This is a genomic window from Streptomyces sp. NPDC090022 (genome assembly GCF_044748145.1).
Taxonomy (GTDB): domain Bacteria; phylum Actinomycetota; class Actinomycetes; order Streptomycetales; family Streptomycetaceae; genus Streptomyces.
Genome location: NZ_JBIVFN010000003.1, coordinates 388986 through 430220 on the forward strand (window position 1 = coordinate 388986; position 41235 = coordinate 430220).

A 41235-nucleotide genomic window follows, 5' to 3' on the forward strand; every position below is an offset into this window, starting at 1 on the left:
CCGGCGGTGTCGAACAGCGCCTCCAGCTCGGCCTCGCGGCGCCGGTGCTGGCCCAGCGCGCGGTGCACGCCGAGCGCCACGTCGGTGGCCCTCGCCAGCAACGCCAGCTCCTCGGCCGGGGCGCCGGCGGCGCGGGCCTCGGCGGCGGGCCGGGCGAACTCCTCGGTGCCGCCGCCCTGGGCGAGCAGGTCCAGCAGCCGCAGCAGCCGCCCGGCCACCGCCGGGTCGGCGCCGCCGCCACCGCCGTACGGGATGACCACCAGTGTTCTCCTTCGCGACGGGACCGGACCGGGGATTCAGGCCCGGTCGCCCACGGGTGCCGCCTCGACGCTAGCCGACGACCCGGACACCGGGGAGGCGGCGGCGAGGTCGCGGCCCCTGGTCTCGCGGGCGAGGTACACGGTGAGGGTGGTGACCAGCGCGGCGAAGCACAGGTACACGGACACCGGCAGCGAGGAGTCGTAGTCCTTCAGCAGCTCGACGGCGATGATCGGGGCGAGCGCCCCGGCGACGACCGAGGCCAGCTGGGAGCCCATGGAGGCGCCCGAGTAGCGGACCTTGGTGTCGAACATCTCCGAGATGAAGGCCGCCTGGGGGCCGTACATCGCGCCGTGCAGCAGCAGCCCCGTGGTGACGGCGAGGGTGATGACCGCGAAGGACCTGGTGTCCAGCAGCGCGAAGAAGACGAAGGCCCACACGGCCATGCCGCCCGAGCCGATCAGGGTGACCGCCCGCCGGCCGATCCGGTCGGAGAGGGCGCCCCAGGCCGGGATGGTGACGAAGTGGACGGCGGAGCCGATGAGGACGGCGTTCAGGGCCGTGCTCTTGGGCAGGCCCAGGTGCACGGTGACGTACACGAGGAGGAAGGAGGTGATGACGTAATAGGAGATGTTCTCGCCGAACCGGGTGCCGATGGCGGTGAGCACCTCGCGCCGGCTGCGGCGCAGCACCTCGACCACGGGCGGCCGTTCCCGCACGCCCTGCGCCGCCTCGGCCTCCGCCTTGGCCCGCGCGGCGAGGAAGACCGGCGACTCCGCCACCGACAGCCGGATCCACAGCCCCACCAGTACCAGCAGCCCGGACAGCAGGAACGGGATCCGCCAGCCCCAGGCCAGGAACGCCGCGTCGGACTGTACGGCCGCCAGCAGCGCCAGCACACCGGTGGCCAGCAGGTTCCCGCCGGGAGCCCCGGCCTGTGGCCACGACGCCCAGAACCCCCGGTGCCGCTCGCCCCCGTGCTCGGCGACGATCAGCACGGCCCCGCCCCACTCCCCGCCGAGCGCGAACCCCTGCACCAGCCGCAGCACGGTCAGCAGCACGGGCGCGCCGACGCCTATCGACTCGTACGTGGGCAGCAGCCCCATCGCGAAGGTGGAACCACCCATCAGCAGCAGGCTGACGACCAGCAGCTTCTTCCGGCCGAGCTTGTCCCCGAAGTGCCCGAAGACCACCCCGCCCAGCGGCCGGGCGAGGAACCCGATGGCATAGGTGACGAATGCGATCAGCGTGCCGACGAGCGGGTCGGCCGTGGGGAAGAAGAGGGTGTTGAAGACGAGCGCGGCGGCGGAGCCGTAGAGGAAGAAGTCGTACCACTCGATGGTGGTCCCGACCAGGCTCGCGGCGACGACGCGCTTGATGGAGCCGGGCGTTGGGGAGGGTGTGGCAGAGGCGGCCATGAGTACCACTTCCGGAGGGTGCGGGGACGTTTCCGTGTCGCCACACCATAGGAACGCCCAGGTCAGCGGCACATGTGGCGCGTCACCACAGTTACCGCGCGGGGAATGTGGAAACCACCCATGCCACGCGGGGACGCGCGCCGGGCGCCTGCGCCTAGGATCGCGGTCATGCCCCTGATCATGAGTGACGTGGACCGGTTCGAGAGCGCCAGGCCCCGGCTGGAGGCGATCGCCTACCGGCTGCTCGGTTCGGCGAGCGAGGCGGAGGACGCCGTGCAGGAGACGTACCTGCGCTGGCAGGCGGCCGACGTCCCGCGCATCGAGGTGCCGGAGGCCTGGCTGACGAAGGTCCTCACCAACCTCTGCCTCAACATGCTCACTTCGGCACGCGCCCGGCGCGAGACGTACGTCGGCCGGTGGCTCCCCGAACCGCTGCTCACCGGCGACCCGATGCTCGGCCCGGCCGACACCGCGGAACAGCGGGAGTCGGTGTCGTACGCCGTCCTCGTCCTGCTGGAGCGGCTCTCGCCGGGCGAGCGGGCGGTGTACGTGCTGCGCGAGGCCTTCGACTACCCGCACCGCGAGATCGCCGCGATCCTGGACATCACCGAGGCGGCCAGCCAGCAGACCTACCACCGGGCCAAGAAGCACATCGCGGCCGGCCGGACGCGCACGGAGATCGACGAGGCCGCCGCGCGCAGGATCGTCGAGGAGTTCCTGGCCGCGGCCACCAGCGGCCGTACCGAACCCCTCGTACGCCTGCTCACCCAGGGCGCGGTCGCGATCGGCGACGGCGGCGGGAAGGTCCCGGCCCGCGCGAAGGCGTTCGAGGGCGCGCTCGCGGTCGCCACGTTCCTGCGCGGCCTGTTCAAGCCCGGCAAGGCCAAGCGGGCCCTGGTCGGCGGCGTGCCCGAGGTGTACGCCGCGACCGCCAACGGCGGGCCCGCCTTCGTGGCGGTCGTGGACGGCCGGGTCATCGGGATCAGCTGCCTGGAGGTCACCGAGGAGGGCATCGCCGCGATCCGCAGCCAGGTCAACCCCGACAAGCTCGTCCGCGCGACCGAGCTGTGGGCCCGTGCGGACCACGGGGAGGGGCCGCTCCACACCCTCTGAAGTGGTGTGATGCAGGTCACTTCCTGATCCTGTCAGGAATCGCGGGGCTGCCCGGTTCAGGGGGCGAGACCACGCCGGACACCGGCAGCCCCGCCCAGACAGGAGCAGGTACATGCAGCACCGCATCGTCGTCCTCGGAGCCGGCTACACCGGCGCCGCCGCAGCCGGCCGCCTCGCCAAGCGGCTCCACCAGCAGGACGTCGGCATCACCCTGGTCAACCCCGAGCCCGACTTCGTCGAGCGCGTCCGGCTGCACCAGCTCGCCGCCGGCCAGGACCTGAAGCCCCTGCCGTTCGCCGAGATGTTCGCGGGGACCGGGGTGGCCCTGGAGATCGCGAAGGTCACCGCCGTGGACACGGACCGCAAGGCGGTCACGGTCACGGCCGCGAACGGCTCCGGGGGCGAGGAACTGGCGTACGACACGCTGGTCTACGCCCTCGGCAGCGGCTGGAACCCCGGAGGCGTCCCCGGGGCCGCCGAACACGCCCACGAGGTCTCCAGCCGCTCCGGCGCCCTGCGCCTGCGCGACCGCCTGGCCGCCCTGCGCGCCGGCCGGCCCGTGGTCGTGGTCGGCGGCGGCCTGACCGGCCTGGAGGCCGCCACCGAGATCGCCGAGGCCCGCCCGGACCTCGACGTCGCCCTGGCCACCCGCGGCGCCCTCGGCGACTGGCTCTCCGGGAAGGGCCGCACGCACCTGCGCAAGGTGGTGGACGGGCTCGGCATCACCGTCCACGAACACGCCGCGGTCGACGCGGTGGAGGCGGACGCCGTCACCACCGCCGACGGCCGGACCATCCCCTCCGCGGCCACGGTCTGGACCACCGGCTTCGCCGTCCACCCGATCGCGGCGGCCACCACCCTGGAACTCGGCGACGGCGGCCGGATCGCCGTCGACGGCACGATGCGCTCGGTCTCCCACCCCGATGTGTACGCCGTGGGCGACGCGGCGGTGGCGACCGGCCCCGGCGACAAGCCGCTGCGCATGTCCTGCGCCTCGGGCGTCCCCATGGCCTGGCAGGCCGCCGACGCCATCGCGGCCCGGCTCGCCGGAGTCAAGGTCCCCCGGATTCCCATCCGCTACTTCCAGCAGTGCGTCTCGCTCGGCCGCAAGGAGGGCCTGATCCAGTTCGTCACGGCCGACGACCGGTCGGTCGAGCGGGCCCTGACGGGCCGTGCGGCCGCCGTGTACAAGGAACTGATCTGCAAGGGCGCGGCCTGGGGCGTCGCCAACCCGACCCTGGGCCTGCCGTCGCGGCGCCGGCGGGCCGTACGGCAGGAGGCCGGCGCGCCCGCGCGGCTGGAGGTGGCGTCCTGACCCCTACGCCGCGTCCGCCGCACCGATCAGCAGGTCGAGGAGGGCGAGGAGGGCGTCGCGTACGTCGGTGCGGGCCCGGGCGTCCAGCAGGAGCACGGGGGTGGCCGGGTCCCGCAGGTGCAGCGCGGCGGCGATCTCCTCCGCGGTGTAGGGCTGTTCGCCGTGGAAGCAGTTCGCACCCACCACGAACGGCAGCCCGCGGCTCTCGAAGAAGTCGATGGCCGGGAAACTGCGGTCCAGGCGCCGCGTGTCGACCAGGACGAGCGCACCCAGGGCGCCGGCCAGCAGGTCGTCCCACATGAACCAGAAGCGCTCCTGGCCGGGAGTGCCGAAGAGGTAGAGGACGACCTCCGCGTCGGTGAGGGTGAGCCGGCCGAAGTCCATCGCCACGGTGGTGAGCGCTTTGGACTCGATGCCGTCGAGGTCGTCGACGCCCACTCCGGCCGCGGTCAGCCGCTCCTCCGTACGCAGCGGTTCGATCTCGGAGATCGTCTCGACCAGGGTCGTCTTGCCGACGCCGAAGCCTCCCGCGATGAGGATCTTGACAGGCGACGCCTGTCCGGCAGGAGCGGCGGCAGACGGGTCGTATCCATCATATCCGGGCAAGGTTGTCCCTGATTCTCATGAGCATGTGGACGTTGGTGGTCTCCGCCCCCTGCAGGGGCGGCCGGTGGTGGATCAGCCCGCGGTCCGCGAGTTCGCCGAGCAGCAGCGTCATCGGGGTGAGCCGGATCCGCATCCGCGCCGCGATCTCGGCGACCGCCAGCCCGCCCGGGCGGGCGCACATGGCGAGCACGGCCTGCCACTCGGTGGGCAGCGCGCCCTGGGCCTCCGCGCCGACGGCCGCCGTGATCGTGGTGTCCATGGTGAGAACCGTGTGCGGCGCGGCGGTCCGGCCGTCCGTCAGCGCGTACAACCGGGTACGCCGGCCGCCGCGCTGCGGCGCCTCGGGTCCGAGCCCCGCGGGCTCGGACCCGGTCGCCTCGGAGCGGCCGGGCTCGGAGCGGCCGGGCTCGGAGGGACCGGGCTCCGGCATCTCGGGCTCGGCCACCTCGCGTTCCGGCATCTCGGGCGCGGGCACCTCGGGTTCCGGCATCTCGGGCTCGGGCATTACGGCGTCGGCGCCTGGGTACGCTCCGGCGTACCCAGCCATTCGCCGAGCGCCTGCGCGGTCCGTACGGCCTCGCCGCCCAGCTCGCCGAGGCGGGCCTTGCGGGAGGTCACCACGAGGAGCGTGCTGCCCTCCCCGCACCCGACGACGCAGAGGTAGCGGTCGTCCATCTCGACCAGCTGGCGGATCACGCGGCCGCCGTCCACCTCCCGGGATATCGCCTTCATCGTGGCGGCGATCCCGGAGGCCGCGGCCGCCATGCGCTCCGACTGGTCCCGGTCGAGGAGGTAGGCGGTCAGCGGGATCCCGTCGTTGGAGAGGAGCACCGCTCCCTGGATGCCGGCGATCCGGCTCAGGTGGTTGTCCAGGACGCTGAAGATCGCGTCGTTCGACGTCACGGTGCTGGAGGTCGGGGAGTTGGGGGTCGTCGTCATCGCTGGTCCTGTTCCTGTCTGAGCTCGGCTTCCACCTTCTGCGTCCCCTCTTCGTAGTCCGCCCAGGCGTCGGCGACCTCTTCGGGGGTGTCCGGGCCGGGGCCCGGCTCCGGCTCGGGTGCTCGCGGTGCGCGCAACTGCCTGGTCATGTGCGTCTGCGGGACGCGTTCCGGCAGGGCCGGGCGGGCGCCGCCGGCCCCGGCACCGGCGCCTGTCGTGGTCGCGGGCGTGGCCGTTGCCGGGGTCGCGGGCGTGGGCCGCGGCCCGGGCGTACGCTGCGCCAACGCGGGCGCGGGTGCGGTCGAGGGGGACGGCTCCGGCCGCTCGGTGCCGGCCGGGTGCGGTGCCCGCTCGGGCGCGGCCCGCCGCACGGGTGCGGGGACCGGCGCAGGTGCGGGTACGGGCGCGGGTGCGGCGGACGTGCGGGCGGGGGACGGGACCGCAGCGGCGGTCCGCGCCAGCACGTCGCCCGGCAGGACGACGACCGCCGAGGTGCCCCCGTACACCGAACGCCTCAGCGTGACCGTGGCCCCCAGCTGGTCGGCCAGGTGGCCGACCACGAACAGGCCCAGCCGGTGCGCGTTCTCGGCGAGTTCGGAGTAGGGCGGCGCCGTGTGCAGGCGCCGGTTCATCTCCTCGTAGCCGGCCTCGCCCACGCGGGGCCCGCGGTCCTCGATCTCCACCGACAGCCCGTCCGGGAGCAGCTCGGCCCGGATCACCACCTTCGACCTCGGCGGGGAGAACCGGGTGGCGTTGTCCAGCAGTTCCGCCAGCAGGTGGCTGATCTGGCTGATGACGCTCGGTTCGACGCTCGCCTCGTCGAGCGCGTGCCGTTCGATCCGCCGGAAGTCCTCGACCTCCGCCGCCGCCTCGCGCAGCAGGTCGGCGACCCGCATCGGCTCGGTGTGCGGGTCGGGGATCTCGCCGCCCGACAGGATGAGCAGGTTCTCGACCTGCCGCCGCATGCCGACGGTCAGCTGGTCGGACCGCATCAACTCGGCGAGCAGCGCCTCGTCGTGCCCGAAGGCGTCCTGGATGTCCTCGGTGAGGCTCAGCTGGCGGCTGACCAGGTTCCCGGTGCGCGAGGCGATGCCGGAGGCGAACCGGCCGAAGCCGTGCCGTTCGGCCGCGAGCTGCCGGTGGCCGTCGACGGACACCGCGACCACGCGCGCGAACGCGTCACTGACCTGCCCGACCTCGTCCCGGTCCCCGCTCACCGCCGGGAGGGCGTCGTCGTCGACGCGCTGGCCGCGGTGCAGCCGGGCGACGACGTCCGGCAGGGTCTCCTCGGCGATGGCCACGGTGCGCTCGTGCAGCCGCCGCAGCCGGCGCAGCACCGAACGGGTGGTGACCACGACGACGCCGATGACCAGCACCAGCGCGCCGGAGCTGCCGCCGACCAGCCAGAGGACGTCGCTCTCCAGCTCGGCGGCCTTCTGGTCGGCGTGCGTCAGCAGGTCGCGCGAGCGCTGGCCGCTGAGTTCGGCCAGCTGCGCCGAGAACACCTGGTGTGCGGCCGGCCAGTCCGCGACGTCCGCCGGCAGTTTCATCCCGGAATCGGTGATCTTGTGCTGGGCGATGACCGCGTTCTCGACGCGGAGTTTCACCTTCCAGGCGTCCGAGGCGGTGATGCGCTCGTACGTCTGCTTCTCCTCGGGCGGCAGGTACGGCACGACCCACGTGTCGTACAGGTGCCGGTGCGCCCCGGCGTCGTTCAGGAACTCGCCGAAGGCGGCGGGCGTCAGCTCCCTGGACGGACCGGCCAGCGTGAGGATCGTGTCCTGGCGGGCCAGCATCTCGGAGGCGGAGAGCATCGCGATGACCGGGCGGCTGTCCTGCTGGAGCCCGGCGTCCTCGGCGTGGCCGAAAGCACCCTGGTAGAGGCCGGTGATTCCGTCGATGACCCCGTCGTAGTACGCCATCGCCTGCGCGGCCACGCCGCTGCGGGCGTCCGCGCGCGAGCGGTAGGAGGTCAGCTGGTCGAGGCGGGTCCTGACGTCCTGGAGGTGTTCCGCGGTCCGCCCGGACTCCGGACTGCCGTCGGCGTCCGCCGAGAGCCGGCGGAATTCGGCCACGGCCTTGTCGGTGGCCGCCCTGCGTTCGCGCAGGTCGGCGTCGCGGACGGGGGAGCCCGCCCACCGTGCGGCGGTCATCTTCCGTTCGGCCTGCAGCTCGGCCATGAGCCGGAACAGCGGCTCACCGATCCGCTTGCTGGCGGCCAGGTCGTCGCGCAGGTGGTCGGCTTGAACCAGCAGCCGTTCGGCGGTGACCGCCACCTGGGTTCCCATGGCCACGGTGGGGACGACCGCGAGCCATATGAGCATCGTACGCAGACGCACAGTGCGCCGTCTTCGGGCCTTCGACGGCCCTGGGGTGCCTTCGGATATGTGAGACATCGGTCCTCGGGATGCGTCGGGGCAGGATCGCGCGAGCGACAGGCGCCGATCATAACCAGCCACAAAGCCCGTATACAGCCGCACCCGACGACCCGGATCCCCGCAACGGCCTCCACGTCGCCCGTCGCACGGCGTGCACCGGATCGCACCCCGTGTCCGGGCCGTACGTGTCGGACACCCAACTGCCCCTCGGGGCCGGGTCCGTCACCCCGGCCGGAGCCACGTAGCATCACGTGTTCCGCATCCGAACCATGGCTCTGGAGTCCCCCCATGAACCACTCCTCCGGCTTCCCCCTCTCCCGCCGCGGCCTCATACGCGCCGGCGCCGGCGCCTCGCTCGCGGCGCTCGGGCTCGGCGTCGGTGCGTCGTCCGCCTCCGCCGCGGTGGCCGCCACCAAGCGGTTCGACCTCTCGCAGCCGTCGCACGACCTGTTCCGGTCCAAGGACACGCACGGCGCGCGGGTCCAGCAGAGTTTCGCCTTCGACTGGGAGAACAAGTTCCTGTTCGTGGCGACCAAGCGGAGCGGGAGCTCCGAGGCCGACGGCGACCTGTGCATCAACAAGATGGACTTCGACGGGAACTACCTCTCGTACATGCACCTCGACGGCTTCGGTCACGGGGTCGCCTTCGCCGCGCTGCCGAGCGGTTCCGGCACCGAGCTGTGGATCGAGTGCGCCGCGAACACCAAGGGGTACGGCACGGCGCTGGCGCCCATCACCTACAAGGCCGACACCACGCTGGCCTCTCCGGCGGCCTCGGCCGCCTACCGGCCGATCTCCGGGGCCACCGAGTACACGTGTTCCGTCGACCCGGTCCACCAGCGCATGATCGTGCGCTACCACACCAGTGCCGGCAAGCGCATCGCCGTGTACCCCCTGTCCGCCTTCCGGACGAGGGACTTCGGCACGCCGCTGGTCGACTTCGCGCAGCCGGCGATCCCCGGAACTCCCCAGGGCTACACCCTCTACGGCTCGTACATGTACTACCTGACCGGCGATGCCTACCCCGAGCCCGGCACCCCCGTGGGTGACGGCAACTCCTACGTCACCAGCATCGACATCAACACGGGCACCGTGAAGCAGGGACCGGTCCTCACCAAGGCCGGATCCACGCTGCACCACCGCGAGCCCGAGGGCCTGGCGGTCTACCGCACGGACGCGGGCGAGGCCCGCCTCTTCCTCGGCTTCGCGACCGGTGTGGAGGGCGACCGGCGCTCCAGCCTCTTCTACAAGAACGTGCTGGTCTAGCCACCTCCCTGGCCGGCTGGAAGACGAGACGGTCCGGTTCGCGGTAGGCTGTTCCCATGTGCGTGCACTACTTCTTCCTCTGATTCCCGGTGCGCCGGACGGACGCGGCTCTCGCGGAGCCGCCCGTCAGGCGTTCCCCGCGTCAGGAAGAAGGCCCACGTACCCCTAGGAATCCCATGCGTCCCAGCGCCACCGCTCCCGTCTCCCAGCTGGCCCTCAGCGGCGTCAGCAAGGCCTACGGCGACCGCGTCGTGCTCGACCAGGTCTCCCTCACCCTGCGGCCCGGCGAGAAGGCCGCCGTCATCGGCGAGAACGGCTCCGGCAAATCGACCCTCCTGCGCCTGATCGCCGGAGCCGAGCGGCCCGACCACGGGCAGGTCACCGTCTCCTTCCCGGGCGGCGTCGGCCACCTCGCGCAGACCCTCGACCTCGGGCCGCGGCGCACGGTCCAGGACGCCGTCGACGCCGCACTGCACGAGCTGCGCGCCCTCGAGGAACGCATCCGGGCCGCCGAGGCCGCGCTCGCCGCCGCCGGGCCCGCGGAGCTCGACGCGTACGGCGACCTGATCGGCGAGTTCGAGGCCCGCGAGGGATACACGGCCGACGCCCGCACCGAAGCGGCCCGGCACGCGCTCGGCATCGGGCACATCGGCATGGGGCGGACCCTCGGCTCGCTCTCCGGCGGGGAGCAGTCCCGGCTCGCCCTGGCCTGCGTACTGGGCGCGGCCCCGGAACTCCTGCTGCTGGACGAGCCGACCAACCACCTCGACGAGCCCGCCGTGACCTGGCTGGCGGAACACCTGCGCGCGCACCGCGGCACGCTGGTCGTGGTCACCCACGACCGGGCGTTCCTGGAGGCCGTGGCCACGACCGTGCTGGAGGTGGACGGCGATCTGCGGACCGTCAAGCGGTACGGGGACGGCTGGGCCGGCTACCGCGGCGCCCGGGCCGCCGCCCGCCGGGGCCGGGAGCAGCGCCACCAGGAGTACCTCGACGCGCTCGACCGTACCCGGCGCCTCGTCGATGCCGCCGGGCAGCGGCTGGCCACCACCGGCAAGGACCCGCGCCAGGGCTTCGGCAAGCACCGGCGCTCGCACGACGCCAAGCTGTCCGGGCAGGTCAGGGCGGCCCGGCGGCAGCTGGACCAGCTGCTGCGGGAACCGGTACCCGCGCCGCCGGAGCCGCTGCGGTTCGCCGCGCGGATCGACGGGGACGCCGCCGCCCCGCTGCCCGAGGACACGCCGTACGTGGCCGAACTGGCCCAGATCGCGGTCGACGGCCGGCTGTCGCTGCCGGAACTCGCGATCCGGCCGGGGGCGCGACTGCTGGTCTCGGGCCCGAACGGGGCCGGGAAGTCGACCCTGTTGCGGGTCCTGGCCGGCGACATCACGCCGGACCGCGGAACGGTGCGGCGCCACACCTCCGTGGGCTACCTCCCGCAGGAGATCGCCTTCGACCCCGCCCGGCACCCGCTGCTGCACGGCTTCGCGGCGGGGCGCCCCGGCGACCCCGAGGAGTACGCGGAGGAACTCCTCGCCCTCGGACTGTTCCGCGCGGAGGACCTGCACGTGCCCGTCGCCGCCCTGTCGGCGGGCCAGCGCCGCCGGCTGGAGCTGGCCAGGCTCGTGACGCGGCCGGCGGGCCTGCTGGTCCTGGACGAGCCGACCAACCACGTGTCGCCGACGCTGGTAGAGGAACTGGAGGAGGCGCTCGCCGCGTTCACGGGTGCGGTGGTCGCCGTCTCGCACGACCGCCGCTTCCGCTCCGCCTTCACCGGCCCCGGGCTGGAACTGCGCGCGGGCTCGCCGGTCGAGGGCTCGGTACGACGCGCCTAGGAGCTGTCGCATCTCCCTCAGCCCCTCACGTTTCAAGGGCAGTTGATCATGGGCAATTGGCCGGAGCGTGGGGGGCGACCGGGCGATGGATGCTGCGGTCCGGGCGGGACGGAAGCGTGCTGGGGGGCATGGGTGACTGTCGTGCAGAGAGCCTCGGGGGAGAGGCCGTTCGTCGAGGAGCCCCGGCTGACCGTGCACAGCCGGTCGTCCGGATCGTGGTCGCGGCGGCTGCTGTTGCTGTTCTTCCTGCCCGCACCGGCCACCGTCCCCTGCGCGACGTCGACGGCTTCGTCCTGATCCGGGGCCGGTTCCGTACGACCGGCGCCCCTGAGGAGGGCGCCGTCTCCACCGTGTTCCACGCTCCGTACGGCGATCCGGCCGACCCGGCCCAGGGGCCCGGGCCCCCGGTCGTCGTCACGGTCCCGTCCGGCCGGGATCATCCGGTGCAGGTGATGGAGAAGGGGACCGGGTTGGAGGTGGTGCGGGTGGGGCTCTGGAGTTCCACGGCCATTCCGGTGGTCAGGGTGCCGGTCTTCGCCCAGGTCGTCAGGCGCACGGTGTCGTGCCCCGTCGGGTTGGCCTTGTCCCCGATCGACATGGTGCGCCAGTGCGGGTCCACCACCGAGCCGTCACCGGACACCCAGCGGTAGGAGATCAGGGTCGGCTCGGGCGCGGTGAACGTCGCCGTGAACGCGGGCGCCCGCCCCTCGGGGGTAGGGCAGGTGCCGGTGTAGGTCGTGTTCGCGCCGGCCACCGAGACCCGTACGCCCGAACCCGCGCCGGGGTCCTCGCCGTTGCGCGTGACGGCGTAGACCACCGCGGCGGCGGTCAGGACGCAGGCGGCCGCGCCGGCGGCGACGAGGGCCGTCGTACGGCGCCTGCGGTGCGGGGCGGCGGGCGTGGCGGGCGTGGCGGGCGGGTTGGGGGCGGCGGCCACGGTGGGGGCCGTGGGGGCGGCCTGCGCGGTGTGCGTGGCCTGGGTGGCCTGCGTGGTGGACGTGGCGGGCGCGGCCGGTGCGTCGGGTGTGACGGGTGCGTCGGATGCCATGGGTGTGGCGGGCGCGGGCAGGGTGGGCGTCGCGGCCACCGGCGTCGGTCCCGTGGCGGGCGTCGCCGCCGTGTCGGGCTCCGCGGACTCCGCGGGCTGCGCCGGCTCCGGCAGGACGCGGGCCGCGGCCGTGGTGGCGTCCGGCTCGTGGGCGATCTCCCGAAGGGCCGCGGCGACCTCGGCGGCGGGGGTCCGCTGCGCGGGCTCCTTGCGCAGCAGCCCGGCGATGACCGGGGCGAGCGGGCCGGCCCGGGTCGGTTCCGGCGGCTCCTCGTCCACCACGGCCCGCAGCGTGCTCAGCGCCGTGTCCTGGCGGAACGGGGAGATGCCCTCGACGGCCGCGTACAGCATCACGCCGAGGGACCACAGGTCCGACGCGGGGCCCGAGGGGCGGCCCAGCGCCCGCTCCGGCGGCAGGTACTCGGGGGAGCCGACTACCTCGCCCGTCATGGTCAGGGCGGTGCTGCCCTCGACCGTCGCGATGCCGAAGTCGCTGAGCACCACCCGCCCGTCCTCGGCGAGCAGCACGTTCGCCGGCTTCACGTCCCGGTGCTCCACGCCGACGGCATGGGCGGAGCGCAGCGCGCCCAGCACCTCGGCGCCGATGCGCGCGGCGTGCCGCGGGGTGAGCGGGCCCTCGGCCCGCAGCAGATCGGCCAGCGACCGGCCGCGGACCAGCTCCATCACGATCCAGGGCCGGCCCTCCTCCAGGACCACGTCGTGGACCGTCACCACGTTGCGGTCGGGTATCCGGGCCGCCGCCCACGCCTCGCGCTCCAGCCGGCTGTACATCCGCGCGATGTCGTCGGCCCGCAGGCCGGCCGGGGCCCGTACCTCCTTGACCGCGACCTCCCGGTGCAGGGTCTCGTCGCGCGCCCGCCACACCGTACCCATCCCGCCTTCGCCGAGCCGGGACAGCAGCCGGTAGCGGCCCGCGATCAGCCGCTCCCCGCCCGCCGCACCCGGCGTGGCCGCGGAGGCGGCCGCGGTCGTCCCGACGGTGGCGGCCGTCTCCGTGCCCGGTGCGGTCGCCGCACCGGTGGCCGCGAGCGCGGCCTCCGTCACGGTCTCGGATTCGTCGTTGTGCATGGGGGCGGTTCTCCTCTGAATCGTCGGCCGACGCGTACATCACGTGCCGGCCGGACACCCGGTTCAACGGTGCGCACGACATTCCAAGAAAAGGTTGAACCGAACACGTTCGCGATGACGTGTTGCTCTCGTACGGGCAGTCAGCCGCATCGCAATCGAGGAGTGTCGAGTGTCGTCGGTCATCGTGGGGCGCACGGGTCCCTTCACCGGGCAGAGCGTGATTCTGGGCGACGAGCCCCTCAGTTTCGGGCGCAAGAGCGACAACGGCGTCGTCATCGTCAGCCCCAGCGCCTCCCGGCTGCACGCCGAGATCCTCGCGGAGGACGCCGGGTTCGTCCTCTACGACCGGGACAGCCGCAACGGCACGTTCGTCAACGAGCAGCGCGTCACCCGGCACGTGCTCCGCCCGAACGACTGCATCCGCATCGGCGACGAGACCTTCCTCTACGAGGGCCAGGACGCCATGGAGACGGTCATGGACCTCTCCCTCCTGGACGTCCCCCGGGCGTCCGCCGCGGACCCCGGCACGCTGCGCGTCACCGTCACGGGCGGCGGCCCGGTGGGCCTGGCCTTCGCCCTGGCGCTCGACGAGCTGCTGCCCGGCCGGACCGCCATCACCGTCTACGACGGACGCTGGACCAGGAAGGGCGCCGCGGTCGTCTGGAAGGACGAGACCCAGGGCAACTTCCGCCGCCAGCAGGTGGTGACCGTCCAGAGCCGGCAGTACCTCGCCCTGTCCGAGGAGGTGCTCGGCGCACTGTTCGGCGACGAGGCGGCGTACTCCGAGATGTGGCCGGTCGGACCGGACTCGGTCGACGGCCGCCCGCCGCGCAACATCCGGATCGCCCACATCGAGGACCGGCTGCTCGACCTGGCGAACCGGCGGCCGGCGATCCGCCTCGTCCCCCGCCGGTTCGACGTGGCGGAACAGCAGAGCCGGCTCACCCAGGAGCACGTCCTGGTCGTCTGCGAGGGCGGCCGCTCCCGCACCCGCGAGCACTACGCCGACCGCTTCGGCGCCGCCGACGCCTCGATCTACTCCCTCGACGGCGAGCACCTCCAGGACATCGTCCTGGGCCTGCGGGTCAAGTCGAAGCTGCCGGACCCGATGAGCGTGCTGCTCACCGTGTCGCAGAATCGGTTCCTCCTGAACTCGCTGCGCGGCGAGGGCTTCCTGAACATGCGGCTCACCCGGGAGGAGGCCAAGAGCGTCATCGGCATCGACCCGGTCCGCCAGGTCTTCGAGGAGTGCATCGCCGCCCGCCCGTGCCTGATGAGCCGCCAGGAGGAGGACAACGAGTTCCGCTGCCCCACCCACGGCACCCTCTTCCTGCCCGCCCTGCTGCGCAGTTCGCCGCTGTGGAAGGAGATCCGGCAGGGCCTCGGCCTGTTCGGGGTGGCCGAGGACGACCTGTCCGCGATCACCTCCTTCCGGCTGGACATGGTCCAGCGCCCGCGGTTCACCGCGCAGCTGCACCGGCCGACCGCGACCACCCCCGGTACGTACGGCTTCCTGCTCGGCGACGCGGCCAACGCCATCCACTTCTGGCCGGGCCGGGGCCTCAACAGCGGGCTCGCCTCCGCCACGTCGCTGGCCCGCTCGCTCAGCCGGGCCTGGCAGGGCAGGCCGCTGCGGGACGCCGACTTCATCCGGCACGAAGCGGCGATGTCCATGCTCCAGTACCGGCACAAGAGCCGGGCCTGGAACGCCATGGTGACCACCGACGAGCAGGGCGTCACCCGCGCCATCAAGGACATCATCGCGCGCAGCGCGGAAGCGGCACGCGGTGCCGCCGCGGCCGCCGGCGCCGCCGGGGTCCCCGGCGGCGCGGTCGCGGCTGCGGGTGCGGGTGCGGGTGCGGGTGCCGGTACGGGTGCCGACGCCGCGGACGGCGGCGACCTCGAGGCGCTGCTGGACCGGATGGCCGCGATCCGCGAACGTCTGGCATCCCGGCTGCCCGGCCTGCCTTCGGACGCCGAACTCCGCGCGCACCTGTCCCCGGTCGCCCCGGCCACCCTGCGCACCCTGCGGGAGAGCGGCGCCTGGGACACCCTGATCGTCGGCGGGGAGGAGGCCGACATCGACCTCTTCTACCAGTCGGACTCCCCGGTCTTCGTCCCGCGCCCGGCGGACCCGCGGGCCCTCGCGCAGCCGTAGGTCGCCGCGCCGGTGGCCGCCGGCCCGGACTCGTGGCTGAATGACGTCGTCCAGGCCGGGCAGGAGCCCTGTGGACGGGGCGCCGGGGGACTGTGCGGCGCCGTCCGGCGACCGCCGCGATTAAAGGAGCGGATCATGAGCGAGACCAGTGCGCGCGGCGACGACGTCTACCAGCCCCAGCCGGAGGACGAGCCCTCCGAGCGGCAGCCCGACATGGACGACTGCCTCGGCGAGCCCGGTACGGACGCCCTGCTCGACCAGGGCTGGTCACCACCCGAGCGGCCCCATACGCGGGCGGGGGACGACACCACCGGTGTGGCGCAACAGCGGGGCGAGAGCCTCGACGAACGCCTCGCGCGGGAGCTGCCCGACCAGGAACCGCAGGCCGGGGACGGCATCGGGGACCTGGCGGACGGCGACGGCGAGCCCGTGGCCGAGCAGGCGGGCGGCCCCCGCGCCGGACGGCTGGCCCCGGCCGCCGCATGGCCGCAGGGGAACTCCCTGATCGCGCACGACGTGGGGATCGACGCGGGGGCCGCCTCGGCCGAGGAGGCCGCCATGCACCTCGTCGAGGAGCCGGAGGAGGGCGGGCCGTAGCGGGCGCCCGGCGGCGGCCGACGCGCGCAGGTGTCGGCTTTCACCTAGTTTGACCCCGTCGGTATTCCCCCACCGAAGGAGTTCGCCATGGCGGACAAGGGCAAGATGGACCAGGCCAAGGGCAAGGCCAAGGAGGCGGTCGGCAAGGTCACCGGAAGCGACCGGATGAAGGCCGAGGGCAAGGCGGACCAGGCCAAGGGCAAGACGAAGCAAGCGCTCAGCGAGGCCGAGGAGCGCGCCCGCCGGATCCAGGACTCCCCGCGCAGCGAGCGCGACAGCATCTGACACCGCCCGCGGCACCGCCGCCCCGCCGGGCCCGCCGGCTCGCCGGCTCGCGGTGACGGACGCGGCCCCGAGGCGCTCAGGCGTCGCGGGGCCGCGTCCCTGTCCGAAGAGCGCGGTCCGGACGCGCTCGTCCCGCAGCGTGCCGAAGGAGAACAGAGCGTGCGTGGGTGAACCGGTCACGGTGGGCCGCGCGGCCTTTCGCCGGAGATGATCAAGACGTCCGGTTCACCCTGACGGGCCCCCACGGTCTACGGCCCACTGTCCGGATCCGGCCCCCGCGGGGCGGGGAGGACCCTACGGACGCGGCGAGGTCAGGGTGAGCAGGGCCTGCTCGGGGTCGCGCAGGGTGACCCAGCGTTCGGTGTCGTTCGAGGCGACGGCCGAGACCGCGCTGCCACCGAAGGCCTCGGCGGTGGCGACGGCCCGGTCCAGGTCGGGGACGCGGAAGTGGACGTTCCAGCGGGGCCGGGCGTGCGGTGCGGGCGCGGCGGCGTCCTCGGCCCCGCCGTTCAGCCGCGCCACGGGCTCGCCGTCCTGGCGCAGGACGACCTGGTCGTCCTCGTACGAGACCTCGCAGGCCCCGGGCCGTCCGGTGGCCCACTCCAGCACCTCGCCGTAGAAGATCGCGGCTTCGAAGGCGTCCCGGGTACGCAGCTCCAGCCAGGCCGGCGCGTGCCCCGAGCCCACGCGCCAGTCGGCCTCGACGGTGCCCTCCCAGATGCCGAAGGCGGCGCCGTCCCGGTCGGCGGCCAGGGCGCCGCGGCCGCCGGAGGCGAAGGAGACGGGCCCGACCGCGACGGTGCCGCAGCGCTCCCGGATCCGGTCGGCCGCGACATCGGCGTCATCGACGGCGAAGTACGGGGTCCAGGCCACCGGAACCGCCTGGTCCGGGGCCAGCGCCCGCATCCCGGCGACCGGCACGCCCGCCACCTCGGCGCCGAGGAATCCCTCGTCCAGGGGATCGGTCCGGAAGTCCCAGCCGAGCACGGCGCCGTAGAACCGCCGCGCCACCTGAAGATCGCGGGCCATCAGGCTGACCCAGCACGGGGCGCCGAAGACCTCGCTCGTAGACATCCCCATCGTTCACGCTCCGTGCCGCTGTCACCACCGCTGGGCCGCGCCGGGCCGGATCCGCGGCCCGCCGTCGCCATCCAGGGTGACACCCCGGAGCGCCGGACGCGGGCCGACGGGCCGGAACGGGGTGGGTGACGGGGCGTCCGGAGCAGGTGCCCGGGCGGGGTGCGCGACCGGGGGGCCGGGTCAGGGGTGCGAGGCCGGCGGGCCCGGCTGTCGCCTCAGCGGACCGCGACCACCACGTGGCTGTTGCCGAACTGCCAGACCGTGCCGACGTGTTCGAACCCCGCCTCGCGCAGCAGGGTCAGGTGGTCCGTGAGGGTCAGGTCGTTGCCCTCGCAGCGCGGGTGGGCGCCGCGGTCCCCGGCGGCCAGGAGCGGCGTCAGCTCGGGGTCGGCCCGGACCCCCGTCCACCAGCTCTCCCAGTCCTCGTACGCCAGCGCCCGCTGGCGCTCCGCGCGGCGGCGGCCGATGTCGACGGCGAGTTCGTGGACCTTGGGGGAGTCCGGCTCCAGGTGGTCGCCGTTGACCAGGACCCCGCCGGGCCGGATGCGCTGCGCCAGCTCCTGGTAGGTCCGCCGCAGGGCGTCCGCACCGAGGTAGTGCAGGGCCGTCGTCGAGACGGCGGCGTCCACGGGGCGGTCCAGAGCGAGCGTGTCGAGCCAGCCGGGCTCCCCGATCGAGGCCTCGGCCAGCCGCAGGGCCGACCCGTGGTGCGCCCGCCCCAGCTCCAGCAGCAGCGGATCGGCGTCGACACCGACGACCTCGGCCGCCGGCATCCGTTGCGCCAGACGGGCGGCGAGCGAGCCCGGCCCGCAGCCCAGGTCGAGGAGGAGCGGGGCCGGGTGGCCCGTCGTCACGCGTTCGACCACGTCCGAGATGACCGTGAACCGCTCCTCGCGGTCGATCGCGTAGCGCTGCTGCTGCCGCTCCCAGCGCTCCACCCAGCGCGTGGCCGCCACCGTATGCACGTTCATGTTTCTGTCCGCTCGCGCCTCTGCCGTTCTCACGGCCCTGAACTCCACATGAAAATCATTGCAGACTGGCGAGGGTGGTGAGCAACGCTTCGATCTCCTCGACGGTGTTGTACACGTGTACGCTCACCCGCACCGACCCGTCCCCCGCCCCGGCGCCCGCCTGGCAGTGGCTGTCGGAGCGGACCATGAACCCGTGGCTGTAGAGGATGAACCCGAGATCGCGCGACGCGATCCGGTGGTGCCGGAACGCCACGATGCTCCGGCGCCGCTGCACCGCGGACCCGGCCGCGAGGCTGGAGCGGCAGCCCAGGACCTCGTAGGACTCCAGCCGGCTCAGGCCGTCCGTCAGCCGGGCCGCCAGGGCCACCGTCCACGCCTCGATCCGGTCCGTGCCGGCCGCGTCGAGCCAGTCGAGGGCGGCGGAGAGGCTGACGATGCCGGCCGTGTTCGGCGTACCGGCCCAGCCGCCGGGCCGCAGCCGCGGCCCCCGCCGGCCCCGGGCCCAGACCGCACCCGTCCCCGGCAGCGCCAGGGCCTTGTGCCCGGAGAACACCACGAAGTCCACGTCGAGTCCGGCGACCGAGAACGGCACGTGGCCGACGCTCTGGGCCGCGTCGAGGCAGATCGGGACGTCCGGGCCGACGACCTCGCGGACCCGGTGCACGTTCATGTCGGCGCCGTACACGTGGTGCACGTGGGTGGCCGCCACGAAACGGGTGCGCGGGCCGACCACGGCGGCGAGCGCCACCGGGTCGTAGTCGCCGGAACCGTCCTGGTACGGCAGCTCCCGGACCACGATCCGCACCCCCTGCCGGGCCAGCAGCTCCCGGACCTCCAGCCACGGCGCCAGGTTCGCCTCGTGGTCGGCGAACGGGACGACGATCTCGTCCCCGTCGCCGAGCAGCTCCGCCAGCCAGTCCAGGGCGACGGTCCGCAGCCCCTGGGAGGCCCCGCTGGTGAAGTGCACCGACGACCGGTCCGGTTCGGGGTCGCCCAGGAACTCCTTCACACGGGTCCCCGCCCGCTCCACCGCGGCCGTCGTCGCGTTGGCCCACGGGTACGAGCCGCGGCCCGCGTTGGCGTTCGTGGTGGTGAGGTAGTGCTGGACGGCGTCCAGCACGGCCCGCGGCTTCTGCGCGGTCGCGGCGCTGTCCAGGTAGGCCGGCCCCGGACCCGCCGCGATGATCGGGAACTGGGCGCGCAGCGGACGCTGCCAGGAACGCAACTCCTCCAGCGGCTCGGCCATGTCAGTCACGCACCAGCGGCGCGCCCGCGTCCCGCCACGCGATGATCCCGCCCGCGAGGCTGCGGACGTCGGGATGTCCCATCCGGGTCAGCAGGGCGGCGTAGCGCGCAGACTGCTCGCCGACCGGGCACGCCAGCAGCACCGGCCGCCGCTTGCCGAACGGCAGCCCGCCCCGCAGGAGTTCGTCGAACAGCTCGTCCACGATGTTCACCGATCCGTCGATGTGCAGCGCGGCGTACGCGAAGGAACTGCGCAGGTCGATCACCAGCGGGTGCTCGGCCGCCAGCCACTTGCGCGCGTCGGCCACGTCGATGACCTGCGCCGCACGCACCTCGGCGGCGGTCAGGGTCGTCACGGAGTTCCGCGCGGGCGGGCGGCCCAGCAGCTCCGGGCGGCGCTCTTTGACGTACCCGAGGTAGCTCTCCACCCGGTCGCACACGATGAAGACCGCCGTCCTGCGCCCGGGCCCGGTCGACTCGTCGTCGAGCGGCCGCAGATGGCGTACCGCTCCTTGGTACGCGGCGCCTCCGGTGGGCCCGGCGAGGATCCCGCAGCGCCGGATCAGCGTGAGCATGCCGTCGATGGCGTCGTCGGAGCCGACCGACTCGATCGTGTCGTAGGTGGCCGGGTCGAAGAGGCCGACCTCGTGGACCTCGTCGATGGTGCGGATGCCGGGAATGAAGTCCGACTTCTCGCCCACCAGACCGATCACCCGTACGGCCGGATCGTGGGCGCGCAGGGCCCGGGCCACCCCGCTGGAGGAACCGGCCGTGCCCACGCAGGCGAGGAACCAGTCCGGCACCCGGCCGTCCAGGTCCGCCACGATCTCCGGGCCGGTGCCCGACGCGTGCGCCTCGGTGTTGAGCGCGTTGAAGTACTGGTCGGTGTGGAGGTGGGCGCTCCCCGACTGGTTCAGCCGCTGGTGGAAGAGGGTCAGCGGGTCCTCGGTGTCGGTCGGGTCCAGGCATTCGCCGCGGCCCGGCAGTTCCTCGATCTCGGCGCCCAGCAGCAGGAGCAGGTCCTTGACCTCGGGGATGCGCATCCGGTTGGTGACGCTCTTGAACGGCAGCCCGTGCATCCCGGCGATGACGGCCAGCGCCTTGGCCGTGTTGCCGCTGGACAGCTCGACGACCGTCTCGCCGCGCTCCCGGGCGCCGGGCAGGCGGTCGCGCGCCATGGTCCAGGCGGCGCGGTCCTTGACGGATCCGAACGGGTTGAGCATCTCCAGCTTCGCGTACAGATCGATGTGGCGCAGGCCGTGGACGGCCGGATCGATACGGACCAGCGGGGTGTTGCCGATGGCCTCGGTGATGCTGTCGTACCTCATGCCCGTCCCCCCGAATCGGTGATCGTGCCGTACTCCTCGACCGGCCAGTACTCCTTGATCGGCCAGTACTCCTCGTCCAGGCACCAGCGCCAGGCGCCCGGCTCCCCGCGGACCGCCACCTTGCGGGCCAGCGGCTGCTGTTGGGCGTGGGTGGCGCCGAAGTCCATGCAGTAGCCGGCGGTGTTGGCGAAGGCGAGCAGGTCGCCCGGGCGCGGCGGCCGCGGCAGGAACACCGTTCTGCGGGTGATCAGGTCGGCCTCCAGGCAGAGGTTGCCCATGAGGTGGACGGCGACCGGCTCCCGCGGGCCGCCGCCTTCGCCGGCCCGGGGCAGCAGTACGGGGTCCATCAGGATCCCGTGCTCCTCCAGGCCGACGTCGCTCGCGTTCATGGCCAGGCGGACGAGGGCGGGGCCCGCGTCGGTACGGCGTACCTCCAGCACCCGGGCCAGCGTCAGCCCGCAGCCGTCGGCCAGGGCCCGCCCCGGTTCCGTGTACAGGTCGCACAGGCTCTCCAGCAGCAGGGTGCCCAGCGGCCGGCCGAGCGCCGGGGCGGGCCGGGACAGCAGGGCGTCGAGGTAGCCGGCGCCGGCGACCGGGCGGTGGGCGGGGTACAGGCTCAGCGCGCCGCGCAGCGTCCCGCCCTCGGCGTGCAGACCGTAGCCGTGACCACCCCAGGTCAGGGCCGGGCGGCGGCCCATCACCGCGGCGGTGAGCTCGCTTGTGTAGCGGTCCCACTGGGCGGCGTGGGCGAGGTAGCTGACGCCGAAGCCGCCGCCGATGTCCACGGCGCGCGGCTGGAACCCCCGTAGCCGCAGATCGTCCATGGCGCGCAGGCAGCCTTCGAGGGCGACGGCCTTCTCGTCGGCGCTGGTGGTGTCGAGGTGGTAGGCGACCCCGACCGGGTCGAGGTGGTCCCGGTGGCGTTCGAGGAGGTCCAGCAGCGGGCCCAGGGCCTTGACGGACGTACCGAAGCGGCTCCTGCGGGAGAGCACCTTCGGGCCCGTCGTCTCGAAGTCGGACAGGCGCAGCAGGACCCGCGCGCGCGGCAGGCCGTGACGGCGCACCAGGCCCGCCAGAGCCTCCAGCTCGCCGGGGCCGTCGGCGTTCACGGTCGCCCCCGACCGCGCGGCGAGCCACAGGAACGCCGGATCCTTGGGGCCGGTCGCCATGACACGGTCCGCGGTGAACCCGGCCCCGAGGGCGTGCTGGAGTTCGCCGACGGAGGCGACGTCCACGGCGGCGTCCGTCGTGGTGAGCCGGCGCAGCAGGGACCGGGAACGGCTGGCCTTGTGTGCGAAGAAGACCTGCCCTGCGAGCCGGTGGCGGCGGTAGACCTCCCGGAAGCCCTCGGTGTTCTCGGCCACCTGGTCGGGCACGAGGACGTTCAGGGGCGAGCCGAGCGCGTCGACGAGCATGTGCAGGAACGGGGCCGAGCCGAGCAGCGCGGCGAGCCGTGGTGCCAGCCGCGGTTCCAGGTACAGGGGGCCGGTCTCCATCCCAACTGCTCCTCCCACGCGCCGATCGTAGGACGATATCCCTCGCGGCCGTGGTTATGCCCTTCTCGTCCGGCGGGGACGCGCGACGCGGCGAGATGACCGAAAAACGGCCTCGTCAGGGGGAGTGGGGCGGCTCGGCGGGCTCGGCGGGCCCGGCCGGCCCGGCGGCTCAGAGGGCGACGTGCATGAGGATCTCGTCGCGGTCGTCGCCGGGCGCGACCCGCAGCCCGCCGGGCCAGCGTCCGATCTCGCGCCAGCCCAGCCGGGCGTAGAACTCCTCGAGACCCAGTCCGGCCCGGACGGCGATGTGCAGCTGTTCCAGCCCCATGTCCCGCCGGGCGAGCTCACGCACCCGGCCCATCAGCGCCGCACCGATCCCGCGGCCGCGGAAGCCGGGGTGGGTCATCACGTGGTTGACGGCGCCGCAGTGGGCGACGAGCGGATGCGGATCGCGCCGCACGACCAGCCACCCGGCGAGCCGCCCCCCGACGGTGGCGACCAGCATCCGGGCCCGGTACGGATCGAGTTCGTCGACGAGCAGCCCGAAGACCGGGTCTGCCTGGCCGGCATGCACCGGCGGCATGGGGAGCCCCCGGGGGATGACGGCGCCGCCGGTGTTGATCACCTGGACCCAGCAGTCGACGAGCTGGGCCCGCAGCGGGGCGGTCAGGTCCCGGGGGCGGGTGAGCTGCGCGAAATCGACGGGCTGCGGCGCGGTCATGCACCGCAGCTTGCCAGAACCGGCACCGCCGGGCCGCCAGGGCTCACAGGCGCCCCGACGCCGGCGCCCGCCCCAGGGCGGCCGCGGCGAGGGCGCCGCCCAGCCACATCACCGCGGAGGCCCCCGCGCCGTCCGCGCCCAGGCCCCCGGCCTGACCCCGGGCGGCCTCCCGGTCCCGGCCGGGCCCCGCGTCAACACCCTCGAGGAAGGTCTCAGCCTGGCGGCGGCCGGCCTCGGCGCCATGCTGCTCTGCCGGTCCACGGCCGATCACCACGCCGGCCGCGACTGGTTGGCCTTCGTCCCGGTGCGCGGGCTGCCGGCGTCCGAACTGGGCCTCGTACGCCACCGCGCGCACCCCTCCGCGCCGGCGGAGGCCTTCGCGCTGGCGGTCAGCGAGACCGCGGAGTCCGGTCGGAAGCCGTAGCCCCGGCCCCGGCCGGCGCCGCCCGGCCCCGGCCGGTACGGCGGCGATGCCGGACCGCGGTGACCGCCAGGACCAGGAGGGCGGCCGCGCCGTACGCCACCGTGCTCACGCCGGCGCGCGAACCGAAGGCCTGACCGGTCACGTACACCGCCGCGCCCGCGACCGCCACGCCCAGCCACTCCCACCGGCCGTCCAGCGCCACCAGGGCGACGAGCAGCAGCGCGTACCACGAGTAGCCCGGCGTCAGCAGGAGGAACGCCCAGCCCGTCACCAGCAGCGCCCCGCTCCAGGGCCGGCCCGGATCCCCGCGCCGCAGGACGTACAGGCAGACCCCGGCCAGCACGGCGAGCAGCACCGGCGGCGCCCAGGAGTCCGGCAGCACCAGCCGCAGCAGCGCGTACCGGGAGCCGGCGGACGGATCCTCGTACCCCTCCTCCTCGACGTAGCCGCCGAGATAGCCGAGGACGGAGCCGTCCGAGAGCAGGACGTACGGCAGGTAGGCGAGCGCCGTGAAGGCGGCGGCGGGCAGCAGCACGGCGGCCGCGTCGCGCACCCGCCGCACCCCCGACAGCGCACCCGGCAGCACGATCGCCGGCATCAGCTTGGTGGCGACGGCCGCCCCCAGGACCAGCCCGCCCGCCATCCGGCGCCCGGTGCCGCGGGCGGCGACCAGCCCGAGCCCGGCCACGGCCAGCAGGACCCCCAGCACGTCGATGTGCGCGTTGTTCACCGCCTCGACGGGGACCGCCGGGCACCATGCCCAGTACGCGGCCCGGCGCGGATCGGCGCCCCGCCGGCGCAGGACCAGCAGAGCCGCGCCCGTGACCCCGAGGCACAGCAGGGCGGCGCCGGTCTGGAGCGGCTTGTGCCGGGCGCCCTCGGGCGAGACCACGTCCACCAGCAGGAAGTACGCCTCCGCGACCGGCGGGTAGATGGTGTGCACGGCGGGCCGGTTGATCCGCGTGCAGTGCGGCCGGGTGCTCGGGGTCCCCGCGGCGGGCGGGACCGGCGCCCGGTCCGGGCCGGCACAGGCCGCGCCCGTGGGGAACAGCCACGCGTCGCGCAGCCGCGCCAGCTCCGGGTCCCGCGGAGCGTGGTCGTACGGGGAGATCCCGGCCGACTGCACCCGGCCGTCCCAGGCGTAGCGGTACGCGTCGGTGCTGGTCCGGGGCGGGGCCACCAGCCCCGTCGCCGTCACCGCCACCGCGCCCGCCAGCACCAGCGGTACGACGCGGGCGGCCGGCACCCGGCGCAGCGCCAGCAGCGCGCCCGCGAACAGCGCCCAGCAGCCCGCGTACCACCAGGACAGCCCGACGGGCCCGGCCACGAAGCCGTGGTGGCGGATGGTGAGGACGAGCGCGGTGGTGAGGGCGGCGAGCAGGGCGCAGGCCGCCGCCGTCCCGGCGGCGCGGCGGGCGGGGGCCGGGCGGGCCGGTGCGGTGGGGGTGGTGCGTGGGTTCACGTCCGCAGCCTCGCAGGAGCCGGACCCGTAACCGGAGCCCGGCGCCCCGCACGTCCGCGTTTCGTAAGGTGTCCGACCCGCCCAAGACGCCCGCGTCGCAGGTGTGATGGGCGCATGCCTTTCACCTCTCCCCCTCGCGGCGGGCCGCCCGTCACCTTCAAGGGGCGTCTGCACGACGCCCGGACCGCCACCGCCATCGGCCGCTGGCTCGGGCCGGCCATGGTCGTCTGCTTCGTGACCGGCGTGCTCAGCCATTACCTCCAGCACCCGCCGGTCTGGCTGGCCGACCGGCTGCCCAGCCACCCCTCCTGGGGCTACCGGGTCACGCAGGGGCTGCACGTGATCTTCGGCATCGCCGCGATCCCGCTGCTGCTGGCCAAGCTGTGGGCGGTCTACCCACGGCTCTTCGCGTGGCCGCCGGTGCGCTCGCTGCGGCACGGGCTGGAACGCCTGTCGGTGGCCGTGCTCGTCGCCGCCGGGATCTTCGAGCTGTTCACCGGGCTGCTGAACACCTTCCAGTGGTACCCCTGGCCGTTCTCCTTCGTGGCCGTGCACTACGCCGTCGCCTGGGTCCTGGTGGGTGCGCTGCTGCTGCACCTGGCGGTCCAGTGGCCGCGGATCCGCGACCACTGGAGCCTGCGCTCCGCCGGCACCCGTGCCCTGCCCGCGGCCGACGGCCCCGACCGCCGGCAGCTGCTGGGCGCCGTCGCGGCCGGCGTCGGAGCCGTCACGCTGACGACCGCCGGACAGTCCGTCACCGCCCTGGGCGCCCTCGACCTGTTCGCCCCGCGCAGTCCGGAACACGGCCCGCAGGGGCTGCCGGTCAACCGTACGGCGGCCGCCGCGGCCGTCGGCGAGGCCGTGCTGGCCGACTGGCGGCTGACCGTGGACGGGCCGCGCCCGTACAGCCTCACGCTGGACGAACTGCGCGCGATGCCGCAGCACGAGGTCACCCTGCCCATCGCCTGCGTCGAGGGCTGGAGCAAGTCCGCCCGCTGGACCGGGGTCCGGGTACGGGACCTGCTGGAGCGTGCCGGAGCCGGCCCCGGCGCGCGGGTACGGGTGGTCTCGCTGGAGGCGTCCGGCGCGTACCGGGTGATGGAGATGGGCCGCACGTACACCCAGGACCCGCTCACCCTGCTCGCCCTACGCCTGGGCGGCGAGGTGCTCTCCCTGGACCACGGCTACCCGGCCCGGATCATCGCCCCGAACCGGCCCGGCGTGCTCCAGACCAAGTGGGTCGGCCGACTGGAGGTCCTGTGATGACGTACCGGTACGTGTGCGGCGGCCTCGGGCTCGCCCTGATGGGCTTCGGCGGCGCCCTGCTGCTCCAGGAGCCCGCGCCCTGGCGGATCGCGCTGTGGCTGGCCGGGGGCGCGGTCGTGCACGACGGGCTGATCGCCCCGCTGGTCCTCGCCGTCGCCGCGCTCACCGCGGCGGCCGGACTGCGCCTGCGCGGGGCGGCCCGCGCCGCCCTGATCGTGGCCGGCTCCCTGACGGCGATCGCGCTCCCGCCGCTCCTGCGCCCCGGCGGTACGGCGAACCCGACCGTGCTGCCGCTGGACTACCTGCGCAACTGGCTGCTGGCGATGGCGGCGATCGCGCTGGCCACCGCCGCGTACGCGGCCACCCGCGCCCTCCTGCGCCGCCGCCACCACCGCCGCCACTGCGGAAACCCGTCCGCGCCATAACCCCGCTGCCGCCCGCACCACCCGGCCCGGCGGCGGGGCAGCCCGAGCGGCCGCGCCGCCGGGCCGCGCCGACCGGCATCGGCGGCGGGTGGCGCGGCGGGTGGGGTGTGTTCAGGACACCTTCGGCGGGTAGTGCACGAGGAGGCGCACGTGGTCGCGTTCGCCGTTGAACTCCACCAGTTCTGTCCCGAAGTCGGCGCACACGTTCCGCATGATGTCTTCGCAGCGGCTGAGGATCTCGTCGGTGAACGGTCCACGCCGGTACCTAGGGGGGAAGACCACGTGTGCGTGGAGGCCGCAAGGGCGAGTCGGACCTGACCGAGCGCGACGGCACGTTCCCTCTCGTCGCGGTGTGCGAGGTGCCCGAGGCCCCGCTGAACGAGAACCCGTCCGGGTTCGTCGGCGTGGACCTCGGGATCGTCGACACCCTCTCTGCACGCGTGGAGCTTCCACCAGCTCGCCTCCTTCGTGGAGCACAAGGCGCGCCGGGCCGGGGTGCCGCTGGCCCGGTCCTTCAGGGCCGGGTCACGTCGACTGCGTCAGGCTGACGAAGTGGCGGTCCGCCGTCCGCCAGGCGAACGCCCGGGTCCAGCCCGCCTCGGCGGCGTGGAGGCCCAGGGCGCGGGTGCCCACCCGGGCCCACGGGAACGGTGTGCCCCGCGTACCCGTGCCGCTGCCGTCGTCGAGGCGGACCTCGACCCGCTCGTCGACGTCCGCCGCGGCGACCTCGACCAGCAGCGCGCCGTCCGGGGCGGTCAGCCCGGCCGCGCGGCGCAGCAGGGCGACGGGATCCCCGCCGATCCCGATGTTGCCGTCCATGAGCAGCACCGTGCCCCAACGCCCCTCGCACGGCAGCGGATCGAACACCGACCGGCACAGCGCGCTGCCGCCCGCCCGTACGGTGCGCTCCACCGCCGCCGGCATGACGTCCACGCCCAGCGCCGGCCGCCCCAGCCGGGCCAGGGCCGCGACCAGCCGGCCCGGCCCGCAGCCGATGTCGAGGACCGGACCCCGGCAGCGCGCCAGCACCGTCGCGTCGGCCTCGTCGGGTTCCGCGCACCAGCGCGCCACGTCCAGCGGCAGCAGCCAGCCGTCGGCGCGCCGCAGGTAGAGGGGGCCTCGGCCGGCCCGCAGCGCGTCGGCGTACGGGTCGGCCCGCCAGGCACGTACGGGCTCCGACACCGCCTGCGAGAGCTGCGCCGTCATCGCGTGACCGCGCACAGGTAGGAGTGCAGCGCGGCGAACCGCGTGTCCGGGGCGGCGGCCGCGACCCGCGCCGCGTCGGCCGGGGTGTCCACGTCGCACAGCGTCGGCAGGTCCCGCACCGCCCGCCCGGACCGGGTCAGCCGCTCGCGCTGCTCCCGCCCGGTGTGCGCCACGGACATGGGGACGCCGAGCAGCAGCGCCGGATCGGGCTCGGCGAGCCCCAGCGCCCAGAACCCGCCGTCGTCCGCGGGACCGAACCAGGCGCCCGCGGCGCTGAAGTCGAGCCCCTGGGCCAGCAGTTCCGGCGTGACCTGCGGGGTGTCCATGCCGATCAGCAGGGCGGGGCCGTCCGGCAGGGCGAAGGCCGCCGCCAGCCGTACGTCCAGTCCGCCCGCGCCCTGCGGGACCACCTCGATGCCCCCCGGCAGCCAGGGCCCCGGCTGCCCGTCGAGCACCAGGACCCGTCGGCGGACGTCGGTGGCGAGGACCGCGGCCAGGGTGTCCTCCAGCGCGGCCCGGGCCAGGGCGGCCGCCTCCTCCGGTGTGAAGTGCGGTGTCAGACGGGTCTTGACGCGGCCCGCGACCGGGGCCTTCGCGATGACGAGGAGGGTGCTCAACGACGGACCCCGTCCTCGGCCGGCGTGCCGTCGGCGCGGGGCGGCTCGGCCAGCACGCGGCGCATGTCCCGTACGGCGTGCCAGGTGCCCCGCCAGGTGCCGGTGACCTTGGACTTCCCCGAGCGCGGCAGGTACGGCACGTCCGTCTCGGCGACCCGCCAGCCCGCGTCGGCGGCCCGGACCACCATCTGGAGCGGGTAGCCGCTGCGCCGGTCGGTGAGTTCCAGGCCGAGCAGTGCCTCGCGGCGGGCGACCCGCATCGGCCCGAGGTCGTGCAGCCGGAGCCCGGTACGGCGGCGCAGCATCCGGGCCAGCGCCAGGTTCCCGGCGCGGGCGTGCGCGGGCCAGGCACCGCGCCCCCGCGGCCGGCGGCGGCCGAGCAGCAGGTCGGCCTCACCGGCCGCGACCCGCGCGGCCATGGGGGCGAGCAGCCCGGGGTCGAGGGAGGCGTCGCAGTCGCAGAAGCAGACCAGGTCGGCGCGGGCCGCGAGCAGCCCGGCGTGGCAGGCCGCGCCGAAACCGCGGCGCGGTTCGTGCACCACCGTGGCGCCGAGCGCGCGGGCGATGTCCGCGGAGCCGTCGCGGGAGCCGTTGTCGACGACGATGGCCCGCCAGCCGGCGGGCACCCGGGCCAGTACCCAGGGCAGCGCCTCCGCCTCGTCGAGACAGGGCAGTACGAGATCCGCCCGGGGCGGTGCGCAAGTGGAATCAGTCACGAGCCTCACCGTAGGAAGCCGGGGCGGACGAAAGGGGCTTTGAGTCCTTACGAAACGCGGACGGCGTGGCGCGGAGCGGGAGGCCGGGGCAGACCCGGACCGGGACGGATGTCAGGCTGGGGCCATGGCAGTGGTCAGCAGTACGGAGAGCAGGGGCGAGGACGTGCGCGGGGTCCTCGTCGTGGACGACGACCCCACCGTCTCGGAGGTGGTGGCAGGGTATCTGGCCCGGGCCGGGTTCGCCGTGCGGCTGGCCGCCGACGGGCCGGCCGCGCTGCGGGCGGCCGAGGAGAGCCGCCCGGACCTGGTGGTCCTCGACCTCATGCTGCCCGGCATGGACGGGCTGGAGGTCTGCCGCCGGCTGCGCGCCCGGGAGGCGGGCGGCCCGCCCGTCCCGGTCATCATGCTGACCGCGCGCGGCGACGAGGACGACCGGATCCTCGGGCTGGAGGTGGGCGCGGACGACTACGTCACCAAGCCGTTCAGCCCGCGCGAACTCGTCCTTCGCGTGCAGTCCGTGCTGCGCCGGGCCGCGCCCGCCGCCCCCGCCGGCCCGGCCGCCGGGCCGCTGCTGGGCGCGGCCGGTCTGAGTCTGGACCCGGCCGGCCGCCGGGTCACCAAGGACGGCGTGGAACTCTCGCTCACCCTGCGGGAGTTCGATCTCCTGGCCTACTTCCTGCGCAACCCCGGGCGGGTCTGCGACCGCGAGCTGCTGATGCGCGAGGTGTGGGGCTGGGACTTCGGGGACCTGTCCACGGTCACCGTCCACGTCCGCAGGCTCCGGGGGAAGATCGAGGACGACGCGGCGAGCCCCCGGCTGATCCAGACGGTCTGGGGCGCCGGCTACCGCTTCGACGCCCACCCGCCGCCGTCCGCCCCGGCGGCCCTCTCCGCCCCGTCCGCCCCGGCGGCGGCGCCCGGCACGGCACCCCGTACGGTGGGCGGCCATGAACAACCGTGACCTGCTGCTGATCGCCCTGTACGCCCTGCTGGGCGCGGGCGCCGTCGGACTGCTGGGGGCCGTGGCCCTGCGGATGCTGCGGCGGCGCAGCGTGGCCGTCTCCCTCGCCGTCGTCGCGGCCGTCGCGGTGTCCGCGATGCTCGCCGGCACCCTCGCCGTGGCGTGGGCGATGTTCCTGTCCTCCCACGACCTGACCGTGGTCACGACCGTCGTCGCGATGGCCGCCGGCGTGTCGCTGGGCACCGCGCTGCTGCTGGGCCGGCAGGTCGTGCTGCGCTGCCGGGAGCTCGTCGACGCCGCCCGCGCCTTCGGCGAGAACGGCACCTTCACGGCGCCTGCGGTCCCCGCCCCGGCGGAACTCGCCGCGCTCAGCGCGGAACTGGCCCGCACCGGCGAACGGCTGACCGCCTCCCGGGAACGCGAACGCGCCCTGGAGACCTCCCGGCGGGAGCTGGTCGCCTGGATCTCCCACGACCTGCGCACCCCGCTCGCCGGCCTGCGCGCCATGTCGGAGGCGCTGGAGGACGGCATCGTCGCCGACCCCGCCCGCTACCACCGGCAGATGCGCACCGAGGTGGACCGGCTCAACTCCATGGTCGGCGACCTCTTCGAGCTCTCCCGCATCCACGCGGGCGCGCTCAGCCTGACCCCCACCCGGATGTCGCTCTACGACCTGGTGGGCGACGTCATGACCGGCGTCGACGCCCTCGCCCGCGAGCACGGCGTACGGCTGGTCGGCGACGGCGTCGCCCCGCTGCCGGTGGAGGTGGACGGCAAGGAGATGACCCGTGTGCTGTCCAACCTGCTCGTGAACGCCATCCGCCACACCCCGGCCGACGGCACGGTCGCGATCGCCGCCGAGAGCCGTGCGGGCGCGGTGGTGCTGTCCGTCACCGACGCCTGCGGGGGCATCCCCGAGGAGGACCTCCCGCGCGTCTTCGACACCGGCTGGCGCGGTACGCCGGCCCGCACCCCTCCGGCGGGTGCGGGCCTGGGCCTGGCGATCGTCCGCGGGATCGTGGAGGCCCACGCGGGCCACGCGGACGTCCGCAACGTCTCCGGCGGCTGCCGCTTCGAACTGACCCTTCCGGCCCCGGCCTGACGCCCCGCGCGGCCCGCCCACCCTAGGGGGCGGCGGGCGCGGCGGCGTCCGTCCCGGCCGCCAGCTCGGCCATCCCGGCGGCGAACGGCACCACCGGCCGCCAGCCCAGCTCCCGGCGCAGCCGCGCCGAGTCGGCGGTGATGTGCCGTACGTCGCCCAGCCGGTACTCGCCGGTGACGACGGGATCGGGGCCCGCGCAGGCGGCGGCGAGGGCCTTGGCCATGTCGCCGACGGTCCGCGGATCGCCGCTGCCCACGTTGTACGCGGTGAACCCCGGCGCCCCCAGGGCCCCCAGGTCCTCCAGCGCCACGGCGTTGGCCGAGGCGACGTCCCGGACGTGCACGAAGTCCCGCCGCTGGCCGCCGTCCTCGAACACGCGCGGCGCCTCGCCCCGGGCCAGCGAGGAACGGAACAGCGCGGCCACCCCCGCGTACGGCGTGTCGCGGGGCATCCCCGGCCCGTAGACGTTGTGGTAGCGCAGCGAGACCGCGCGCCCGCCGGTGGCCCGCGCCCAGGACGCGGCGAGGTGTTCCTGGGCCAGCTTGGTGGTGGCGTAGACGTTGCGCGGGTCGACCGGCGCGTCCTCGGTGACCAGGCCGGGGGACAGGTCGGCGCCGCAGACCGGGCAGCGCGGCTCGAACCGGCACGCGCGCAGGTCCGCCTCGGCCCGCGGCCCCGGCCGGACCACGCCGTGCGCGGGGCACTCGTAGCGGCCCTCGCCGTAGACGACCATCGATCCGGCCAGCAGCAGCCGCCGTACGCCGGTCTCGGCCATCGCCGCCAGCACGACGGCCGTACCGAGGTCGTTGGCGGCGACGTAGTCGGGGGCGTCCCCGAAGTCCTTGCCGAGGCCGACCTTGGCCGCCTGGTGGCAGACCGCGTCGATGCCGGCGAGGGCCCGGCGCACCTGTGCGGGGTCCCGGACGTCCCGTCCGTCCTCCGCCAGGTCGAAGACCACCGGCTCGTGGCCGCGGCCGGCCAGCTCGGCGACGATGTGCGAGCCGATGAAGCCCGCTCCTCCAGTCACAAGTACGCGCATACGTCCGACGCTATGCCGCAGCCGTCCCCGCGGCCCGGTCACCGGGCCGTCCGTCATGGATCCGTAAGAACGGGTTCCGGTCACGGGACCAGGACGACCTTGCCGGCGACCGTGCCGGACTCGGCCAGCCGCATCGCCTCGGCGGCGCGGGCCAGCGGGATCTCGGCGGCGACCTTGGCCGTGATCTCACCGCGCTGGAGGGCCGTGAACACCTCGGTGAGGTCGGCGCGCAGGCGGGCCCGGAAGCGGTCCTTGGCGTAGGCGCGCCCGGCCCACACGTTGAAGAAGTACGCCCGGCGCCCGTTGGGCAGCGCGTTCCACAGCCACACCCGGCCCAGCAGCTTGAGCACCGGCAGCGCGCCGGAACCCTGGTCGTCGCGGGTGGCTGCGGTGCCGTACGAGACGAGGGTGCCGCCGGGGGCCAGCAGCCGCCACGAATCGACGACGCCCTCCCCGCCGACGTGGTCGAACACCGCGTCCACCCCGCCGGGCGCCAGGGCCCGCACCCGGGCGGCGACGTCGCCGCCGCGGTAGTCGACGGGGGTCACCCCGAGGGCGCGCAGCGCGTCGTGGTGACGGAGGGAGGCGGTGCCGATGACCCGGGCGCCCGCCGCGAGCGCCAGCTGGACCAGGATCGAGCCGACACCGCCGTTGGCGCCGTGCACCAGCACCGTCCGGCCGGCCCGCACCCGGGCCTTGCGGTGGAGCATCTGCCAGGCGGTGATGCCGTTGACGACCGCCGTCTCGGCGTCCACCGCGCCGACGCCGTCGGGGACCGCCACCACGTCGGCGGCGTCGAGCGCGACGTGGCTCGCCCAGCCTCCGGTCTTCGTCATGGCGGCCACCCGCCGGCCGAGCAGGGCGTCGGCGACGCCCTCGCCGACGGCCGTCACGGTGCCGACCAGGTCGTAGCCGGGGACGAAGGGGAAGGCCGGCTGGTCGTAGTACCGGCCGCGGCGCATCTGCTGCTCGGCGAAGGACACGCCCGTCGCCTCCATCGCGATCACCACCTGTCCGGCCGCCGGGACCGGAACCGGGCTCCGGTGCAGCTCCAGGCCCTCGGGCTCGACCTTCCCCGGCAGAACGATCTCGACGCGCTCGACGGTGTTCATCACGGCCTCCACTGGCTGTCCGGTTCCCGTTGGGTTATAGCTTCTGCTGTTCGTTAGAAGCTGTAACTAGAATGGGCAGGCGGTGTGCCACTGTCAAGGCGGCGGCTCCTCTGTTCGTGAATCCCTATGCCGATGGTGATAGGTTCTCACTCACCCGGTGAGCGGCGACGAGAGGTGGCGGGCATGACGACCGGCGGCACGAAGACCCCCCGCGAGCGGTACCGGCAGCAGGTGCGCGAGGAGGTCAAGGAGAAGGCCTGGCGGCAGATCGCCGGCTCCGGCGCCTCCGCGCTCTCCCTCAACGCGATCGCCAAGCAGATGGGTATGAGCGGACCGGCGCTCTACCGGTACTTCGCCAACCGCGACGAGCTGATCACCGAACTCGTCCGGGACGCCTACCGCAGCCTCGCCGACGCCTTCCGCGCCGCGGGCGGGTCCGCGGGCCCCGCCGGGCTGGCCCGGGTACTGCGCCGCTGGGCCCTGGAGGACCCGCACCGCTACTTCCTCGTCTACGGCACGCCCGTCCCCGGCTACCAGGCGCCGCCGGACATCACCGCGATCGCCGCCGAGATCATGTCCGTCCTGCTCGACGCCTGCGCCGCCACCGCGCCCGGCCCCACCCCGGGCGGCCGGGAGGGTGCTGTCGAGGAGCACCTGGCCGGCCACCGGGAGTGGGCCGCGAGCCACCCGGACGCCCCGCCGGCGGCCCTGCGGCTGGCCCTGGCCTTCTGGAGCCGCCTGCACGGGGTGCTGTCCCTGGAACTGGCGGGCCACTTCACCGGTATGGGCCTGGACCCCGCCGTGCTCTACGCGGCCGAGGCGGACGCCCTGGCTGCCGGCTGACCACCTGCCGACCACCCGCCGCGGACCCGCCGACAGCCGACCCGCCGACAGCCGGCCCGCCGACGGCCGGCCGGGTCGTTCCCGGCCGGCCGGCGACGAGGGGGAGGGCGGGTCAGGACTGCGCCACGGCCTCCAGGGGGCCGAGGGCCGCCGCGCGGCGGGCCGGGGCGGCCGCCGCCACGGTGCCGAGCGCGAGGGAGGCCGGGCACAGCAGGAGCAGGGTGCCCCAGGGCAGCGCCAGGGAGTACTCCGCCAGCGCACCGCCCGCCAGCGCGCCCACCGCCCAGGCGCCGAACACGCCGCCCGCCAGGCCCAGCAGGGTGCCGAAGGCCGCGACGGTCACCGACTCCAGGCGGATCATCCGGCGGATCCCGGCGCGGTCCAGGCCGATCGCCCGCAGGACGCCGATCTCGCGGGTGCGCTCCGAGACCGACACGGCGAGCGTGTTGACGATGCCGAGCAGGGAGATCACGGCGCCGATGGCGAGCAGCCCGTACATCAGGGTCAGCAGGTCGTCCAGCGCGCCCGCGGCCTCGCGGACGAGCTGCTCACGGTCCTTGACGCGGACCAGCGGGCTGTCGCCCACGGCGGCACGCAGCCGGTCCGCGGTGGCCTTCGAGGCCGCTCCGCCGTCGGTGCGGACCAGGATCCGCTGGACGGAGCCGGGCAGGAAGCCGTGCTCCTGCACCTCCGAGCGGTCGCCGAGCACCGTCCCGGCGGTGGGGTTGTCCCGGTAGACGCCGACGACGGTGTACTGCTTCAGCTCCTGGCCGGTGCCAATGCGGGCGCCGACCCGGCTGCCCGTGGTCAGGTGCTGTTCCCGGGCGAGCGTGCCGGAGACGGCGACCCGGCCCGGACCGAGCTCGTCCAGCGATCCGCTGACGAAGTCGAGCTTCATGACCTCGCGCACGGCGGCGGGCGTGACGCCGGCGATCTCCCGGACGCCGCCGCCGGCGAGGAACACGACGGAGTCGGCGACCGCGGAGGAGGTCTTCACCCCGGGGGTGGCGGCCACCCGCTTCTCGGCCGCCGGGTCGAGGGCGGTCATATGGGTGCGGCTGCTGATCACGTAGTCGGCGCCCAGGCCCGCCGCGGCCTGCCGGTCGAGGGCCGTACCCGTGGAATTTCCGATCACGGCGAGCCCGGCGACCAGCGCGGTACTGATCATCAGGGCGGAGGCGGTCGCCGCGGTGCGCCGCGGGTCCCGCAGCGCGTTGTCCCGGGCGAGCCGGCCGGTGATCCCGAAGCGGCCGGTCAGCCGGCCGGTCAGCCGGATCACGGGCACGGCCAGCAGCGGAGCCAGTACGATGAGTGCGACCGCGAGCAGGGCGCAGCCGGCCATCGCCCGCTGAAGGTTCGCCTCCGAGGCGTCCTTCGCGCCCGTGAGCGAGACCAGCAGCCCGGCGCCGAGGACGAGCACGACCGCTCCCGCCGCGCCGCGCACCCGGGACGCGCGGGCGCCCGGCGGCTGCTCGCAGGCGCGTAGCGCCTCCAGCGGCGCGACCCGGGCCGCCTTGCGCGAGGGCAGCCACGCGGCGAGCACCGTGACGCCCACCCCGACCGCGAACGCCGCCACGACCGGGCGCGCACCGATCACCAGGGGCCCTCGGGGCAGGGCGTCCTCGGCGGTGCTCAGCAGGCCGGGCAGGACGGACGCGATGCCCAGGCCCAGGACGAATCCGGCCGCCGACGCGACGAGGCCGACCAGGACGGCCTCCCAGAGCAGGGAGCGGACCACCTGGCGGCGCGAGGCGCCGATGGCGCGCAGCAGCGCGATCTCCCGGGTGCGGCGGGAGACCAGCATGGTGAAGGTGTTGACGATGAGGAAGGATCCGATGAAGAGCGCGACCCCGGCGAAGACCATCGGCATCTTCTGGTGACCGCGCGTCAGCGTGTCCAGGTAGGTGGCCTGCTGGGCTGCCTGGGCGGCGCCGCTGACGGCCTCGGCCCGGTCGGCGGGGAGCGCGGCGGCGACCCGCTCGTGGAGCGTGGCCGGGCTGGTGCCGGGCGCGGCGGACAGGTCGATCGAGGTGTAGCGGCCCGGAGAGGCGAACAGCTGCTGGGCGGTCGCCCGGTCGAACACGGCGAGGGTTCCGCCGGCGGTCACCCGTGAGTCCTGGGTGCCGACGATGCCCACGAGCCGCTTCTTCAGGACCGGGCCGTCGGTGGCCAGCGTGACCGTGTCACCGATCCGGAAGCCCCCGGCGGCGGCGGTGCCGCTGTCGACGGCGAGCTCGTCGCCGCCGCGCGGGGCGCGGCCCTTGAGCACGGGATGGCGGCTGTCCGTACCGTCCTTGCCCGGTACGTAGCCGGCGGCCAGGTTCGCCCACGCCTTGCCGGCCCGCAGCGGATGGCCGTCCGCCGCGTTCATGACGGCCGAACCGTCGACCGCCGGCCGCACGGAGGCGGCACCGGGCACCTCGGCCAGTTTCCGTACGAGCGCGTCGTCGAGCACGGAGGCGTCGCCTTCCGCGCCGGCACCGGGCGGTACGGCCTTGGGGGTGACGGTGGTCGCGATGCCCGCGAAGTTCTTCGACGCGGAGGCGCGGTAGGCCGCGGCGGAGGATTCCGCGAAGACGAGGGTGCCGCAGACGAAGGCGACACCCAGGCAGACCGCGAGGACGGTCATCGCCAGACGGGCCTTGGACGCCAGGACGTTGCGCAGAGCGGTTCTCAGCATGGGGAGCTTTCGGGAGGGGGAGGCGGAGACGGAGACGGAGACGGAGATGGAGATGGAGGCGGAGGGGCGGTGCCGGGTCAGCTGGTGCGGGCGCGGGTGTCGAACGCCTTCATCCGGTCCAGCACCCGCTCCGGGGTCGGACGGACCATCTCGTCGACCGGGCGGCCGTCGGAAAGGAAGACCACGCGGTCGGCGTAGCCGGCGGCGACCGGGTCGTGCGTCACCATCACCACGGTCTGCCCGAGCTCGCGCACCGAGTCCCGCAGGAAGCCGAGGACCTCGGCCCCGGACCGGGAATCGAGGTTGCCGGTGGGCTCGTCGCCGAAGACGACCGAGGGCCGGGAGGCCAGCGCACGGGCGACGGCGACGCGCTGCTGCTGCCCGCCGGAGAGCTGGGCGGGCCGGTGCGCGAGCCGGTCGGACAGGCCCACCATCCGGATCACCGTGTCCAGCCACTGCCTGTCGGGCTCGCGGCCCGCGATGTCCATGGGCAGCGTGATGTTCTCCAGCGCGGTCAGCGTCGGCAGCAGGTTGAAGGCCTGGAAGATGAAACCGATCCGGTCCCGGCGCAGTTCGGTCAGCTGCCGGTCGTTCAGGGTGCCCAGCTCGGTGGTGCCGATGCGGACGGAGCCGGAGTCGGCCGTGTCGAGCCCGGCGGCGCAGTGCATCAGGGTGGACTTCCCGCAGCCGGAGGGGCCCATGATCGCGGTGAAATCGCCCTCCCGGAAGGCGACGCTGACCCGGTCCAGCGCGACGACACGGGTGTCACCGCTGCCGTAGACCTTCGTCAGGTCGGTGGTGACGGCGGCGTACCCGGTCGTCGGGTGCGATGCGAGGGGGGCGTGGGGTGCGGCGGTCACAGGGGGACTCCTCTTCGGGTGCCGATGGGCGCACTCGAAGGGTGTCGGGGGGATGTATCGGGTCCCTGGTCCGCCGCGTATCGGTGGCGGCTCCGCTTCGTATCGGTCGTGCGGGGCCGGGCGGCGGCCGGGCGGTCAGCCCGGCAGGCGCAGGGTGGCGACCGCGCCGCCGTCCGGGGCGTTGGCCAGGCGCAGCTCGGCGCCCAGCACCCGGGCCTGGCCCACCGCGATGGTCAGGCCCAGCCCGTGGCCGGAGCCGCGCTCCGCCGCGCCCGTATGGAAGCGGCGCGGGCCCTCGCGCAGCAGGTCCGCGGGGAAACCGGGGCCGTGGTCGCGTACGACGACCGTCCGGCCGTCGACGGCGACCTCGACGGGGGCGGCGCCGTGCCGGTGGGCGTTGACGACGAGGTTGCCGACGATCCGTTCGAGACGGCGCGGGTCCGTCTCGACGGTGTCCGGGGCACCGGTGGCCGTCGCGCCCGCGACGGTGATCTGCGCGTCGAGTCCGGTGCGCTCCACCGCCTCCCGGACGACCGCGCCGAGCGGCACCCGCGCGCTCACCGGCCGTTCGGCCCCGGCGTCCAGGCGGGAGATCTCCAGCAGGTCCTCGACGAGGCCGCGCAGGTCCCGTACCCGGGCCCGGAGCAGATCCTCCGTCTCGCCGGCCGGCAGCAGGTCGGCGGCGGCCAGCAGGCCGCCCACGGGGGTGCGCAGCTCGTGCGCCACGTCGGCGGTGAACCGGCGCTCGGTGCGCAGCCGCCGGCCCAGGCTGTCGGCCATGAGGTCGACGGTGGCGGCGATGTCGGCCACCTCGTCGCGGCCCCCCACGGGACCGGTGCGGGCGTCGAGGTCCCCGGCGGAGATCCGGCCCGCGGTCTCGGACACGCGCCGCAGCCGGCGGCCCAGCAGCCCGGCCCCGTACGCCGCCAGTGGCACGGCCGCCGCCAGGGCGACCAGCGAGGCCACCGCCATGCTCATGTCGAGCCGGCGCAGGTCGTACAGCTCCGGGCCCATGTTGACCTCGACCGCCAGCACCGGACTGCCCGGCCCGCCGGTCCGCTGGGCGGCCCAGACGCTCGGCCCGGCATTGCCCTGGACGCGCCCGTCGAACGCCGTGTGCCGCTCGCCGTCGGACGGGCGGCGCAGGGCGGTGGGCAGGTCGGCCGGATCGAGCTCGGCGCCGCCCGCCAGGGTGCCGGTGCGCCGGTAGGTCTCCATGGCCGTGTACACGGCGTTGAACGCGCGCATCCGGGCCCGGTCGCGGATGTCGTCAGCGGTCCAGACGTGCACCAGTACGCCCACCGCCGCCGCGACCAGGCACGCGGTGGCCGCGGCCAGCGCGGCGATCTTCCAGCGCAGCGAGCGCGGCGGGCGCAGGGTCCCGTGCACCCCCCGGGTCCTGAGCACCCGCCTCAGCGCCTGAGCTTGTAGCCGAAACCGCGGACTGTCTCGATCCGGTCCCGGCCGAGCTTGCGGCGCAGCCGCTGCACGCACAGGTCGACGACCCGGCTGTCGCCGTCCCAGCCGTACTCCCAGACGTTGCGCAGCAGCGTGTGCCGCTCCAGCACGATGCCCGGGTGGGCGGCGAACTCCAGCAGCAGCTTCAGCTCGGTCGGGGTCAGTGCCACCGGCTCGCCGGCGACGAAGACCTCCATGCCGCCGGTGTCGACGGCCAGGTCCCCGAAGACCAGCCGCTCGCCCTCGGCCGGGCCCGGTACGTCGGCGGGGGCGGCGCCGGGGGCCGGGACGGGCGCGTACGTGGCGCGCCGCAGCAGCGAGCGGATACGGGCCACGAGGACGTAGGTGTCCACAGGTTTGACCACGTAGTCGTCCGCCCCGGCCTCCAGACCGGCGACGACATCGAGCCCGTCGCCGCGCGCGGACATCATCAGGACCGGCACCAGGCTGGTCTCCCGGACCCTGCGGCACAGCCCGATCCCGTCCAGGCCGGGCAGCATCACGTCCAGGACCAGCAGGTCGAAGCCGCCGTCGCGGAAGAGCTCCAGCCCGGTCAGCCCGTCGGCCGCGGCCGTCATCGCGTACCCGTACCGCTCCAGGGCGACGGTGAAGGACCGGCGCATCAGCTCGTCGTCCTCGACGAGCAGCACGCGCACGGGGGCGGGCGAGGACACGGGGACGGCTCCTGTTCGGACGCGGACAGATCGGACGCGGACGGATCGGATGCATCAGATGAATCGGATGGATCGGGCGGGTGTGGCGGCCGAAAGGAACCATACGGCAGACATCGGGCGGGCCGGCCGCGCCGGACCGCCCCTGGGCGTCCGCGGCCCGGATCGACGGGAAACCAAGCGGTGACCGATACCCGGCGGATACAAACACGGGCGGCGCCCCGGTGAGCGGCCCGGCAGCTCCGCGGCCCGGGCCCTTCCGGAGGAATGATCACGACCCGACATGATGGGCCGGGTACCCGTCCACCCGCGATCCGCAGCGAGGAACCAGATGAGCGACGCCGCCGCCCTGCTCCACCCCGGAGCCCCCGACTCCGTCGTGCTCCTGCACGTCCCGCACTCCTCCCGCGCCATACCCGCCGACGTCCGGGCCGGGATCGTCCTGGACGACCGGGAGCTGGAGACGGAGCTGGACCACATCACCGACGCGCACACCGCGCGCATCGCGGCCGGGGCCGCCGGGGCGGCGCGCCTGACCCCCTGGCGCTTCGAGAACCGGCTCTCGCGCCTGGTCGTCGACCCCGAGCGGTTCCCCGACGAACGGGAGGAGATGCTGGCGCGCGGCATGGGAGCCGTCTACACGCGCACGACGCACCGCGCGGAGCTCCGCCCGGCCGGCTTCGACGGCGGGCGGTTGCTCGAGCGCTACTTCCACCCGTACGCGCGGGCGATCACCGACGCGGTGGAGGAGCGGCTGGCGGCCGTCGGGCGGGCGATCATCCTCGACGTGCACTCGTACCCGGCCAAGGCGCTGCCGTACGAGCTCCACGGCGACGGACCGCGCCCGCCGATCTGCCTGGGCACGGACGCCTTCCACACGCCGCCCGCCCTGCTCGACGCGGCGCGCGAGGCGTTCGCGGACTTCGGCGGCACGGCCCTGGACAGCCCGTTCGCCGGCACGTACGTACCGCTGCGGTACTACGGGAAGGACGCCCGGGTCGGTGCCCTGATGGTGGAGATCCGCCGCGACCTCTACATGAGCGAGCCCGGCGGCCCGGCGGGCCCCGGCCTGGAGGCGCTGGCGCGGGCACTGGCCGCCCTCGTCGACCGGCTCTCCTTGTGACCGCAGGACGGCCGGGGGGGGGGGGCCCCCCCCCCCCCCCGGGGGCGCGCCCCCCCCCCCCCCCCCCCGGAACACCCCCCCCCCCCCCGGGGGGGGGCGTTTAAAAGTGAGATGTGGTGTTCCA

Annotated in this window: 39 protein-coding genes (1 of these 39 cut by a window edge); 15 read left to right on the forward strand and 24 right to left on the reverse strand. The window is 74.6% G+C overall.

All coding sequences use genetic code 11. The annotated features are described in order from the left end of the window. Both ACIPXB_RS09625 and ACIPXB_RS09630 read right to left on the reverse strand, forming a co-directional pair. Positions 1-254 carry the 5' portion of a helix-turn-helix domain-containing protein gene (locus ACIPXB_RS09625; RefSeq protein ID WP_401447172.1) on the reverse strand. The gene continues 1744 nt to the left of window position 1, outside the view, so only the first 254 of its 1998 coding nucleotides appear in the window; it begins with the start codon at positions 252-254; its stop codon lies off the left edge, out of view. A 42-nt stretch (positions 255-296) separates the two neighbouring features. Then, positions 297-1676, reverse strand: coding sequence for an MFS transporter (locus ACIPXB_RS09630; protein WP_401446798.1), 1380 nt, complete (start codon positions 1674-1676; stop codon positions 297-299). Positions 1677-1844: 168 nt separating this feature from the next. Between ACIPXB_RS09630 and sigJ the strand changes: the two genes are divergently transcribed. Both sigJ and ACIPXB_RS09640 read left to right on the forward strand, forming a co-directional pair. Next, positions 1845-2789 carry an RNA polymerase sigma factor SigJ gene (sigJ, locus tag ACIPXB_RS09635; protein ID WP_401446800.1) on the forward strand — a complete coding sequence of 315 codons (945 nt, stop codon included), beginning with the start codon at positions 1845-1847 and terminating at the stop codon, positions 2787-2789. A gap of 112 nt (positions 2790-2901) precedes the next feature. Further along, on the forward strand, positions 2902-4104 hold the full coding sequence (locus ACIPXB_RS09640) for an NAD(P)/FAD-dependent oxidoreductase (RefSeq protein WP_401446803.1): 1203 nt from the start codon (positions 2902-2904) through the stop codon (positions 4102-4104). Positions 4105-4107: 3 nt separating this feature from the next. Here ACIPXB_RS09640 and ACIPXB_RS09645 read toward each other — a convergent pair whose 3' ends face one another. Genes ACIPXB_RS09645 through ACIPXB_RS09660 form a run of 4 tightly spaced genes read right to left on the reverse strand, consistent with a single transcriptional unit; the run spans position 4108 to position 7988 of the window. After that, the gene (locus ACIPXB_RS09645) at positions 4108-4710 is read right to left on the reverse strand and encodes a GTP-binding protein (RefSeq protein ID WP_401446805.1); all 603 of its coding nucleotides are present in this window, start codon (positions 4708-4710) and stop codon (positions 4108-4110) included. Continuing rightward, positions 4697-5215 carry a DUF742 domain-containing protein gene (locus tag ACIPXB_RS09650; RefSeq protein WP_401446807.1) on the reverse strand — a complete coding sequence of 173 codons (519 nt, stop codon included), beginning with the start codon at positions 5213-5215 and terminating at the stop codon, positions 4697-4699. The genes ACIPXB_RS09645 and ACIPXB_RS09650 overlap by 14 nt, the downstream gene beginning before the upstream one ends. After that, positions 5215-5649, reverse strand: coding sequence for a roadblock/LC7 domain-containing protein (locus tag ACIPXB_RS09655; protein ID WP_401446809.1), 435 nt, complete (start codon positions 5647-5649; stop codon positions 5215-5217). The genes ACIPXB_RS09650 and ACIPXB_RS09655 overlap by 1 nt, the downstream gene beginning before the upstream one ends. After that, positions 5646-7988 carry a nitrate- and nitrite sensing domain-containing protein gene (locus tag ACIPXB_RS09660; RefSeq protein WP_401446812.1) on the reverse strand — a complete coding sequence of 781 codons (2343 nt, stop codon included), beginning with the start codon at positions 7986-7988 and terminating at the stop codon, positions 5646-5648. The genes ACIPXB_RS09655 and ACIPXB_RS09660 overlap by 4 nt, the downstream gene beginning before the upstream one ends. A 327-nt stretch (positions 7989-8315) precedes the next feature. Between ACIPXB_RS09660 and ACIPXB_RS09665 the strand changes: the two genes are divergently transcribed. The 3 genes from ACIPXB_RS09665 (at position 8316) to ACIPXB_RS09675 (ending at position 11425) form a co-directional block, all read left to right on the forward strand. Continuing rightward, the gene (locus tag ACIPXB_RS09665) at positions 8316-9293 is read left to right on the forward strand and encodes a teichoic acid biosynthesis protein C (protein ID WP_401446814.1); all 978 of its coding nucleotides are present in this window, start codon (positions 8316-8318) and stop codon (positions 9291-9293) included. Positions 9294-9469: 176 nt separating this feature from the next. Further along, on the forward strand, positions 9470-11128 hold the full coding sequence (gene abc-f, locus ACIPXB_RS09670; RefSeq protein WP_401446816.1) for a ribosomal protection-like ABC-F family protein: 1659 nt from the start codon (positions 9470-9472) through the stop codon (positions 11126-11128). A gap of 141 nt (positions 11129-11269) precedes the next feature. Next, positions 11270-11425 carry a hypothetical protein gene (locus ACIPXB_RS09675; RefSeq protein ID WP_401446819.1) on the forward strand — a complete coding sequence of 52 codons (156 nt, stop codon included), beginning with the start codon at positions 11270-11272 and terminating at the stop codon, positions 11423-11425. 139 nt (positions 11426-11564) lie between these two features. Here ACIPXB_RS09675 and ACIPXB_RS09680 read toward each other — a convergent pair whose 3' ends face one another. Then, on the reverse strand, positions 11565-13070 hold the full coding sequence (locus ACIPXB_RS09680; protein ID WP_401447174.1) for a protein kinase: 1506 nt from the start codon (positions 13068-13070) through the stop codon (positions 11565-11567). A 364-nt stretch (positions 13071-13434) separates the two neighbouring features. Here ACIPXB_RS09680 and ACIPXB_RS09685 point away from each other — a divergent pair, with 364 nt between their 5' ends. The 3 genes from ACIPXB_RS09685 to ACIPXB_RS09695 all read left to right on the forward strand — a co-directional run bounded on the left by ACIPXB_RS09685 (position 13435) and on the right by ACIPXB_RS09695 (position 16305). After that, positions 13435-15423, forward strand: coding sequence for an FHA domain-containing protein (locus ACIPXB_RS09685; protein ID WP_401446821.1), 1989 nt, complete (start codon positions 13435-13437; stop codon positions 15421-15423). Between the two features lie 135 nt (positions 15424-15558). Continuing rightward, the gene (locus ACIPXB_RS09690) at positions 15559-16020 is read left to right on the forward strand and encodes a DUF5709 domain-containing protein (RefSeq protein WP_401446824.1); all 462 of its coding nucleotides are present in this window, start codon (positions 15559-15561) and stop codon (positions 16018-16020) included. A gap of 87 nt (positions 16021-16107) precedes the next feature. After that, positions 16108-16305: a CsbD family protein gene (locus ACIPXB_RS09695; RefSeq protein ID WP_401446826.1), complete on the forward strand. Its 198-nt coding sequence runs from the start codon at positions 16108-16110 to the stop codon at positions 16303-16305. 294 nt (positions 16306-16599) lie between these two features. Here ACIPXB_RS09695 and ACIPXB_RS09700 read toward each other — a convergent pair whose 3' ends face one another. The 6 genes from ACIPXB_RS09700 to ACIPXB_RS09725 form a co-directional block, all read right to left on the reverse strand. Further along, complete coding sequence (locus ACIPXB_RS09700; protein ID WP_401446828.1) at positions 16600-17385, reverse strand: VOC family protein; 786 nt, start codon at positions 17383-17385, stop codon at positions 16600-16602. 215 nt (positions 17386-17600) lie between these two features. After that, positions 17601-18356, reverse strand: a complete 756-nt coding sequence (locus ACIPXB_RS09705; protein WP_401446831.1) for a class I SAM-dependent methyltransferase — start codon at positions 18354-18356, stop codon at positions 17601-17603. Between the two features lie 55 nt (positions 18357-18411). Continuing rightward, entirely contained in the window at positions 18412-19602 is a 1191-nt protein-coding gene (locus tag ACIPXB_RS09710; protein ID WP_401446833.1) for an aminotransferase class V-fold PLP-dependent enzyme, read from the reverse strand. A gap of 1 nt (position 19603) precedes the next feature. Then, on the reverse strand, positions 19604-20929 hold the full coding sequence (locus ACIPXB_RS09715) for a pyridoxal-phosphate dependent enzyme (RefSeq protein ID WP_401446836.1): 1326 nt from the start codon (positions 20927-20929) through the stop codon (positions 19604-19606). Then, positions 20926-22425: a Y4yA family PLP-dependent enzyme gene (locus tag ACIPXB_RS09720; RefSeq protein ID WP_401446839.1), complete on the reverse strand. Its 1500-nt coding sequence runs from the start codon at positions 22423-22425 to the stop codon at positions 20926-20928. Before ACIPXB_RS09720 ends, ACIPXB_RS09715 begins: the two co-directional genes overlap by 4 nt. A 169-nt stretch (positions 22426-22594) precedes the next feature. Beyond that, positions 22595-23146 carry a GNAT family N-acetyltransferase gene (locus tag ACIPXB_RS09725; protein WP_401446842.1) on the reverse strand — a complete coding sequence of 184 codons (552 nt, stop codon included), beginning with the start codon at positions 23144-23146 and terminating at the stop codon, positions 22595-22597. Between the two features lie 10 nt (positions 23147-23156). Here ACIPXB_RS09725 and ACIPXB_RS09730 point away from each other — a divergent pair, with 10 nt between their 5' ends. Beyond that, a complete protein-coding gene (locus ACIPXB_RS09730; protein ID WP_401446844.1) occupies positions 23157-23570 on the forward strand; it encodes a LysR substrate-binding domain-containing protein in 414 nt (137 codons plus the stop codon). On the opposite strand, the gene ACIPXB_RS09735 is transcribed toward ACIPXB_RS09730, so the two are convergent. After that, positions 23536-25032 carry a glycosyltransferase 87 family protein gene (locus ACIPXB_RS09735; RefSeq protein WP_401446847.1) on the reverse strand — a complete coding sequence of 499 codons (1497 nt, stop codon included), beginning with the start codon at positions 25030-25032 and terminating at the stop codon, positions 23536-23538. The two genes, ACIPXB_RS09730 and ACIPXB_RS09735, sit on opposite strands and share 35 nt — an antisense overlap. A gap of 114 nt (positions 25033-25146) precedes the next feature. Here ACIPXB_RS09735 and ACIPXB_RS09740 point away from each other — a divergent pair, with 114 nt between their 5' ends. After that, the gene (locus ACIPXB_RS09740; RefSeq protein WP_401446850.1) at positions 25147-26295 is read left to right on the forward strand and encodes a molybdopterin-dependent oxidoreductase; all 1149 of its coding nucleotides are present in this window, start codon (positions 25147-25149) and stop codon (positions 26293-26295) included. Further along, on the forward strand, positions 26295-26723 hold the full coding sequence (locus ACIPXB_RS09745; protein WP_401446852.1) for a hypothetical protein: 429 nt from the start codon (positions 26295-26297) through the stop codon (positions 26721-26723). The genes ACIPXB_RS09740 and ACIPXB_RS09745 overlap by 1 nt, the downstream gene beginning before the upstream one ends. A gap of 111 nt (positions 26724-26834) precedes the next feature. On the opposite strand, the gene tnpA is transcribed toward ACIPXB_RS09745, so the two are convergent. From tnpA to ACIPXB_RS09765, 4 genes are read right to left on the reverse strand one after another with little or no spacing between them, the layout of a single operon-like run. Then, on the reverse strand, positions 26835-27200 hold the full coding sequence (gene tnpA, locus ACIPXB_RS09750) for an IS200/IS605 family transposase (RefSeq protein ID WP_401446854.1): 366 nt from the start codon (positions 27198-27200) through the stop codon (positions 26835-26837). Between the two features lie 48 nt (positions 27201-27248). After that, positions 27249-27929: a class I SAM-dependent methyltransferase gene (locus ACIPXB_RS09755; RefSeq protein WP_401446857.1), complete on the reverse strand. Its 681-nt coding sequence runs from the start codon at positions 27927-27929 to the stop codon at positions 27249-27251. Beyond that, on the reverse strand, positions 27926-28546 hold the full coding sequence (locus ACIPXB_RS09760) for a DUF2064 domain-containing protein (protein WP_401446860.1): 621 nt from the start codon (positions 28544-28546) through the stop codon (positions 27926-27928). Before ACIPXB_RS09760 ends, ACIPXB_RS09755 begins: the two co-directional genes overlap by 4 nt. Next, on the reverse strand, positions 28543-29271 hold the full coding sequence (locus ACIPXB_RS09765) for a glycosyltransferase family 2 protein (protein ID WP_401446863.1): 729 nt from the start codon (positions 29269-29271) through the stop codon (positions 28543-28545). The genes ACIPXB_RS09760 and ACIPXB_RS09765 overlap by 4 nt, the downstream gene beginning before the upstream one ends. A gap of 115 nt (positions 29272-29386) precedes the next feature. On the opposite strand from ACIPXB_RS09765, the gene ACIPXB_RS09770 reads away from it, so the two are divergent. Both ACIPXB_RS09770 and ACIPXB_RS09775 read left to right on the forward strand, forming a co-directional pair. Beyond that, positions 29387-30223, forward strand: a complete 837-nt coding sequence (locus ACIPXB_RS09770; RefSeq protein WP_401446866.1) for a response regulator transcription factor — start codon at positions 29387-29389, stop codon at positions 30221-30223. After that, positions 30210-31325 (forward strand): sensor histidine kinase, encoded by a 1116-nt coding sequence (locus tag ACIPXB_RS09775; protein WP_401446868.1) that lies wholly within the window; start codon positions 30210-30212, stop codon positions 31323-31325. Before ACIPXB_RS09770 ends, ACIPXB_RS09775 begins: the two co-directional genes overlap by 14 nt. A gap of 22 nt (positions 31326-31347) precedes the next feature. Here ACIPXB_RS09775 and ACIPXB_RS09780 read toward each other — a convergent pair whose 3' ends face one another. Together ACIPXB_RS09780 and ACIPXB_RS09785 are read right to left on the reverse strand one after the other, a co-directional pair. After that, positions 31348-32364, reverse strand: a complete 1017-nt coding sequence (locus ACIPXB_RS09780) for an NAD-dependent epimerase/dehydratase family protein (protein ID WP_401446870.1) — start codon at positions 32362-32364, stop codon at positions 31348-31350. A gap of 80 nt (positions 32365-32444) precedes the next feature. Then, positions 32445-33476 (reverse strand): medium chain dehydrogenase/reductase family protein, encoded by a 1032-nt coding sequence (locus ACIPXB_RS09785; RefSeq protein ID WP_401446872.1) that lies wholly within the window; start codon positions 33474-33476, stop codon positions 32445-32447. Between the two features lie 183 nt (positions 33477-33659). On the opposite strand from ACIPXB_RS09785, the gene ACIPXB_RS09790 reads away from it, so the two are divergent. Further along, positions 33660-34319: a TetR/AcrR family transcriptional regulator gene (locus tag ACIPXB_RS09790; RefSeq protein ID WP_401446874.1), complete on the forward strand. Its 660-nt coding sequence runs from the start codon at positions 33660-33662 to the stop codon at positions 34317-34319. Positions 34320-34431: 112 nt separating this feature from the next. Here ACIPXB_RS09790 and ACIPXB_RS09795 read toward each other — a convergent pair whose 3' ends face one another. The 4 genes from ACIPXB_RS09795 to cseB form a co-directional block, all read right to left on the reverse strand. Then, positions 34432-36999, reverse strand: coding sequence for an ABC transporter permease (locus ACIPXB_RS09795; RefSeq protein ID WP_401446876.1), 2568 nt, complete (start codon positions 36997-36999; stop codon positions 34432-34434). Positions 37000-37076: 77 nt separating this feature from the next. Beyond that, complete coding sequence (locus ACIPXB_RS09800; protein ID WP_401446878.1) at positions 37077-37859, reverse strand: ABC transporter ATP-binding protein; 783 nt, start codon at positions 37857-37859, stop codon at positions 37077-37079. A gap of 135 nt (positions 37860-37994) precedes the next feature. Continuing rightward, entirely contained in the window at positions 37995-39248 is a 1254-nt protein-coding gene (locus tag ACIPXB_RS09805; RefSeq protein WP_401446880.1) for a sensor histidine kinase, read from the reverse strand. Between the two features lie 23 nt (positions 39249-39271). Further along, positions 39272-39991, reverse strand: a complete 720-nt coding sequence (gene cseB, locus ACIPXB_RS09810) for a two-component system response regulator CseB (protein WP_401446883.1) — start codon at positions 39989-39991, stop codon at positions 39272-39274. A 328-nt stretch (positions 39992-40319) separates the two neighbouring features. Between cseB and ACIPXB_RS09815 the strand changes: the two genes are divergently transcribed. After that, positions 40320-41111 (forward strand): N-formylglutamate amidohydrolase, encoded by a 792-nt coding sequence (locus ACIPXB_RS09815; protein WP_401446886.1) that lies wholly within the window; start codon positions 40320-40322, stop codon positions 41109-41111. The last annotated feature ends 124 nt before the right edge of the window (positions 41112-41235 follow it).

Bases quoted from the DNA above. Each gene is read 5' to 3' on its own strand.
- ACIPXB_RS09630 (WP_401446798.1), bottom strand. From the start codon at position 1,676: ATGGCCGCCTCTGCCACACCCTCCCCAACGCCCGGCTCCATCAAGCGC.
- sigJ (WP_401446800.1), top strand. From the start codon at position 1,845: ATGCCCCTGATCATGAGTGACGTGGACCGGTTCGAGAGCGCCAGGCCC.
- ACIPXB_RS09640 (WP_401446803.1), top strand. From the start codon at position 2,902: ATGCAGCACCGCATCGTCGTCCTCGGAGCCGGCTACACCGGCGCCGCC.
- ACIPXB_RS09650 (WP_401446807.1), bottom strand. From the start codon at position 5,215: ATGCCCGAGCCCGAGATGCCGGAACCCGAGGTGCCCGCGCCCGAGATG.
- ACIPXB_RS09655 (WP_401446809.1), bottom strand. From the start codon at position 5,649: ATGACGACGACCCCCAACTCCCCGACCTCCAGCACCGTGACGTCGAAC.
- ACIPXB_RS09665 (WP_401446814.1), top strand. From the start codon at position 8,316: ATGAACCACTCCTCCGGCTTCCCCCTCTCCCGCCGCGGCCTCATACGC.
- abc-f (WP_401446816.1), top strand. From the start codon at position 9,470: ATGCGTCCCAGCGCCACCGCTCCCGTCTCCCAGCTGGCCCTCAGCGGC.
- ACIPXB_RS09680 (WP_401447174.1), bottom strand. From the start codon at position 13,070: ATGGGTACGGTGTGGCGGGCGCGCGACGAGACCCTGCACCGGGAGGTC.
- ACIPXB_RS09690 (WP_401446824.1), top strand. From the start codon at position 15,559: ATGAGCGAGACCAGTGCGCGCGGCGACGACGTCTACCAGCCCCAGCCG.
- ACIPXB_RS09695 (WP_401446826.1), top strand. From the start codon at position 16,108: ATGGCGGACAAGGGCAAGATGGACCAGGCCAAGGGCAAGGCCAAGGAG.
- ACIPXB_RS09700 (WP_401446828.1), bottom strand. From the start codon at position 17,385: ATGGGGATGTCTACGAGCGAGGTCTTCGGCGCCCCGTGCTGGGTCAGC.
- ACIPXB_RS09705 (WP_401446831.1), bottom strand. From the start codon at position 18,356: ATGAACGTGCATACGGTGGCGGCCACGCGCTGGGTGGAGCGCTGGGAG.
- ACIPXB_RS09710 (WP_401446833.1), bottom strand. From the start codon at position 19,602: ATGGCCGAGCCGCTGGAGGAGTTGCGTTCCTGGCAGCGTCCGCTGCGC.
- ACIPXB_RS09715 (WP_401446836.1), bottom strand. From the start codon at position 20,929: ATGAGGTACGACAGCATCACCGAGGCCATCGGCAACACCCCGCTGGTC.
- ACIPXB_RS09720 (WP_401446839.1), bottom strand. From the start codon at position 22,425: ATGGAGACCGGCCCCCTGTACCTGGAACCGCGGCTGGCACCACGGCTC.
- ACIPXB_RS09725 (WP_401446842.1), bottom strand. From the start codon at position 23,146: ATGACCGCGCCGCAGCCCGTCGATTTCGCGCAGCTCACCCGCCCCCGG.
- ACIPXB_RS09740 (WP_401446850.1), top strand. From the start codon at position 25,147: ATGCCTTTCACCTCTCCCCCTCGCGGCGGGCCGCCCGTCACCTTCAAG.
- ACIPXB_RS09745 (WP_401446852.1), top strand. From the start codon at position 26,295: ATGACGTACCGGTACGTGTGCGGCGGCCTCGGGCTCGCCCTGATGGGC.
- ACIPXB_RS09755 (WP_401446857.1), bottom strand. From the start codon at position 27,929: ATGACGGCGCAGCTCTCGCAGGCGGTGTCGGAGCCCGTACGTGCCTGG.
- ACIPXB_RS09770 (WP_401446866.1), top strand. From the start codon at position 29,387: ATGGCAGTGGTCAGCAGTACGGAGAGCAGGGGCGAGGACGTGCGCGGG.
- ACIPXB_RS09775 (WP_401446868.1), top strand. From the start codon at position 30,210: ATGAACAACCGTGACCTGCTGCTGATCGCCCTGTACGCCCTGCTGGGC.
- ACIPXB_RS09780 (WP_401446870.1), bottom strand. From the start codon at position 32,364: ATGCGCGTACTTGTGACTGGAGGAGCGGGCTTCATCGGCTCGCACATC.
- ACIPXB_RS09785 (WP_401446872.1), bottom strand. From the start codon at position 33,476: ATGAACACCGTCGAGCGCGTCGAGATCGTTCTGCCGGGGAAGGTCGAG.
- ACIPXB_RS09790 (WP_401446874.1), top strand. From the start codon at position 33,660: ATGACGACCGGCGGCACGAAGACCCCCCGCGAGCGGTACCGGCAGCAG.
- ACIPXB_RS09795 (WP_401446876.1), bottom strand. From the start codon at position 36,999: ATGCTGAGAACCGCTCTGCGCAACGTCCTGGCGTCCAAGGCCCGTCTG.
- ACIPXB_RS09815 (WP_401446886.1), top strand. From the start codon at position 40,320: ATGAGCGACGCCGCCGCCCTGCTCCACCCCGGAGCCCCCGACTCCGTC.